This window comes from Stenotrophomonas maltophilia, from assembly GCF_001676385.1.
GTDB classification, from domain to species: Bacteria; Pseudomonadota; Gammaproteobacteria; order Xanthomonadales; family Xanthomonadaceae; genus Stenotrophomonas; species Stenotrophomonas maltophilia_J.
Genome location: NZ_LYVJ01000013.1, coordinates 1 through 54,873 on the forward strand (window position 1 = coordinate 1; position 54,873 = coordinate 54,873).

51 protein-coding genes, 7 tRNA genes and 2 pseudogenes are annotated in these 54,873 nt (G+C 67.0%); 46 read left to right on the forward strand and 14 right to left on the reverse strand.

The features are described from left to right. Nucleotides 1-50: 50 nt before the first annotated feature. Both ybeY and A9K58_RS15955 read right to left on the reverse strand, forming a co-directional pair. Nucleotides 51-536 carry an rRNA maturation RNase YbeY gene (gene ybeY, locus A9K58_RS15950; protein ID WP_065200279.1) on the reverse strand — a complete coding sequence of 162 codons (486 nt, stop codon included), beginning with the start codon at nucleotides 534-536 and terminating at the stop codon, nucleotides 51-53. Then, a complete protein-coding gene (locus tag A9K58_RS15955; RefSeq protein WP_065200280.1) occupies nucleotides 533-1,519 on the reverse strand; it encodes a PhoH family protein in 987 nt (328 codons plus the stop codon). Before A9K58_RS15955 ends, ybeY begins: the two co-directional genes overlap by 4 nt. A gap of 538 nt (nucleotides 1,520-2,057) precedes the next feature. On the opposite strand from A9K58_RS15955, the gene A9K58_RS15960 reads away from it, so the two are divergent. From A9K58_RS15960 to A9K58_RS15970, 3 genes are read left to right on the forward strand one after another with little or no spacing between them, the layout of a single operon-like run. Next, on the forward strand, nucleotides 2,058-3,014 hold the full coding sequence (locus A9K58_RS15960) for an HlyD family secretion protein (protein WP_065200281.1): 957 nt from the start codon (nucleotides 2,058-2,060) through the stop codon (nucleotides 3,012-3,014). Nucleotides 3,015-3,034: 20 nt separating this feature from the next. Next, nucleotides 3,035-3,958 carry an ABC transporter ATP-binding protein gene (locus A9K58_RS15965; RefSeq protein WP_065200282.1) on the forward strand — a complete coding sequence of 308 codons (924 nt, stop codon included), beginning with the start codon at nucleotides 3,035-3,037 and terminating at the stop codon, nucleotides 3,956-3,958. Continuing rightward, nucleotides 3,955-5,067 (forward strand): ABC transporter permease, encoded by a 1,113-nt coding sequence (locus A9K58_RS15970; RefSeq protein WP_065200283.1) that lies wholly within the window; start codon nucleotides 3,955-3,957, stop codon nucleotides 5,065-5,067. The genes A9K58_RS15965 and A9K58_RS15970 overlap by 4 nt, the downstream gene beginning before the upstream one ends. Nucleotides 5,068-5,226: 159 nt before the next feature. On the opposite strand, the gene miaB is transcribed toward A9K58_RS15970, so the two are convergent. Further along, the gene (gene miaB / locus A9K58_RS15975) at nucleotides 5,227-6,645 is read right to left on the reverse strand and encodes a tRNA (N6-isopentenyl adenosine(37)-C2)-methylthiotransferase MiaB (protein ID WP_065200284.1); all 1,419 of its coding nucleotides are present in this window, start codon (nucleotides 6,643-6,645) and stop codon (nucleotides 5,227-5,229) included. A 195-nt stretch (nucleotides 6,646-6,840) separates the two neighbouring features. Continuing rightward, nucleotides 6,841-7,461: a glutathione S-transferase family protein gene (locus A9K58_RS15980; RefSeq protein WP_065200285.1), complete on the reverse strand. Its 621-nt coding sequence runs from the start codon at nucleotides 7,459-7,461 to the stop codon at nucleotides 6,841-6,843. 78 nt (nucleotides 7,462-7,539) lie between these two features. On the opposite strand from A9K58_RS15980, the gene A9K58_RS15985 reads away from it, so the two are divergent. The 7 genes and pseudogenes from A9K58_RS15985 to A9K58_RS16015 all read left to right on the forward strand — a co-directional run bounded on the left by A9K58_RS15985 (nucleotide 7,540) and on the right by A9K58_RS16015 (nucleotide 13,583). Beyond that, complete coding sequence (locus A9K58_RS15985) at nucleotides 7,540-8,508, forward strand: helix-turn-helix transcriptional regulator (protein WP_065200286.1); 969 nt, start codon at nucleotides 7,540-7,542, stop codon at nucleotides 8,506-8,508. A 46-nt stretch (nucleotides 8,509-8,554) separates the two neighbouring features. Beyond that, nucleotides 8,555-9,472 (forward strand): lytic transglycosylase domain-containing protein, encoded by a 918-nt coding sequence (locus A9K58_RS15990; protein WP_065200287.1) that lies wholly within the window; start codon nucleotides 8,555-8,557, stop codon nucleotides 9,470-9,472. Nucleotides 9,473-9,655: 183 nt separating this feature from the next. Continuing rightward, entirely contained in the window at nucleotides 9,656-10,276 is a 621-nt protein-coding gene (gene petA, locus A9K58_RS15995; protein WP_065200288.1) for a ubiquinol-cytochrome c reductase iron-sulfur subunit, read from the forward strand. Continuing rightward, a complete protein-coding gene (locus A9K58_RS16000; RefSeq protein WP_065200289.1) occupies nucleotides 10,276-11,535 on the forward strand; it encodes a cytochrome b in 1,260 nt (419 codons plus the stop codon). The genes petA and A9K58_RS16000 overlap by 1 nt, the downstream gene beginning before the upstream one ends. After that, nucleotides 11,528-12,277: a cytochrome c1 gene (locus tag A9K58_RS16005; protein ID WP_065200290.1), complete on the forward strand. Its 750-nt coding sequence runs from the start codon at nucleotides 11,528-11,530 to the stop codon at nucleotides 12,275-12,277. Before A9K58_RS16000 ends, A9K58_RS16005 begins: the two co-directional genes overlap by 8 nt. Before the next feature lie 134 nt (nucleotides 12,278-12,411). Further along, nucleotides 12,412-13,046 (forward strand): annotated as a pseudogene (locus A9K58_RS16010) (glutathione S-transferase N-terminal domain-containing protein). An 84-nt stretch (nucleotides 13,047-13,130) separates the two neighbouring features. Next, nucleotides 13,131-13,583, forward strand: coding sequence for a ClpXP protease specificity-enhancing factor (locus tag A9K58_RS16015; RefSeq protein ID WP_065200389.1), 453 nt, complete (start codon nucleotides 13,131-13,133; stop codon nucleotides 13,581-13,583). Between the two features lie 87 nt (nucleotides 13,584-13,670). On the opposite strand, the gene A9K58_RS16020 is transcribed toward A9K58_RS16015, so the two are convergent. From A9K58_RS16020 to A9K58_RS16035, 4 genes are all read right to left on the reverse strand, one after another. Then, entirely contained in the window at nucleotides 13,671-14,021 is a 351-nt protein-coding gene (locus tag A9K58_RS16020; RefSeq protein ID WP_065200390.1) for a DUF3301 domain-containing protein, read from the reverse strand. A gap of 67 nt (nucleotides 14,022-14,088) precedes the next feature. Then, on the reverse strand, nucleotides 14,089-15,090 hold the full coding sequence (locus tag A9K58_RS16025; protein ID WP_065200291.1) for a DUF2272 domain-containing protein: 1,002 nt from the start codon (nucleotides 15,088-15,090) through the stop codon (nucleotides 14,089-14,091). A gap of 182 nt (nucleotides 15,091-15,272) precedes the next feature. Next, nucleotides 15,273-16,124: a carboxylating nicotinate-nucleotide diphosphorylase gene (nadC, locus tag A9K58_RS16030; protein ID WP_065200292.1), complete on the reverse strand. Its 852-nt coding sequence runs from the start codon at nucleotides 16,122-16,124 to the stop codon at nucleotides 15,273-15,275. Beyond that, a complete protein-coding gene (locus tag A9K58_RS16035; RefSeq protein ID WP_065200293.1) occupies nucleotides 16,121-16,390 on the reverse strand; it encodes a Trm112 family protein in 270 nt (89 codons plus the stop codon). Before A9K58_RS16035 ends, nadC begins: the two co-directional genes overlap by 4 nt. A gap of 58 nt (nucleotides 16,391-16,448) precedes the next feature. On the opposite strand from A9K58_RS16035, the gene purE reads away from it, so the two are divergent. From purE to A9K58_RS16050, 3 genes are all read left to right on the forward strand, one after another. Further along, nucleotides 16,449-16,952, forward strand: a complete 504-nt coding sequence (gene purE / locus A9K58_RS16040; RefSeq protein ID WP_065200294.1) for a 5-(carboxyamino)imidazole ribonucleotide mutase — start codon at nucleotides 16,449-16,451, stop codon at nucleotides 16,950-16,952. Then, nucleotides 16,949-18,097 carry a 5-(carboxyamino)imidazole ribonucleotide synthase gene (locus tag A9K58_RS16045; protein ID WP_065200295.1) on the forward strand — a complete coding sequence of 383 codons (1,149 nt, stop codon included), beginning with the start codon at nucleotides 16,949-16,951 and terminating at the stop codon, nucleotides 18,095-18,097. Before purE ends, A9K58_RS16045 begins: the two co-directional genes overlap by 4 nt. A 126-nt stretch (nucleotides 18,098-18,223) precedes the next feature. Further along, nucleotides 18,224-18,565 carry a carboxymuconolactone decarboxylase family protein gene (locus A9K58_RS16050; RefSeq protein ID WP_065200296.1) on the forward strand — a complete coding sequence of 114 codons (342 nt, stop codon included), beginning with the start codon at nucleotides 18,224-18,226 and terminating at the stop codon, nucleotides 18,563-18,565. Between the two features lie 73 nt (nucleotides 18,566-18,638). On the opposite strand, the gene A9K58_RS16055 is transcribed toward A9K58_RS16050, so the two are convergent. Continuing rightward, nucleotides 18,639-19,217 (reverse strand): superoxide dismutase, encoded by a 579-nt coding sequence (locus A9K58_RS16055; protein WP_065200297.1) that lies wholly within the window; start codon nucleotides 19,215-19,217, stop codon nucleotides 18,639-18,641. A gap of 176 nt (nucleotides 19,218-19,393) precedes the next feature. Here A9K58_RS16055 and grxD point away from each other — a divergent pair, with 176 nt between their 5' ends. The 11 genes from grxD to A9K58_RS16110 all read left to right on the forward strand — a co-directional run bounded on the left by grxD (nucleotide 19,394) and on the right by A9K58_RS16110 (nucleotide 32,743). Further along, complete coding sequence (grxD, locus tag A9K58_RS16060; protein ID WP_065200391.1) at nucleotides 19,394-19,657, forward strand: Grx4 family monothiol glutaredoxin; 264 nt, start codon at nucleotides 19,394-19,396, stop codon at nucleotides 19,655-19,657. Next, complete coding sequence (locus A9K58_RS16065; RefSeq protein ID WP_065200298.1) at nucleotides 19,654-20,451, forward strand: SDR family NAD(P)-dependent oxidoreductase; 798 nt, start codon at nucleotides 19,654-19,656, stop codon at nucleotides 20,449-20,451. The genes grxD and A9K58_RS16065 overlap by 4 nt, the downstream gene beginning before the upstream one ends. A gap of 210 nt (nucleotides 20,452-20,661) precedes the next feature. Then, a complete protein-coding gene (locus A9K58_RS16070) occupies nucleotides 20,662-23,898 on the forward strand; it encodes a TonB-dependent receptor (RefSeq protein ID WP_065200299.1) in 3,237 nt (1,078 codons plus the stop codon). A 253-nt stretch (nucleotides 23,899-24,151) separates the two neighbouring features. Next, entirely contained in the window at nucleotides 24,152-25,540 is a 1,389-nt protein-coding gene (gene ppnN, locus A9K58_RS16075) for a nucleotide 5'-monophosphate nucleosidase PpnN (protein ID WP_065200300.1), read from the forward strand. Nucleotides 25,541-25,700: 160 nt separating this feature from the next. Continuing rightward, nucleotides 25,701-26,216: a GspH/FimT family pseudopilin gene (locus tag A9K58_RS16080; protein WP_065200301.1), complete on the forward strand. Its 516-nt coding sequence runs from the start codon at nucleotides 25,701-25,703 to the stop codon at nucleotides 26,214-26,216. Next, nucleotides 26,213-26,686 (forward strand): type IV pilus modification protein PilV, encoded by a 474-nt coding sequence (gene pilV, locus A9K58_RS16085; protein WP_065200302.1) that lies wholly within the window; start codon nucleotides 26,213-26,215, stop codon nucleotides 26,684-26,686. Before A9K58_RS16080 ends, pilV begins: the two co-directional genes overlap by 4 nt. A gap of 2 nt (nucleotides 26,687-26,688) precedes the next feature. Beyond that, complete coding sequence (locus A9K58_RS16090) at nucleotides 26,689-27,849, forward strand: PilW family protein (protein WP_155760528.1); 1,161 nt, start codon at nucleotides 26,689-26,691, stop codon at nucleotides 27,847-27,849. 2 nt (nucleotides 27,850-27,851) lie between these two features. Continuing rightward, nucleotides 27,852-28,367, forward strand: coding sequence for a pilus assembly PilX family protein (locus A9K58_RS16095; RefSeq protein WP_065200303.1), 516 nt, complete (start codon nucleotides 27,852-27,854; stop codon nucleotides 28,365-28,367). An 11-nt stretch (nucleotides 28,368-28,378) separates the two neighbouring features. Next, nucleotides 28,379-32,125, forward strand: coding sequence for a pilus assembly protein (locus tag A9K58_RS16100; protein ID WP_065200304.1), 3,747 nt, complete (start codon nucleotides 28,379-28,381; stop codon nucleotides 32,123-32,125). A 38-nt stretch (nucleotides 32,126-32,163) separates the two neighbouring features. Continuing rightward, entirely contained in the window at nucleotides 32,164-32,586 is a 423-nt protein-coding gene (locus tag A9K58_RS16105) for a type IV pilin protein (RefSeq protein WP_065200305.1), read from the forward strand. Between the two features lie 80 nt (nucleotides 32,587-32,666). Then, nucleotides 32,667-32,743 (forward strand) — tRNA-Asn (locus tag A9K58_RS16110). A 75-nt stretch (nucleotides 32,744-32,818) separates the two neighbouring features. On the opposite strand, the gene A9K58_RS16115 is transcribed toward A9K58_RS16110, so the two are convergent. Then, on the reverse strand, nucleotides 32,819-33,355 hold the full coding sequence (locus A9K58_RS16115) for a GspH/FimT family pseudopilin (protein WP_065200306.1): 537 nt from the start codon (nucleotides 33,353-33,355) through the stop codon (nucleotides 32,819-32,821). A gap of 128 nt (nucleotides 33,356-33,483) precedes the next feature. Between A9K58_RS16115 and uvrB the strand changes: the two genes are divergently transcribed. The 3 genes from uvrB (at nucleotide 33,484) to A9K58_RS16130 (ending at nucleotide 35,862) form a co-directional block, all read left to right on the forward strand. Continuing rightward, nucleotides 33,484-35,508 (forward strand): excinuclease ABC subunit UvrB, encoded by a 2,025-nt coding sequence (gene uvrB / locus A9K58_RS16120; RefSeq protein WP_065200307.1) that lies wholly within the window; start codon nucleotides 33,484-33,486, stop codon nucleotides 35,506-35,508. A gap of 106 nt (nucleotides 35,509-35,614) precedes the next feature. Next, nucleotides 35,615-35,689 (forward strand) — tRNA-Val (locus A9K58_RS16125). A 98-nt stretch (nucleotides 35,690-35,787) separates the two neighbouring features. After that, nucleotides 35,788-35,862 (forward strand) — tRNA-Val (locus A9K58_RS16130). 98 nt (nucleotides 35,863-35,960) lie between these two features. Here A9K58_RS16130 and A9K58_RS16135 read toward each other — a convergent pair. Further along, complete coding sequence (locus tag A9K58_RS16135) at nucleotides 35,961-36,296, reverse strand: hypothetical protein (RefSeq protein ID WP_065200308.1); 336 nt, start codon at nucleotides 36,294-36,296, stop codon at nucleotides 35,961-35,963. A 181-nt stretch (nucleotides 36,297-36,477) separates the two neighbouring features. Here A9K58_RS16135 and A9K58_RS19730 point away from each other — a divergent pair, with 181 nt between their 5' ends. Continuing rightward, on the forward strand, nucleotides 36,478-36,621 hold the full coding sequence (locus A9K58_RS19730) for a hypothetical protein (RefSeq protein ID WP_196769207.1): 144 nt from the start codon (nucleotides 36,478-36,480) through the stop codon (nucleotides 36,619-36,621). A 9-nt stretch (nucleotides 36,622-36,630) separates the two neighbouring features. On the opposite strand, the gene A9K58_RS16140 is transcribed toward A9K58_RS19730, so the two are convergent. Then, entirely contained in the window at nucleotides 36,631-36,915 is a 285-nt protein-coding gene (locus A9K58_RS16140; RefSeq protein ID WP_065200309.1) for a hypothetical protein, read from the reverse strand. Nucleotides 36,916-37,075: 160 nt separating this feature from the next. Between A9K58_RS16140 and A9K58_RS16145 the strand changes: the two genes are divergently transcribed. The 16 genes and pseudogenes from A9K58_RS16145 (at nucleotide 37,076) to A9K58_RS16220 (ending at nucleotide 51,462) form a co-directional block, all read left to right on the forward strand. Then, the gene (locus tag A9K58_RS16145; RefSeq protein WP_065200310.1) at nucleotides 37,076-37,747 is read left to right on the forward strand and encodes a response regulator transcription factor; all 672 of its coding nucleotides are present in this window, start codon (nucleotides 37,076-37,078) and stop codon (nucleotides 37,745-37,747) included. Nucleotide 37,748: 1 nt separating this feature from the next. Then, the gene (locus tag A9K58_RS16150) at nucleotides 37,749-39,092 is read left to right on the forward strand and encodes a sensor histidine kinase (RefSeq protein WP_065200311.1); all 1,344 of its coding nucleotides are present in this window, start codon (nucleotides 37,749-37,751) and stop codon (nucleotides 39,090-39,092) included. A gap of 58 nt (nucleotides 39,093-39,150) precedes the next feature. After that, nucleotides 39,151-41,550: pseudogene (locus A9K58_RS16155) on the forward strand (DNA internalization-related competence protein ComEC/Rec2). Between the two features lie 3 nt (nucleotides 41,551-41,553). Then, entirely contained in the window at nucleotides 41,554-42,216 is a 663-nt protein-coding gene (locus A9K58_RS16160) for a MotA/TolQ/ExbB proton channel family protein (RefSeq protein WP_065200312.1), read from the forward strand. Nucleotides 42,217-42,219: 3 nt separating this feature from the next. After that, nucleotides 42,220-42,642 carry an ExbD/TolR family protein gene (locus A9K58_RS16165; RefSeq protein ID WP_065200313.1) on the forward strand — a complete coding sequence of 141 codons (423 nt, stop codon included), beginning with the start codon at nucleotides 42,220-42,222 and terminating at the stop codon, nucleotides 42,640-42,642. Beyond that, nucleotides 42,639-44,387: a lipid A export permease/ATP-binding protein MsbA gene (gene msbA / locus A9K58_RS16170; RefSeq protein ID WP_065200314.1), complete on the forward strand. Its 1,749-nt coding sequence runs from the start codon at nucleotides 42,639-42,641 to the stop codon at nucleotides 44,385-44,387. The genes A9K58_RS16165 and msbA overlap by 4 nt, the downstream gene beginning before the upstream one ends. Next, nucleotides 44,387-45,406 (forward strand): tetraacyldisaccharide 4'-kinase, encoded by a 1,020-nt coding sequence (gene lpxK, locus A9K58_RS16175; protein ID WP_065200315.1) that lies wholly within the window; start codon nucleotides 44,387-44,389, stop codon nucleotides 45,404-45,406. Before msbA ends, lpxK begins: the two co-directional genes overlap by 1 nt. Before the next feature lie 75 nt (nucleotides 45,407-45,481). Next, the gene (gene kdsB, locus A9K58_RS16180; RefSeq protein ID WP_065200316.1) at nucleotides 45,482-46,255 is read left to right on the forward strand and encodes a 3-deoxy-manno-octulosonate cytidylyltransferase; all 774 of its coding nucleotides are present in this window, start codon (nucleotides 45,482-45,484) and stop codon (nucleotides 46,253-46,255) included. Continuing rightward, complete coding sequence (locus A9K58_RS16185; RefSeq protein ID WP_065200317.1) at nucleotides 46,252-46,734, forward strand: low molecular weight protein-tyrosine-phosphatase; 483 nt, start codon at nucleotides 46,252-46,254, stop codon at nucleotides 46,732-46,734. Before kdsB ends, A9K58_RS16185 begins: the two co-directional genes overlap by 4 nt. Next, entirely contained in the window at nucleotides 46,731-48,143 is a 1,413-nt protein-coding gene (locus tag A9K58_RS16190; protein WP_065200318.1) for an NHL repeat-containing thioredoxin family protein, read from the forward strand. The genes A9K58_RS16185 and A9K58_RS16190 overlap by 4 nt, the downstream gene beginning before the upstream one ends. Further along, nucleotides 48,140-49,984 (forward strand): excinuclease ABC subunit UvrC, encoded by a 1,845-nt coding sequence (gene uvrC / locus A9K58_RS16195; protein ID WP_065200319.1) that lies wholly within the window; start codon nucleotides 48,140-48,142, stop codon nucleotides 49,982-49,984. Before A9K58_RS16190 ends, uvrC begins: the two co-directional genes overlap by 4 nt. An 18-nt stretch (nucleotides 49,985-50,002) precedes the next feature. Then, entirely contained in the window at nucleotides 50,003-50,629 is a 627-nt protein-coding gene (gene pgsA / locus A9K58_RS16200) for a CDP-diacylglycerol--glycerol-3-phosphate 3-phosphatidyltransferase (protein WP_010486073.1), read from the forward strand. 152 nt (nucleotides 50,630-50,781) lie between these two features. Then, nucleotides 50,782-50,857 (forward strand) — tRNA-Gly (locus A9K58_RS16205). A gap of 158 nt (nucleotides 50,858-51,015) precedes the next feature. Then, nucleotides 51,016-51,091 (forward strand) — tRNA-Gly (locus A9K58_RS16210). Between the two features lie 154 nt (nucleotides 51,092-51,245). After that, nucleotides 51,246-51,321: transfer RNA gene (locus A9K58_RS16215), tRNA-Gly, on the forward strand. A 67-nt stretch (nucleotides 51,322-51,388) separates the two neighbouring features. Beyond that, nucleotides 51,389-51,462, forward strand: a tRNA-Cys gene (locus tag A9K58_RS16220). Nucleotides 51,463-51,652: 190 nt separating this feature from the next. On the opposite strand, the gene A9K58_RS16225 is transcribed toward A9K58_RS16220, so the two are convergent. Continuing rightward, nucleotides 51,653-52,228 (reverse strand): flavin reductase family protein, encoded by a 576-nt coding sequence (locus tag A9K58_RS16225; protein WP_407070835.1) that lies wholly within the window; start codon nucleotides 52,226-52,228, stop codon nucleotides 51,653-51,655. A gap of 257 nt (nucleotides 52,229-52,485) precedes the next feature. Here A9K58_RS16225 and A9K58_RS19940 point away from each other — a divergent pair, with 257 nt between their 5' ends. Continuing rightward, a complete protein-coding gene (locus A9K58_RS19940) occupies nucleotides 52,486-52,839 on the forward strand; it encodes a helix-turn-helix domain-containing protein (protein ID WP_231109336.1) in 354 nt (117 codons plus the stop codon). Between the two features lie 393 nt (nucleotides 52,840-53,232). After that, nucleotides 53,233-53,502 carry a hypothetical protein gene (locus A9K58_RS16230; RefSeq protein ID WP_065200321.1) on the forward strand — a complete coding sequence of 90 codons (270 nt, stop codon included), beginning with the start codon at nucleotides 53,233-53,235 and terminating at the stop codon, nucleotides 53,500-53,502. 47 nt (nucleotides 53,503-53,549) lie between these two features. On the opposite strand, the gene A9K58_RS16235 is transcribed toward A9K58_RS16230, so the two are convergent. Continuing rightward, complete coding sequence (locus tag A9K58_RS16235) at nucleotides 53,550-54,629, reverse strand: alpha/beta hydrolase family protein (RefSeq protein ID WP_065200322.1); 1,080 nt, start codon at nucleotides 54,627-54,629, stop codon at nucleotides 53,550-53,552. Between the last annotated feature and the right edge of the window lie 244 nt (nucleotides 54,630-54,873).

The following is a 54,873-nucleotide window of genomic DNA, read 5'->3' on the forward strand; positions in this document are numbered from 1 at the left end:
GGGGGAGGGGCGATGCAGTGGAGCCGAGCGTAGGCGCGGCTGCACGGGCCTCAGCGCTCGCCCGCGTACGGGTCGGCGATGCCAAGTTCGGCCAGGATGTCGCGCTCCAGCTGCTCCATCGCCTCGGCCTCCTTGTCGTCCTCATGGTCCCAGCCGAGCAGGTGCAGCACGCCATGCACGGTCAGGTGCGCGTAGTGGGCGTTGAGCGCCTTGCCCTGTTCGCCGGCCTCCCGGGCGACCACGGGGGCGCAGATCACCAGGTCGCCGAGCAACGGGAACTTGACGCCCTTGGGCAGGCCTTCGGGGACCTCGGCGGGGAAGCTGAGCACGTTGGTGGCGTAGTCCTTGCCGCGGTAATGGCGGTTCAACGACTGCCCTTCCTTGGCATCGACCACCCGGATGGCGAGGTCGGCCTCGCGGATGCGCCCCTTCAGCGCGGCTGCCACCCACCGGCGGAAACTCACCGCCGACGGCAGGCCGGCCCGCGGCAGGGCGTAGCTGACGGCGACGTCCAGTCGCACGGGACCACGGGTCATGGCGTTGCTCCAGGCTGGATCTGATGCAGGTCGCGGCGGTCGTAGGCGCTGACGATGCGGGCCACCAGAGGATGGCGGACCACGTCGCGGGATTCGAAGAACGTGAAGCTGACACCCTCGACGTCGCGCAGCACGTCGATGGCATCGCGCAGGCCCGACTTCACGTGCTTGGGCAGGTCGGTCTGGGTCAGGTCGCCGGTGACCACTGCAGTCGAGCCGAAGCCGAGCCGGGTCAGGAACATCTTCATCTGCTCGATGGTGGTGTTCTGGGCTTCGTCGAGGATCACGAACGCGTCGTTGAGCGTACGGCCGCGCATGTAGGCAAGCGGCGCGATCTCGATGACGTTCTTCTCCAGCAGCTTTACCACCTTTTCCACGCCCATCATCTCGTACAGGGCGTCGTAGAGCGGCCGCAGGTAGGGGTCGACCTTCTGGCTCAGGTCGCCGGGCAGGAAGCCGAGCTTCTCGCCGGCTTCCACCGCCGGGCGCACCAGGATCAGGCGCTGCACCCGCGATTCGTTCAGGGCCTCGACCGCGCTGGCCACGGCCAGGAAGGTCTTGCCGGTGCCCGCCGGGCCGATGCCGAAGTTGATGTCATGGGTCGCGATCTGGTGCAGGTAGCGGCCCTGGTTGGCACCGCGGCCGCGCACGGTACCGCGCTTGACCCTGATCGCCACCTCCTGCGCTTCGTAGGAACGTTCGGCGATCTGCTCGACATTGGCCTGCGCCAGGCGCAGGTGGATGGCATGGTTGTCGAAGGTGGTCTCGCCGGCTTCCGCGTACAACGCTTCGACCAGCTTCTGCGCCTCCGCGATGGCCTCCTTTGGCCCGCTGATGCGGAATACGAAGCCACGGTTGGCGATCTCCACGCCGAGCTTCAGCTCGATCTGGCGCAGGTGGCCATCAAAGGGGCCGCACAGGTTGGCCAATCGCTCGTTGTCTTCCGGCGACAGGGTGAAGTCTCGATGATCGATGCTTTTCATTGCTCGGGGTGGGGCGGATGCCTTCCACCGCAGTGTATCCAGGGAAGACAAGGGTAGCGCGCGCACCGGGCGCGCGGCCAGCAGGAAGGGCGATACAGGGTTTTCCACATCGGGTGTGGACGGGACTTGCCGAATCCTGTGGATAGACCCCGGCAGGTCTTGTGCCACAAGCATCATGAGCAGGTGGTGAAATAATCGTCATGGCCTGCGGTGGTGCACGCACCGGCCGTCCGGAAACGCGGGGCCGGGCAGGCGGAAGCGCAGGGCTGCACGCGCCGGCGGGCCACCGGCCGGCCCCGGGGGCGCCGGTCCATCATGGCGGTAGTGCAGGTTGCGTTGCCGTGCGAGCTCCGCCGATGCCGTGCCGGTTTTCCACACGCGCTGTGGAATGATGCTGAATCAAGCTGTGGATAGGTGGCGCGGACCCTTGTGGCAAAAGGCTTGCCAAGGCGTGGTGAAAAAACCGTCAGGGCTGATCGGAATCATTGTGGGTGCACGCGGTGCATGGCACCGTGGCGCCGTCGCTGGAGGGAATGGCATGGGCGTCGGCAACGGGATGCGTGGAATCGGGCTGGCGGGCCTCGGCCTGCTGGCGGGATGCGGCCAGTCAACGCCGACAGCGTTGGGTACGCTGGAGTGGGACCGGATCACGGTACCGGCGCCGGCGGCCGAAGTGATCGCCACGGTGGATGTGCGCGAGGGCCAGCGGGTCAAGGCCGGCGCCGTGCTGATGCAGCTCGATCCGGCCCGGGGCGACGCGCAGTTTGCCGCCGCGCAGGCCGAAACCGCGCGTGCACAGGCACAGCTTGAGGAACTGACGATCGGCCCGCGCCAGGAACAGATCGCTCAGGCCTGGGCGCAGCTGGTCGCGTTGCGCGCGCAGGCCGCTGAAGCCAGCGCGTACTACCGCCGGGTGCAGCCGTTGGCTCGCCAGCGCCTGGTCGCGGCCGCCGAGCTGGACCGTGCACGGGCCGCCGCCGGCAATGCCGAGGCCAGCGTGCGTGCCGCCGAACAGGCCTGGCTGGAGCGTGTACATGGCAGCCGCGCGCAGGACATTGCCCAAGGCCAGGCGGCCGCCGATGCCGCGCAGGCACAGCAGGCGGTGCAGGGTGTCAACCTGCAGAAGCTGCGGTTGCGCGCGCCGCGCGATGGCGTGGTCGATGCCTTGCCCTATCGCCAGGGAGACCAGGCACCGATCGGCGCACCGCTGGCGGTGCTGCTGGTCGGTGAGCGCCCCTATGCCCGCGTCTACCTGCCACAGCCCTTGCGCCTGCAGGTCAGGGTCGGGCAGGCGGCGCAGATACAGTTGGAAGGAGGCACTACCGTATTGAAGGGGCATGTGCGCGCCATCCGCAGCGAACCCTCGTTCACCCCGTACTACGCATTGACCGGTGACGACGTCGAGCGCCTGAGCTATCTGGCCGAGATCGAAGTGGACACGGCCGCCGACATGCAGAAGCTGCCCGCGGGGCTGCCGGTGCGGGTGAGCTTCTGAGCGCCGGCGACGACATCGCGGTGCGCGCGCGGGCACTGACGCGTCGCTTCGGCGATCTGCTGGCGGTGGACAGCGTCGACCTGGCGGTGCCGCGTGGCCAGGTCTATGGCTTCCTGGGCCCGAACGGCTCGGGCAAGTCGACCACCATCCGCATGCTGTGTGGCCTGCTGGAGCCGAGCGCGGGGCAGATCGAAGTGCTGGGCCTGTCGGTGCCGGAGCAGGCCGAGGCACTGCGCCGACGCATCGGCTACATGACCCAGCGCTTCTCGTTGTACGAAGACCTGTCGGTGCGCGAGAACCTGGAGTTCCTCGCCGCCATCCAGGACCTGCCACGCGGGCAGGCACGGCAACGGGTCGATGCGCTGCTGCGGCAGTATCGCCTGCAGGACCGGCAGGTGCAGCTGGCCGGTACGCTCAGTGGCGGGCAGAAGCAACGCCTGGCGCTGGCCGGAGCGGTCGTGCATTGCCCCGAGCTGCTGTTCCTGGACGAACCGACCAGTGCGGTCGATCCAGAGTCGCGCCGTGACTTCTGGGAAGCCCTGTTCGAGCTGGCCGACGCCGGTACCACGGTGCTTGTCTCCACCCACTACATGGACGAGGCCGAGCGCTGCCATCGCCTGGCCATCCTCGATCGGGGGGCCCTGGTGGCCGATGGCACGCCGGGCGACCTGTGCTCGCGGCTGGAAGGGCGGACGCTGCAGGTCACGTCCTCGCAACCACGCCAGGCCAGCCATGCGCTGGCCGGACTGCCCGGGGTACTGAGCGTGGCGCAGATCGGCACGCAGCTGCGCGTGTTGTGCAGCGAGGGTACGACCGATTCACCGGCACTGCGGGACGCATTGGCCAGTGCCGATCCCAAGGCGCACATCGAAGCGGTGGCACCGAACCTGGAAGACGTGTTCGTCGCTGCCACGCGGGGACGAGGCCGGGAGCCGGCGGCATGAACCTGCGCCGGCTATGGGCGATCATGCTCAAGGAACTGCGGCAGCTGCGCCGTGACCGCATCACCCTGGCGATGATCGTCGGCATTCCGGTGATGCAGCTGCTGCTGTTCGGGTATGCGATCAACCTCAACCTGCGCCACCTCGACGCCGGCGTGGCCGACCAGGCCAACAGCGCCGCCTCGCGCGCGCTGGTGCAGGACATGGTCGCCACCGGCGTGATCACGCCGCGCGGCAAGTTCTACACGCCGGACCAGCTGATGCAGGCGCTGCGCCGCGGCGAGATCAGCGTGGGCGTCGTGGTACCGGCCGACTTCGAGCGCCGCCGCTTCGATGGGCGCGAGGCGGTGCAGGTGCTGGTCGATGGCAGTGACACGGTGGTGCAGAGCGCGGCAATCCAGTTGGCGCAGGTGCCCTTGGATACGCGCCCGGCAAGCAATGCGCGGCCGCTCCGCGAAGGCAGCATCGCCAGTGGCCCGGTCAGTGTGATCAGCTTCTACAATCCGCAGCGGCGCTCGGCGGTGAACATCGTGCCGGGCCTGATCGGGGTGATCCTGACCATGACCCTGGTGATGTTCACCGCAGTGGCCGTGGTGCGCGAGCGCGAGCGCGGCAACATGGAACTGCTGATCGCCACGCCGGTATCGCGCAGCGAGCTGATGGTCGGCAAGGTATTGCCCTATGCGGCCATCGGCCTGCTGCAGACCACGCTGGTGCTGGTGCTTGGCACGTGGCTGTTCGAGGTGCCGATCCGCGGCAGCCTGCTGGACATCTATCTTGCCGCGGTGCTGCTGGTGCTGGCCAACCTGGCGCTGGGCCTGCTGATCTCAACGCGTGCGCGCTCGCAGTTCCAGGCGATGCAGATGACGCTGTTCCTGTTCCTGCCCTCGATCCTGTTGTCGGGCTTCATGTTCCCGTTCGCTGGCATGCCATCGCCGGTACAGTGGCTGGCCGAGGTGCTGCCACTGACCCATTTCCTGCGCCTGGTGCGCGGCATCATGCTGCGCGGTGCCTCGCTGTGGGAACTGTGGGCGGATGCGCTGGCGCTGCTGGCCTTCATCGTGGTGATGATGACGCTGGCGATCCTGCGTTTCCGCAAGCGTTTGGATTGAGGTATGCCGACCAACGGTCGGCATCCACCCCGGTAGGTGCCGGCCGCCGGCCGGCATCAACTCCGGTGGGTGCCGACCACTGACCGGCATCAACTCCGGTGGGTGCCGACCACTGACCGGCATCAACTCCGGTGGGTGCCGACCGTTGGTCGGCGCACCTTACTCCGCCACCACGCGCCCGCGCAGCGAATTGGTCAGCGCTTCGGTGATCATCACGTCCACGAACTGGCCGATCAGGCGCGCCGGCGCCGGGAAGTTCACCGAGCGCATGTTCTCGGTCTTGCCGGTCAGCTCGTCCGGATTCTTGCGCGAGGGCCCTTCCACCAGCACGGTCTGCACGGTGCCGACCATCTTTTCGGAGATGCGGGCGGCATGGGCGTTGATGCGTTCCTGCAGGCGCGACAGGCGCGCGTGCTTCTCGGCATCGCTGAGCGTGTCCTCCAGGTCCGCGGCAGGAGTGCCCGGGCGGCGCGAGTAGATGAAGGAGAAACTGTGGTCGAAGCCGATATCCTCGATCAGCTTCATGGTCTTCTCGAAGTCGGCCTCGGTCTCGCCGGGAAAACCCACGATGAAGTCCGAGCTGATCGAGATGTCCGGGCGGACTGCGCGCAGCTTGCGGATCTTCGACTTGAATTCAAGCGCGGTATAGCCGCGCTTCATTGCCGAAAGCACGCGGTCGCTGCCGGCCTGCACCGGCAGGTGCAGGAAGTTGGCCAGCTGCGGCACATCGCGGAATGCGTCGACCAGCGAATCGCTGAACTCCAACGGATGCGAAGTGGTGAAGCGGATGCGGCCGATACCGTCGATCTCGGCGATGGTGCGGATCAGCAGGCCGAGGTCGGCGAACTCGCCGTCGCCGTAGGGGCCACGATAAGCGTTGACGTTCTGGCCGAGCAGGTTGATCTCGCGCACGCCCTGTGCGGCCAGCTGCGCAACCTCCACCACGACGTCCTCGAACGGCCGGCTGACCTCGGTGCCGCGGGTGTAGGGCACCACGCAGAACGAGCAGTACTTGGAGCAGCCTTCCATGATCGACACGAACGCCGAAGGCCCTTCCGCACGCGGCTCCGGCAGGCGATCGAACTTCTCGATCTCGGGAAAGCTGATGTCCACCTGCGGGCGCTTCTGCTCGCGCCGCGCGCGGATCAGCTCCGGCAGGCGATGCAGCGTCTGCGGCCCGAACACCAGGTCCACGAACGGTGCGCGCTTGATGATCGCCTCGCCTTCCTGCGACGCAACACAGCCGCCCACGCCAATGATGACGTCGCGGCCCTGGTTCTTCAGGCCCTTCCACACGCCCAGCTGGCTGAACACCTTCTCCTGCGCCTTCTCGCGGATCGAGCAGGTGTTGACCAGGATGACGTCGGCGTCCTCCGGCGTGTCGGTCAGTTCCAGGCCATCGCTGGCGGCGAGCACGTCGGCCATCTTGGCCGAGTCGTACTCGTTCATCTGGCAACCGTGGGTCTTGATGTACAGCTTGCCTTTCACCTGGTCGGGCTTGCGCGGACCGGCGGGCAGGGCAACGAGCGGGGTACCGCCCTGCGGGGCGGGCGGGAAGACGTCTGGCGTCCCGGTCATGGCGCTTAATCCATTCGGGTGGCGGGAGAGCCGGCAATTCTACCTGCATCCAGAGCCACCCGCCGCGCCCTTGTAGAGCCGAGCCCACGCTCGGCTGCTCTTCCCGCTTCCCATGGGGCAGCCTGGCATGGCCTGGCTCTACTGAAGCCAGCCGAGCGTGGGCTCGGCCCTACAAGGGAAGCCAGCCGGCGCTCCTTACGCCGCCACCAGCTCCGCGTCGATCTGCCGCGAACGGTCAAAGGGAGTCAGCGCGCTCATCCGCGCGATGTATGCCGCGGTTGCCGGCGCCGGCTGCACCAGGCCGAAAGCGCTGGTCCATGCCAGCGCGTTGCCCCACAGCACATCGGCAGCGCTCATCATCTCGCCCAGCAGGTAGGGCCCCTGTGCCAGCTGCGCCTCGATCACCTGCAGCACGGTCTCGGCATCGTTGTAGGGCGACATCGACTGCGGCGGCGGATCGCGGCGCATCGCGCGGTCGATCATCGCCGGCTCGAAGCAGGCGCCATAGAAGGCCATCCAGCGCAGGTACGGGCCGCGCAGCGCATCGCCGATCGGCGGCGCCAGCCCGGCCTCGGGGTACAGGTCGGCCAGGTACAGGTAGATCGCTACCTGTTCGGTCACCAGCGCGCCGTTGTGGACGATGGCCGGCACCTTGCCCATCGGGTTGATGGCAAGGTAGGCCGGGGCCAGATTGGCACCGGCCTTCAGGTCCAGCACCTGCATGCGGTAGTCGGCACCCAGCGCTTCGAGCAGGGCCACGGCGCCGCTCGAGCGCGAGCGGGCAGCGTGGTACAGGGTGATCTGGCGGGACGTCATGGCAATGCTCCTTGCAGCGGGTGGCGAAGGAGGCCATCGTGGTCCACTATTGCGGACGAAACCTGTCCTCGATTCTTCATGCGCCATACCGCCCATCGACTGCTCCGCCTGATCGCCCTGCTGCAGGCCCGTCGCCAGTGGTCGGGGGCCGAACTGGCCGAGCGCATGGGCGTGGACCGGCGCAGCATCCGGCGCGATATCGAGCGCCTGCGTGAGCTGGGCTACCCGGTACGGGCATCGGCCGGGGTCGGCGGCGGCTACCAGCTGGGCGCAGGGGCGCCGGTGCTGCCGATGCTGCTGGACGAGGAGGAAGCCACCACCCTGGCCATTGCGCTGCGTGCGGCATCGGCCACCGTCGCCGGCATCGATGACACTGCGCGCGGCCTGTTGTCCAAGCTCGATCCCCTGGTGCCGACCCGGCGGCGCCAACAGGCGGGAGAGGTGCATGCCGCCACTGCCACCTTGTCCGACCTGCCGGCTACCGACGCGCGCCTGCTCGGGCAGTTGGCCCAGCATTGCCGGCAAGCGTCGCGCCTGGCCTTCGAATATCGCAGCGCGCAGGATGTGGTCACCCAGCGCGAGGTCGAGGCACAGCACCTGGTCAATTACGGGCGGCGCTGGTACCTGCTGGCCTGGGACCTGCTGAGGCAGGACTGGCGCACCCTGCGTGTCGACCGGATGGGCCCGGCGCGTGCAATGACCGGGGCAGGCCTGCACCGGCGTACCCCGGCGCCGCCGGACGTCATGGTGCGGCAAGCGGTCAGCCAGGCCCCCTTCGCGCTGCAGGCCATCGTGCGCCTGGCAGGCAGCCAGGCGGAGCTTGAAGGCCGGATTCCTCCCTGGTGCGGGGTGCTTGAAGCCGATGGCCCGGACCATTGCCTGCTGCGCATGGGCGCGGAGAGCCGCGGCATGATGCTGGCGCAGATCCTCAGCCTGGACCGCGTTCCGGTGGCGCTGTGGACCACGCCGGCCGGGCTGCGCGACGAACTGGCACAACGCCTGGCGGGGCTGGGTGAGGTGCTGGCTGTGCCGCCGGTCACAGGCTGAGCCGCGTCGCTTGGCAAGCCCCGGCGAAGCTGGGACACTCGCCGCCATGAAGGGGATACTGGGGACAACGGCGATCGTCATCGCTGCGCTGACCGCTGCGCCGGCCAGTGCCGGCACCCTGTACAAATGCCAGGGCGCAGATGGTGTCACCAGTTATGTGAGCAAGCGCGTGGCCGGGGCCCGCTGCAGCACCATCAGCTACAGCCGGGATACCCGGGCCGCACCGCGCCCGGTGGTGGCGGCACCACAGCCCGCGCCTGCCATCGCAGCCGGCATCGAGCGCAATCCTGCCGCAGTGGAAGCGCGTGGCGCGGTGTCCGCAGCGGCGCCCGCGCCCGCGGCGGTGTCCGCACCCGCGCCCCCGCCTGCCTCGCGGGGCGGTCGCATGGTCAGTGGCCAGGTCTATTCCTTCATGAAGGATGGCGTGCGCCACTACACAAGTGCACGTCCGACCCAGGTGGCCAACCTGGGTCCGGTGCGGACCATCCGCTACAGTTTCATGGAGCGCTGCTTCGCCTGCGGTGCCAACCCGCGCGTGGACTTCGGCACGGTGCGCCTGAACACCACCGCGTTCCAGAGTGAGATCAGCGCGGCCGCGCGCGAGTTCGGCGTGGAGGAAGCAGTGGTTCGCGCGATCATCCACGCCGAGTCGGCCTACAACCCGACGGCGCTCAGCCGCGCCGGCGCGCAGGGGCTGATGCAGCTGATGCCGCCGACCGCTGCCCGCTTTGGAGTCAGTGATTCCTACGACGCCGGGCAGAACATCCGCGGCGGCGTGCAATACCTGGCCTGGTTGTTGAAGCGCTTCAACGGCGACCTGACCCTGGCGGCGGCCGGCTACAACGCCGGCGAAGGTGCGGTGGACCGCCACGGTGGCGTGCCACCCTACAGCGAAACCCAGTACTACGTGCGCCGGGTCGGGCAACTGGCCGAGCGTTACCGCACCGCCCTGAGCCACCAGTAGGTGCCGACCGTTGGTCGGCACTCCCTTGAACGGGTAGGTGCCGACTGTTGGTCGGCACTCCTTGCAAAGAGCGTTGTGTGGCGCGCGACGGTTCCGCTACACTCGCCCATGATTCAATGCGGCTCTGGCCCCCACCGGACCGCTGGCAGCCTTAAAGCTACCTAATCAATATCGGAGTGCCGGATGGCCAACGATGGGGTACACGATCCAGTCAACACCGGACGTCGGCGTTTTCTTTCTGCCACCACAGCCGTGGTGGGTGCCGTCGGCGTCGGATTCACCGCCGTTCCTTTCATCAAATCCTGGAACCCCAGTGCCCGCGCCAAGCTTGCCGGCGCACCGGTGGTGGCCGACATCAGCGCCCTGCAGGAAGGCCAACGCCTGATCGTGGAATGGCGCGGCCAGCCGATCTGGATCGTCAAGCGGTCCAAGGCCATCCTTGATGCGCTGCACGGGCTGGATGGCCGCCTGAAGGATCCCGAGTCCGGCGAGAAGGACCAGCAGCCGGATTACGTGCTGAAGCAGAACCCCGAACTGCGTTCGATCAAGCCGGAGATCTCGGTACTGGTCGGCCTGTGCACCCACCTGGGCTGCTCGCCGGAAATGGTGGCCGAAATCCGGCCCGAGCCCTACGATCCGCAGTGGAAGGGGGGCTATTTCTGCCCCTGCCACAAATCGCGCTTCGACATGTCCGGCCGCGTCTTCAAGGACGTGCCGGCGCCCATCAACCTGAAGGTGCCCGCGCACCACTACCAGGACGACAACACCATCATCATCGGTGTCGATCCGCAGGGGGCTGCCTGATGGCCAATATCCTCAGCCGTACCGCCAGCGGCGTCGCCGACTGGGTCAACGCCCGCGCGCCGGGCCTGATGCCGGTCTACCGCAAGCACGTCAGCGAGTACTACGCGCCGAAGAACTTCAACCTCTGGTACTACTTCGGCTCGCTGGCACTGCTGGTGCTGGTCAACCAGATCGTCACCGGCATCTTCCTGACGATGCATTACAAGACCAGCGCCGCCGAGGCGTTCGGCTCCATCGAATACATCATGCGTGACGTGGAGTGGGGCTGGCTGATCCGCTACATGCACTCCACCGGCGCATCGCTGTTCTTCATCGTGGTCTACCTGCACATGTTCCGCGGCCTGCTGTATGGCAGCTACCAGAAGCCGCGCGAGCTGGTGTGGATCCTCGGCATGCTGATCTACCTGGTGCTGATGGCCGAGGCCTTCATGGGCTACGTGCTGCCGTGGGGCCAGATGTCGTTCTGGGGCGCCAAGGTGATCATCTCGCTGTTCGGCGCGATACCGGTGATCGGCAACGGCCTGACCGAATGGATCATGGGTGACTACCTGCCCAGTGATGCCACGCTCAACCGTTTCTTCGCGCTGCATGTCATCGCGTTGCCGCTGGTGCTGCTGCTGCTGGTGGTGCTGCACCTGGGTGCGCTGCACGAAGTGGGCTCGAACAATCCCGATGGCGTGGAGATCAAGAAAGGGCCGAAGGGCAACCGCTGGTCGCCGAACGCGCCGGCCGACGGCATTCCGTTCCACCCGTACTACACGCTCAAGGACGGTGTTGGCGCCGGCTTCCTGCTGGTCATCGCCGCCTTCATCATCTTCTTCGCACCGGGTTTTGGCGGCCTGTTCCTGGAACACGACAACTTCACAGAAGCCAACCGCCTGGTCACTCCGGAGCACATCAAGCCCGTCTGGTACTACACGCCGTACTACGCGATGTTGCGCGTGGTGCCGAACAAGCTCGGCGGCGTGCTGGTGATGTTCTCGGCCATCGCGATCCTGTTCCTGGTGCCGTGGCTGGACAAGGCCCGGGTGAAGTCGGTGCGTTACCGCGGCTGGATCTCGAAGGTAATGCTGGGCGTGCTGGCGGTGTGCTTTGTCTGGCTGGGCGTGATCGGCTCCGGGCCCGGCACCGACGTGCATGAAACCTACATCGGGCGGGTGCTGACCTTCCTGTACTTCGCGTTCTTCATCACCATGCCGCTATGGACAAGGTTGGACAAGACCAAGCCGGTACCGGAGAGGGTGACCACGCATGACTGAGCGCTGGATGGTCCGGCTGGCCCTGGCGGCCACCCTGATGCTGGGCAGTTTCCTGGCCTCCGCCGCCGAGAGCGGCACCAAGCTGCTGCAGGCCGGCAACGACCTCGGTGACCGCGCATCGCTGCAGCGCGGCGCGCAGCTGTACATGAACTACTGCTCCGGCTGCCATGCGCTGAAGTACCTGCGCTATTCGCGGATGGCGCAGGACCTGGGGCTGAGCGAGGAAGAGGTGATGAACAACCTCAACTTCACCGGCTCGGCGATCGGCGAACCGGTCCCGGTGGCGATGCCCAGGGAAAACGCGGAGAAGTGGTTCGGCAAGATGCCGCCGGACCTCAGCCTGATCTCGCGGGTGCGCGGCAGTGATTGGGTCTACACCTACCTCAAGTCGTTCTACCTGGACAGCAGCCGGCCGCTGGGCTGGAACAACGCGCTGTTCGCCAATGCCTCCATGCCCAACCCGTTGTGGGAGATGCAGGGCCTGCAACATGCCGTGCACGGCAAGGCCGAAGGCCCGGGCATGGACCCGCCGGTGACCGGGTTGCGCATCGAGACACCGGGATCGGTGGACCCCGGCCAGTACGACCAGGCGGTGCGCGACATCACCAACTTCCTGGAGTACGCCGGTGAACCGGCCGCTCTCAAGCGCCAGCAGCTGGGCGTCTGGGTCATCCTGTTCCTGGCCCTGCTGACCTTCCTGCTGTATCTGCTGAAGAAGGAATACTGGAAGGACGTTCACTGATTCTGCCGCCGATCATCGCGCGGGCCTATTGGCTTTTGTGATGGCCGGTTGCACACTCGGGGAGGAGTCGACCGCTGGCACGGTGCCAGCGGCGCCGATGCGGCAGGCGGTCTCCTGTCGTGGGAGAGCCTTTGATGGCGGCGAGCGTACGCATGCGCAATACACTGACGCTGTTTTCCTCGAACGACGACGTGCTGTGCCACCGTGTACGCCTGGCCTGGCAGCCAAGGGCGTCACCTACGACTTTGTTCCGGTTGATCCACAGAATCCGCCCGAAGACCTGATCGACCTCAATCCGTACCACTCGGTGCCGACCCTGGTCGAGCGCGAACTGGTGTTGTACGCCGCCTCGGTGGTCAGCGAGTACCTGGACGAGCGCTATCCGCATCCGCCGCTGATGCCGGTCGACCCGCTGTCGCGTGCGCGCATCCGGCTGGCCATGCTGCGCATCGAGCATGACTGGGTGCCCCAGGTCCAGGCCATCCAGCTGGGCAACAAGACCCAGGCCGAGGCCGGACGCAAGCGCCTGAAGGAACTGCTGACCGCGTCGCTGCCGCTGTTCAAGGCCAGCAAGTTCTTCCTCAACCCGGAAATGAGCCTGGCCGATTGCGCGATGGCGCCGATCATCTGGCGCCTGCAGTCGCTGGATGTGCCGCTGCCGAAGGACGGCAAGGCGATCGAGGACTACGGCAACCGCATCTTCCGCCATCCGGGGTTTGTCCGGAGCCTGACCGAGCAGGAAAAGAAGCTGCGCGACCTGCCGGCCTGATCCAGGCAGGCGCCAACCGTCTGCGTGCCGACCGGCGTGCAGGCGATTCGCCCCGGCAGCGCGCCGGGCGCGTACACTTCACGCATGACCGAAGACTTCTTCCACATGACCAGCCACCGCCCGTACCTGCTGCGGGCGCTGGTGGAATGGATCAACGACAACCAGCTGACCCCGCACATCCTGGTCGACGCCGGCGTCCCCGGCGTGCAGGTCCCGCCTTCGGCGGTCAAGGATGGCCGGGTCGTGCTCAACATCGCCGAACGCGCTGTCGTCCGGCTGATGATCGACAACGAGATGGTCAGCTTCTCGGCCCGCTTCTCCGGCACCAGCTATCCGGTGCAGGTGCCGATCAGCGCCGTGCTGGCCGTCTACGCCCGCGAGACCGGGCAGGGCATGGCCTTGCCGGATGACATTCCGGGCAGCGAAAGCGCACCGGCCAGCGACGAGCTGCTGCACGACGAAGGCACCCCGCCGGACGATACGCCGCCGGCCAGTCCGCCGCCGAAGGGCCGCCCGAACCTGCGCGTGGTCAAGTAACCATTCCGACGCCGCCCTCGATGGGCGGCGTTTTTCTTTGCCCGTCTGGCGGTGGGTGCCGACCGTTGGTCGGCACATCTTCAAACCCTAGACATCCTCCGCATCGCCCACATCCGGCCGGATCTGGCTGATCCGCGCTGCACCGGGGCCGGTGAACGAGATCAACTGGTCGCCGCGCAGGACCATGCGGCCCACGTGGCGATCGATGCCGTCGTAGGAATACTCGAACTTGAAAGTGCGCTCAAAGCCCAGCCGGCCATCCTCGCCGCGCGAAAGGCGCAGGCCGGTGGCATGCACCGCCTGGTCCAGCCACTGCACGTCGGCGGCGCGGCAGGCATTGCGGCCGAGCTCCACCGCGCGCTCGGCGGCCGAACGCGCGGCATTCCAGAAGAAATAGATGATTCCGCCGGCAATCAGCAACAGCAGCAGGGTGGGCATGGCGTCAGCCGTCAGCAGTCGATCCCGCAAAGATGGCGGCGAACGCGCGCTGGTTCAAGCGCTGGATTCATCGCCGCGATGACGGATCGCCAGGTATCGGCTGCGTGGGCGCGGTGGTCGGTTGGGGCGCGGGGCCAGGTTGCATCGGCGTTGCCGTGGGCGAGGGCCTCAGCAGCGGTGAGGTGGCTGTCAGCTGCAGCAGGGCCGCCCAGTCCTGGCGGTTGAAGCTGCATTCGTCCTCGCGCCCGGGCGTGCAGCTGGGGTCGACGCCGGTGCTGTTGCGTTCGCGCGCCGGCGGCAGCTTGATCAATCCGGTGCGGTCCAGCGGCAGCAGCCGCATCGCCACCGTGTTCATCACGTTGCCACCTACCAGGTACAGGGTCTGGTCGCCGCCAAGGTTGGCCGCCACCACGACTTCGCAATGGGATTTCCAGTGGCCCACCGAGCCGTTGCCCAGCGCCTGCACCAGCCCGTTGTAGCTGAGCGTGCTGCTGCGATCGCGCAGGAAACACAGCAGATCGCCGGGCGCGGGTTTGGCCGTGGCCGGATCGGCCAGCCGGTACGGCAGGCCCGAAGGTCCGCCCTGGTACGCGGCCCGGATGTAGTCGATGTGGCGCGGCGACGTGTTGAAGCCGGGAACGCCGGCCTGAACCATCACCCAGGAAATGAAGGCCGCCGACCACGGGTTGTCGACCAGGAACGCGCGGCAGTCGCTGTCGGTATAGCGCGTGCCCAGCGGTGCCAGGCAACTGCTGGCGCCGGCGATGCTGCCCATTGCGTTGAGCGTGCCGCTGTTGCGCCAGTAGCCGGCCACGCGCTGCCAGGCGATCAGTCCGTTGTCCGCCAGGTGATCGCTTTCGGCTTCGGTGAGGCTGAGGCTGGCGGCGCGGCCATCGCGATCGATGAAGGGGCGGAACCACAGCCGGTGCTCGTTGCAGGCGGTATTGCGGATGGCCACCGCCAACGGGCTCAGGCCGAAGCGGGGTGGCACATCGCAGGCCTCCGCAGCGGCTGCGGACAAGGGGGCAGCCGCCAGCAGCAGGCAGGCAGGCAAGAGCATCCGGCGCATGCGCGGCTCCTGTGGGGGGATGGTTGCAGCGTCGCAGAGGCTGGCGTAGCCGAGCCGTGAAGGCGTCCCGGGTCGTGTAGAGCCGAGCCTACGCTCGGCTCATCGCGCAAAGCGCGTGCAGGACGCGCCGCAGATCGAGAAGCAGCCGAGCGTAGGCTCGGCTCTACAAGGTCCCGCAGGCCTCAACCCGGCGGCGGGCCCAGCTTCAACGACAGGTCGATGGCCTGCACGTGCTTGGTCAGCCCACCGATGGAGATGCAGTCCACGCCATCCTCGGCGATCGAGCGCAGGCCGCCGAGGCCCACGCTGCCGGACACTTCCAGCGGAATTCTGCCGGCAGTGACCCGCACCGCCTCGCGGCGCAGGTCCGGGCTGAAGTCATCCAGCAGGATGCGTTCGCAACCTGCTTCCAGCGCCTGCCGCAGCTGGGCCAGGTCTTCGACCTCGACCACCAGCGGCAACTGCGGCCACTGCCGGCGTGCGGCGGCCACCGCCGCGGCCAGCGAACCGGCGGCGCGGATGTGGTTCTCCTTCAGCATGACCGTGTCGTACAGCCCGAAGCGATGGTTCTCGCCACCGCCGCAGCGCACTGCGTACTTCTGCGCCAGGCGCAGGCCGGGCAGCGTCTTGCGGGTGTCGAGGATGCGCGTGCCGGTGCCGGCCACCGCCGCAACGTAGCGCGCGGTGGTGGTAGCGGTGCCCGACAACGTCTGCAGGAAGTTCAGCGACGTGCGCTCGGCGCTGACCAGGCTGCGGCTGCGGCCGTGCAGCAGGGCCAGCACGGTACCGGCGGTGACCGCCTCTCCCTCGGCGACGCGCCATTCGATGCGCACCTCGGGATCAAGGGCGCGATGGGTGGCATCGAACCAGGGACGGCCAGCGATCACCGCATCCTGCTTGCACAGCAGATACGCGCTGTCGGCCTGATCGGGGAGCAGGGCGGCCGTCACGTCGCCGCTGCCCAGGTCCTCGGCCAGCGCACGTGCGACATCGGCGGCGACCACGGCCGCATCGGGCGCCGGGAGCATGCTCATGCGGCCGGGAAGTCGGCGATCTGAGCGGTGGGAATGGCTTCCTCGGCCAGCAGCACCGGGATGCCATCATCCACCCGGAACACCTGCTTGCGGTCGCGGGTGACCAGCGCCTCGCGCAGCGGCTGCGCCAGCGGGTTGCCATCGGCCTTGTTCACTGCACCGGCGGAAATGGCCTTGTTGAGGGCTTCAAGGCCCTTGCCATCCAGCAGGCACAGGGGCTGGCGGGTGTCCGGTGACACCAGCAGGTCGAGCAGCTTGCGATCCATGGTTCTTCGTCTTGCGTGGAAGACGGCTAGAATACGTCTTTAAGGCAGGTGACGGCCAATGACCCCCAACCCGATCGCGCCGCTCGTCGGCATCGTCATGGGTTCCCGTTCCGACTGGGAAACCATGCAGCACGCGGCCCAGAAGCTTGAAGCCCTGGGCGTTCCGTTCGAAGTGAAGGTAGTGTCCGCGCACCGGACGCCGGATGTGTTGTTCAGCTACGCCGAGCAGGCGGGCCCGCGTGGCCTGCGCGCGATCATCGCCGGTGCCGGCGGAGCCGCCCATCTGCCCGGCATGATCGCGGCCAAGACGGCCGTGCCGGTGCTGGGCGTGCCGGTGCAGTCCAAGGCCCTCAACGGCATGGATTCGCTGCTGTCGATCGTGCAGATGCCGGCGGGCATCCCAGTGGCGACCTTTGCCATCGGCAACGCGGGCGCCTCCAATGCCGCGCTGTTTGCTGCGGCGATGCTGGCCCACGAGCAGCCGGCGGTCGGCCAGGCGCTGGATGCATTCCGGGCGCGCCAGACCGAAGATGTGATGGCCCACGACGACCCGCGCCGATGAGCAGGACCGTCGGCATCCTGGGAGGCGGCCAGCTCGCCCGCATGATGGTCCTGGCCGGTGCGCCGCTGGGGCTGCGTTTCGAACTGTACGACCCGGCAGCCGACGCCTGCAGCGGCCCGCTGGCGCCGCTCACCGTCGGTGCCTTCGACGATCGCCAGGCCCTGGCGGACTTCGCCGCCAAGGTCGATGTGGTCACCTTCGATTTCGAGAACGTGCCCGCCGACAGCGCGCAGTTCCTGGCCGACCGCGTGCCGGTCTATCCGCCGCCGGCCGCGCTGGCCGTGGCCCAGGACCGCCTGAGCGAAAAGACCCTGTTCCAGCAGCTGGGCATTCCGCTGCCGGCCTTCGCCGACATCCGCAGCCGTGACGAGCTGGCGGCGAAGGCCGCCGAGTTCGGCCTGCCGTGCATCCTCAAGACCCGTCGCCTCGGTTACGACGGCAAGGGCCAGTTCCGCCTGCGCAGCGAGGCGGATATCGATGCCGCGTGGGATGCGCTGGGCGCGCAGGTCGAGCGTACCGGCCTGATCCTCGAAGGTTTCGTGGCCTTCCAGCGCGAGGTCAGCGTGGTTGCGGTGCGTGGCCGCGATGGCAGCTTCGAGGCCTGGCCGGTCACCGGCAACTGGCATGTCGACGGCGTGCTCTCGGCCAGCGTGGCCCCGGCGGTGCTGTCGGTCGCCGAGCGCGATGCCGCGATCGGGTACGCCCGCCGTATCGCCGAACATCTCCAGTACGTCGGGGTGTTCGCACTGGAACTGTTCTGCCGCGATGGCGAGCTACTGGCCAACGAAATGGCGCCGCGCGTGCACAACTCCGGCCACTGGACCATCGAAGGCAGCGAGACCTCGCAGTTCGAGAACCATCTGCGCGCGGTGCTGGGCCTGCCACTGGGCAGCACCCGCATGCTCGGCCACGCCTGCATGCTGAACTGGCTGGGGGCGATGCCCGATCCGGCGCCGGTGCTGGGCCAGGCCAGCGGCCACTGGCACGACTACGGCAAGCAGCCGCGCGAGGGCCGCAAGGTCGGCCACGCCACGCTGCGCGACGACGATGCCGCGGCGCTGGCCGATGCACTGGACCAGGTCGGCCTGGAGCTGGATCGCCAGGCCCAGGTGGCGCCGGCGGTACACGCGCTGCGCAACCGCTGACCCCGGCGCGTGCCGGCCAACCGCCGGCACATCCCTGCATGCCTGCAACGGTGTGGCGCGCCGGTGCAGGCATCGGTGCAACATTCCCGGTGGTAGCGTGGAGCTCCTCTCACAGGAGTCACGACGATGCTCGACTGGAATGCCTACCGCCAGGAACTGAAGGGCCGCATCGGCGAGCTCGGCAAGCTCTCGCCGGACACGATCAAGGGCTACGCCACCCTCGCCAATGCCGGCGCGCAGACCCATCACCTGGATGCGAAGACCCGTGAGCTGATCGCGCTGGCAGTGGCAGTCACGACCCGCTGCGACGGCTGCATCACCGTGCATGTGGACGCTGCGCTGAAGCAGGGGGCCAGCCGCGAGGAAATCGCCGAGGCGCTGGGCGTAGCGGTGTCGCTCAATGCCGGCGCGGCGCTGGTGTATTCGGCGCGGGTGATGGATGCCGTGGCCGCGCACGAGAACGCGTGAAACTTGATCTGTAGCCGAGCCCATGCTCGGCTGCTGTCCGGCCAGCCGAGCATGGGCTCGGCTCTACGGGGCGTCAGCGCAGCTGGCTCTCGGCGAACTCCCAGTTCACCATCTGCCAGAACGCCTCCAGGTATCGCGCACGATCATTCTGGTAGTCGGTGTAGTAGGCGTGCTCCCAGACGTCGCAGCACAGCAGCGGCGTGCTCTCGCCCGTCAACGGGGTGCCAGCGTTGCGGGTGGCCTGGATCCCCAGCTGCCCGCCCGGATGCTGCACCAGCCACACCCAGCCCGAGCCGAACAGGCCCAGTGCGGCGCGGTTGAATTCTTCGCGCAGGCGCTGCACGTCGCCGAACTGGCGCTTGACCAGCTCACCCAGCCGTCCCTGCGGCTCGCCGCCACCGCGCGGGCGCAGGCACCGCCAATAGAAGCCATGGTTCCAGGCCTGGGCAGCGGCGTCGAACAGCCTGCCCTGGGCGTGTCGGACGATCTCTTCCAGTGGGGCGTCCTCCCACTCGGTGCCGACGATGCCGGCATTGACCGCATCCACATAGGCGCGGTGATGGCGGCCATGGTGCAGTTCCAGGGCCTGCGCGGACAGGTGCGGCTGCAGGGAGGCGGGGAGATAGGGCAGGGCAGGCAATTCGACGGGCATGGACAGGTTCGTGGCCAGGGGACGGCGGCAGCCGGTTCCATCCGCTTACAATGGCGGCTACCGTGGGCAGTCTAGCCGACCATCGCGGTCGGTTTGTCCGGCGAAGCAAGGAGTGTGGTTGTGGCGGTAATGCAGCAAATCAGGCCGAGGTCGATCGTTACCCGCTCGTGCTGTTCATGAAGGGCACCCCGCAATTCCCGATGTGTGGCTTTTCCAGCCGCGCCGTGCAGGCGTTGATGGCCGCCGGCGCGGTCAGCCTGCGCACGGTCAACGTGCTGGAGGAGCCGGAGATCCGGGCCAACCTGCCGCGTTTCTCGAACCTGCCGACCTTTCCGCAGCTGTTCATCAACGGCGAGCTGATCGGTGGCTGCGACATCGTCATGGAACTGTTCGAGTCCGGCGAATTGAAGCGCATCGTCGAAGAGGCGGCCCAGGGATGAGTGCCTGGCCATCGACGTCACCGACCGACGGGGCGCTCGATGGCCGCCCGTTGCAGGACCGGGTGGTGCTGGTGGCCGGCGCGGGTGGCGGGCTGGGTAGTGCGGCGGCGGTGGCTGCCGCCGCCGCCGGTGCCACCGTGGTCCTGCTGGGGCGCCGGCCGCGCCGCCTGGACCGTGTCTACGCCCAGGTCCAGGCCGTCGGCCCGGAGCCCCTGCTGTATCCGATGGATCTGGAGGGCGCCGGCCCCGATGACCATGCCGAGCTGGCCCAGGCCCTGCAGCGTGAGCTGGGGCGGCTCGACGGCCTGCTGGTCTGTGCCGCCCACTTCCCGGGCCTGACCCCGTTTGAACTGGCCGACCCGGCCAGTTTTGCCCGTGCCCTGCACGTCACCCTGACCGCACCGGCCTGGCTGGCCCAGGCCTGCCTGCCGCTGCTGCGGCAGCGCGAGGATGCGGCGCTGGTGTTCGCCGTCGATGCTCCCGAGCGGGTCGGGCAGGCCTACTGGGGCGGCTATGGCGTGGCCCAGCATGGCCTGCGCGGCCTGATCGCCAGCCTGCATGACGAGCTCGGCCGTAGTCCGGTCCGGGTCAGCGGCCTGTACCCGGGGCCGCTGCGTACTGCCCTGCGTGCGCGCGCCTATTCAGTCGACCAGGATCCGGCAGCGCAAGGGCCGGAGCGGGCCGCCGCCGCCGCTGTGACCCTGCTGTCCAGCGCGGGCAGCACTTGGCGGGGACGGATCCTTGATGCAAGCGCGGCGGTTGACGCCGGCGGTGCATGGGCTAAGGCGGAGTGAAGACGCCGTCACGATCGCGTTGCGATCCGGTGCCGTTTGTCGCACAACCGTCACATTGATGGCGTAGCGTGTTAATCTAGTGTTAACCGTTGTGGCTGCCTTCAGCCAAGCGGTAGGGAACCCCAGATAAATCTCCGATCAGCCACCCGCAGGGCTGCTTGGATGCGCTTTTTTTCCGCCATCGCCAACTCGCATCGAGGCTACCGAAAAATGACCCACCCACTCCGGATGTCCAAGCTCACCCTTGGTCTCGTGGCCGCACTCGCCGCCGCTCCCGCCTTCGCCCAGAGCACCTCTGCCGGTGTCGGCGGCCAGGTGATGTCCGCTGCCGGCCAGCCGGTCGCCGGCGCCGAAGTCACCATCACCCACACCGAGTCGGGCACCGTTTCGCGCGCCACGACCGATGCGTCGGGTCGTTACGCCGCGCGCGGCCTGCGCGTGGGTGGTCCGTACACCATCACCATCACCAAGCCGGGTGAAGGCACCAAGACCGAAGAAGGTGTCTACCTGAACCTGAACCAGGTCAACACGGTCAACGCCAGCCTGGGCGGCGACCTGGCCGCCACCAACCTGGACGCCGTGAACGTGGTTGCCACCGCGGGCGGCCTGGACCTGTTCAGCGCCACCAAGATGGGCACCGGCAGCAACGTCACCCGCGAAACGATGGACGCGCTGCCGTCGGCCAACCGCAACATCCAGGACTACATCCGCCTGGACCCGCGCATTTCGCAGGTCAGCAAGGCTGACGGCGCGATCTCGGCCGGTGGCCAGAATACCCGTTACAACGCCATCCGCATCGACGGCATCAGCGCCTCCGATCCGTTCGGCCTGGGCTCCAACAACCTGCCGACCGAGCGTCAGCCGGTGTCGATGGATGCCATCCAGGAAATCAACATCGACCTGGCCAACTACGACACCACCATCGCCGGTGGTACCGGTGCGGTGATCAACGCCGTGACCAAGTCGGGCACCAACGAATTCCATGGCACCGTCTATGGCTCGTACCGTGACAAGGACATGGTCCGTTCGCGCCTGGAAGGCGACCGCCAGGACTTCAACGGCTTCAAGGACGAGAAGACCTACGGCATGACCTTTGGCGGCCCGATCGTCAAGGACAAGCTGTTCTTCTTCACCAACTACGAAAAGTACGAGCGCTCGGCCGCCGGCATCAGCCTGAGCGACACGCCGATCGGCAAGGGCACCATCAGCACCGCTGACGTGACCCGCGTGCAGGACTACCTGAAGGGCCTGGGCTATGACCCGGGTACCCTGGCCGCGCCGAACAGCAAGACCGAGATCGAAGAGTACGCGGTCAAGCTGGACTGGAACATCAACGAGAACCACCGTGCGGCCCTGCGCTACAACAAGATGGAGCAGAACGTCGTCCGCTTCCCGCAGGTCAGCAACAGCGCGATCTCGCTGAGCAACTTCTGGTACCAGCAGCCGACCCAGTACGAAACCTGGATGGGTGAGCTGTTCAGCGACTGGTCCGAGAACTTCTCGACCGAGTTCAAGGTCTCGCACAAGGATTACTCGGCCAACCGCGTTCCGCTGGTCACCATGCCGCAGATCCGCATCCGCTCGGGTAACGATTCGCTGTACGTGGGCACCGAGCAGAACACCCACGTCAACATCGTCGAGTCGAAGGAGCTGAGCGCCTTTGGTGCCGGTACCTGGTATGCCGGCGACCACACCGTCAAGTTCGGCTTCGACTACACGAAGAACGACCTGATGAACTTCTACGGCCGCAACCTCAACGGCGTGTATGAGTTCAACAGCGTCGACGACTTCCTGGCGGGCAGGGCTGCGCGCTACCAGCTGCGTGCGCCGCGCGCCGGTGGCAGCCGCAGCGACATCCCGGCCGACTTCACCCTGAAGAACACCGGCGTGTTCGTGCAGGATACCTGGGCGATCAACTACAACCTGAGCCTGATGTTCGGCGTCCGCGTGGACATGCCTGACTTCAGCAGCCAGCGCCTGTACAACCCGCGCATCGAGCAGCTGTACGGCTTCAACAACACCCAGCTGGTCGACAAGAACCTGGTGCAGCCGCGTGTCGGCTTCAACTACACCTTCGACAGCGAGCGTCCGACCCAGCTGCGCGGTGGCGTGGGCCTGTTCGGTGGCGCTGCCCCGAACGTGTGGCTGGCCGGCGCCTACCAGAACACCGGCCTGAACTACGTCGAGTACGACGAGCGCAACCTGACCAGCGGCTTCACCCCGGACGGCAACAATCCGTACATCCCGGCCGGTGGCCCGGCCGCCGCCCGCCAGAACGTCGACATCATCGCCCCGGGCACCCGCCTGCCGTCGGTGTGGAAGGCCAACCTGGCGTTCGACCATGAGCTGCCGTGGTACGGCATCGTGGCATCGGCTGAAGTGCTGATGACCAAGGTCAAGGATGGCATCTACTTCGACCGCCTGGATGTGTCCGCACCGACCACCATCGGCCCGGATGGCCGCGCGATCTACTGGAATGCAGCGGGCCTGAATCCGGCCAACAGCCGCATGCAGAATGGCGTGAACTTCGGCATGACCACCGGCACCAACCGTGCCGGCGATCGCGCCAACCGCCCGGGCGATATCGGTGACGTGCTGGTCATGCGCAACACCGACAAGGGCCGTGGCACCCAGGCCACCTTCTCGCTGGCCAAGCCGCTCACCGAGAACTGGGGCTGGTCGCTGGGCTACACCTACACCCAGTCGAAGGAAGTCAGCCCGCTGTCCAGCTCGCAGAACACCTCGAACTGGAACAACACGCTGATCTTCAATGCCAACGAGGACGTGGCCTATGACTCGCGTTACGCGATCAAGGACCGCATCACCGGCACGCTGGAGTGGAAGCACAACTTCTTCGGTGACAACGCCACCCGCGTCGGCCTGTTCTACGAAGGCCGTTCGGGTCGTCCGTACAGCTACATCTTCTACAACGATGCCAACGGCGACGGCGCCACCACCAACGACCTGTTCTACGTGCCGAGCGGCCCGGGCGACGTACTGTTCGGCAACGTGGTCGGCGGCCGCTTCGTGCAGAACGCGCAGATGGAGAAGGACTTCTTCAACTGGCTGGCGCAGAATCCGGAGCTCGATGCCTACCGTGGCAGCGTGGTCCCGGCCAACTCGCACCGTGCCAAGTGGATCAACAGCTTCGACGTCCGCGTCAGCCAGGAATTCCCGGGCTTCATGAAGGGCCACAAGGGTGAGGTTGCCCTGGACATCATGAATGTCGGCAACCTGCTGAACAAGAAGTGGGGCCTGATCGACGACTACGGCTTCTACTCGACCCGCCGCGTGGCCAACTACGCTGGTATCGACCCGGCGACCGGCAAGTATGTGTACTCGTTCACCGGTGCGGAAAGTTCTGCGGTCCAGGAAAACAACAACGACAAGGGCAACACCGCCGTGTCGCGCTGGTCGATGCAGCTGACCGTGAAGTACAAGTTCTGATCCGTCAGGACCTGAAGTGGTAAGCGGAAGCGGCCGGGGAAACCCGGCCGTTTTCCGTTCGGGGGGAAAGTTCTTGCAGGCCGCCTTGCATCGGCGTAGCATCCAAGAACGTGCGCGGCGTCCATGCCGCCGAAGCGGTCCCGGTGCGGTGAACGCGGGCAGCACACATCCAACGGCCGGGCTTCCCGGCCGTTTTGCTTTTTAAGGGGGCGGCAGTACAGTCGGAAACCTTGAAGGAAGTGAAAAGTTGGATATGACCACGAACGAAAAGGCGGCCCGCGCGCTGCCGGTGCAGGATGCGCGGATCTACCCGCGCGGTGGATTGGACGTGCTCTCACGCGCCGAAGTGGCGCGCCTGCGCGATGCCTCCGCCGGCGGCATGCATGAATTGCTGCGCCGTTGCGCGCTGGCGGTGCTGACCAGTGGCAGCGCCTCCGATGATCCGCGTGCAGCGCGCGATCTGTATCCCGATTTCGACATCCAGGTGGCGCAGCAGGACCGTGGCGTGCGCATCGACCTGGTCAATGCGCCGGCCATGGCCTTCGTCGACGGCGAGATCATCCGCGGCGTGGCCGAACTGCTGTTCGCCGTCGTGCGCGACCTGGCCTACATGGCCATCGAGATGGGCCCGGCCTACGCCGCCGAGCTGGAGTCGTCCGAGGGCATCACCAACGCGGTGTTCGGCCTGCTGCGCAACGCGCGCATCCTCAACCCTGGTGATCCGAACCTGGTGGTGTGCTGGGGCGGGCATTCGATCTCGCGCGATGAATACCTGTATACCAAGCAGGTCGGCTACGAGCTGGGCCTGCGCGGCCTGGACATCTGCACCGGCTGCGGCCCGGGTGCGATGAAGGGCCCGATGAAGGGGGCGACCATCGCCCACGCCAAGCAGCGCCGCACCGGAACGCGCTACATCGGCCTGACCGAACCGGGCATCATCGCCGCCGAGTCGCCGAACCCGATCGTCAATCATCTGGTGATCACGCCGGACATCGAGAAGCGCCTGGAGGCCTTCGTCCGCATCGGCCACGGCATCACCGTGTTTGCCGGGGGCGTCGGCACCGCCGAGGAAATCCTGTACCTGCTTGGCATCCTGCTGCGCGAGGAGAACAGGGAACTGCCGTTCCCGCTGATCCTGACCGGCCCGACCGTGGCGGCACCCTACTTCGAGCAGATCGACCGCTTCATCCGCCTGACCCTGGGCGATGCCGCCGCCGAGCGCTACGAGATCATCATCGGCGACCCGGTGGCGGTGGCCCGGCAGATGGCCCATGGCATCAAGCGCGTGCGTGAATACCGCCTGGCGCAGAAGGATTCGTTCTTCTTCAACTGGTCGATCGAGATTCCGTGGGAGTACCAGCAGCCGTTCGTGCCGACCCACGAGGCGATGGCCGCGCTCGACCTGCACCACGGACGTGCGCCGCATGCGCTGGCGGCGGACCTCCGCCGCGCGTTCTCGGGCATCGTCGCCGGCAACGTGAAGGAAGACGGCATGCGCCGCATCGAGCAGTTCGGGCCGTTCCAGATCAACGGTGATCCGGACATGATGCAGGCGCTGGACGAGCTGCTGCGTGCTTTCGTCGAGCAGCGCCGGATGAAGATTTCCGGCGAGTACCAGCCCTGCTACCAGGTGCTGGCCTGAGACTGCGCCGGCGCGATGGGGATCGCGCCGGGCCGGGCCGGGCTGGGTCGCCGTCAAGGCATTGACGCCCGTCGCCCCGGATTGACCGTTCATCCTGCCGCTGCTTGCCGGCGGCAGGTCGATGGCCCATCGTGGCCATCAATACGCTGGGGAGCGTCCAATGTCTTTGCGCCGGGAAAGCGGCTTCACCTTGATCGAGCTGATGGTCACCATCGCCGTGGTGGCGATCCTGGCGGCGATCGCCTTTCCAAGTTTCCAGAGCACAATCCGTTCGAGCCGGGTGAGCTCGACCAACAATGAGGTCCTGGGCCTGCTCAGCCTTGCGCGCAGCGAGGCGATCCGCAGCAACCGCGGTGGCGGTGTATGTGGAAGCAGCGACGGTGCCAGCTGCGACGGCCGCTGGTCCGGCGGCATGCTGGCCTTCGCCGATGCCAATGGCGATGGTGCGATGTCGGCAGGCGAAACCGTCCTGCGCTTCGTCAGCGGCAACCCGAAGCTGAAGATCACCGGGCCGGCGGCACAGATCGCCTTCGACGGGCGTGGCCGCCGCCGGGCCAGTACCGAGCAGGATGTACGGCTGGAGCCGGACGTCTGCAGCAGGGGCGCGCTGCACAAGCGCACATTGACGGTGAATGCCTCCGGGCAGATCCGCAGCACCAAGGAAGCCTGCCCATGAAATCCCGTTCCTTCCGTGCGCGCCAGGCCGGGGGCTTCACCCTGCTGGAAGTGCTGATCGCCATCATCGTGCTGGCGTTTGGCCTGCTGGGTTTCGCCCTGTTGCAGACCATGAACGTCCGCTTCGTGCAGAGTGCCAATTACCGAACCCAGGCCACCAACCTGGCGTACGACCTGACCGAGCAGATGCGCAGCAACCGCTACCAGGCGGCCTGGTACACCGGCGCATCGTTCGCGGCAGGCAGCAAGACCGCAGCCACCGCGTGCACCAGCGATACCGGCGACGTCTCAATCGAAAAGAAGATCGCGCGCTGGCAATGCCAGGTAGTGAAGGCGCTGGGCGACGACGCAGGCGCTGAGGTCACCTTCAACGGCGGCGTGGTCAACGTGGCCATCACCTGGGGCGACCAGCGCTGGGATCCGGACAACCCGGACAAGGCGACCACTTTTGCACTGGCCACGGAGCTGTAAGCATGCGCATGAACCGACGTGCCACCATGGCCGGCCTGTCGCTGGTGGAACTGATGATCGCCCTGGTGATCAGCCTGGTGCTGATGCTGGGGGTGGTGCAGGTCTTCATGGCCTCGCAGACCGCCTCGCGCCTGTCCGAAGGGGCCTCACGCGTTCAGGAGAACGCCCGCTTCGCGCTGGACTTCCTCGAGCGTGACATCCGCATGGCCGGGCACATGGGCTGCGTCAATGACCAGGCGCACGTGGTGAAGAACCAGGGTGATCCGGTATCGCACCTGGGGGCATCCCCGGGCGATGGCAGTCCGCTCGACTTCAGCGTTTCCATCCAGGGCTTCGATGCACCGGGAACCGCGCCCGGGGGGAGGCTTGCACTCGGGGCGACGTGGTCGGCGCCGGCAGCGCTGCCGGCAGCGATTACCCGGCTCAGCCCCGCACCGGCTGGTGGAAGCGATGTGCTGGTGCTGCGCTATCTGGCGCCGGAGGGGGTGCCGGTGACGGGCATTTCGTCCGGCGGCGGCAATGCGCTGCTGGACATGGACAGCACCCGGGTGGCCCGGCTCACCTCGGGGGGCGTCGCGGCACCGACCCTGTTCGGCATCGCCGACTGTGCCCATGCCGACATCTTCGCCGGTACGTTGAGTGCGGCCCGGGTGACTGCGCCCTCGCTGGATCTGTCGCGCTATGCCGCGCAGCCGACCGGGCAGACGATGCTCTACCGCGCAGAGTCGATGGTGTATTACGTGGGGGTCAATCCGGAGACCGGACAGCCTGGCCTGCGCCGCGCGCGCGCCAACAGTGCCGGCGTCTATGCTGTCAATGAAGAGCTGGTGGAAGGGATCGAAAGCCTGCAGCTGCTGTATGGCCTGGACAGTACCGCCAACATCAGCCTGGGCACGCCACCGGCCGGCAACGTTACCCGCCTGGCAGCTGCGGCTGGCGTGACCACCGACGCGAACGCGGCCGGTGCCGCGCAGTGGCTGCGGGTGGGGCAGGTGCAGGTGGGGCTGCTGGCACGCAGCCCGACGCCGTCGTCTTCGAGCACGCCGACCAACCCGCTGTCGGTACTCGGCGTGGGCTTTGCCAGCAGCGACAGGCCTGACGGCCGCTACCGCTCCAGCTATGAAGTCTCGATTGCACTGCGCAATCGCCTGTTCGGGAACTGATCATGACGACCTTCTCACGTTCGTTCAGGCCCGCCCCCGCTCGCACGCAGCGCGGCGCCGTGCTCTATGTCGCGTTGATCATGCTCATTCTGCTGGCGCTGCTCGGTATTGCCGGCATGCAGGTAGCCGGCATGCAGGAGAAGATGGCAGCGAACTACCGCGCCGCCAACCGGGCTTTCCAGAATTCCGAGGGCGTGGTCCGTGCAGCCGAGCGCTCGGTGGAGAAAATCGCCAACCGCCAGGATGTGGGAGATGACAGCCTGGTGCAGTCCACCAACCTGTCGCGGGTCTGCGATGACGGCTTCGATCCGGCAATCTGGGCGGAAAGCCACCGCAACCAGACCCGCCCGGCGGTAAACGTCCGCCAGATCGACAGCTGCGTGATGGGCGAATCGTCCCTCGACATGGGCCGCCCGCTGGAAGACGTCACGCCGATCTACCAGATCACCGGGTTCGCCACCGACGATGCCGATGCGAGCTCGTCGTCGGTGGTCATCGATACCGTATTCAAACTCTGAGGACGCAGGCCATGGCTTCGCGCAAAATTCGCTTCATGGCCGCTGGCGGTGCCGCACTGGCACTGGGAGGGGGCTACGTCATCTACAGCCTGATGGCGGCCCAGGCCCAGGGCACGCTGGCGCAGGCGCCGCTGAACATCCAGGTGCAGACCGCGCCGGCCTTCCTGATGGCGCTGGATGATTCCGGCTCGATGCTGTGGGAAGTGCTGAACAATACCCGTGACGGTGTCTATCGTTGGGGTGGAAAGAGTTTCTATAACGGCAGTGAGCCGTATGGCTATGTCGATGGCGGGAGCATGTACCACTACGTGTTCCCGAGCTATGGACGTGACTCGAATCGCGCGCTTCCGCCGCTGGACGCGTACGGGTTCGTGCGTTCTCCAGATATCAACGGCTCCTACTTCGATCCGCGCGAGACCTATTCCCGATGGAAGACCGGACTTCCGGAACCCAATGACAATTTCCCGAAGACCGCCATTGATCCGGTGAGTGCGCCATTGGATCCGCGCCCCGGTACGCCCGACGGGAAGATCAACGGTAGCCTCAACCTGACCGCTGATTCGACGATGACGTCCATCGCCCTCAGTTCCGGCGCTGCGAACTGGCGGTTCCAGTTCTACAGCGGCATGGAACTGCCGGTGGGGACCCGCATCGAGAGCGGCCGTTGCAGCGATGTGAACCGCAGCAACAGCAGCACCCAGGGCAGTTTCTCTGTGCTCAGCCAGAAGGTCACGCTCAGCGGGAGCTGCAGCGCGGCGATGGTGTTCTATCCGGCGACCTTCTACCTGACGGATCCGGCCACGCTGCCCGCTGATTACGGCTATACCGCCAAGCCGGCGGCGATTTCCAATCCTGTGGGTGGGCGTCCGGGCACCTTGTACAAGTACGAAATCAAGCTGGAGAACTTCGGCAACAGCGCGGAAAAATACAATGCTGCGATGGGAAACTTCGCGAACTGGTTCAGCCTGTACCGGACCCGCCGTGAAGCCTTGATCGGTGCCGCGACCAATGCGTTGCATGGTACGACCAACCTGCGCGTGGGCTGGTTCCGCATCAATGACCGGCAGCCGGTCACCATGTTCAACATGACCGATGAAGTCGCCAAGTCGAAACTGCTGGACGACATCATGAGGAGGATGCGTGCCAGCGGCAGCACGCCGAACCGGTCAGCCGCGGACTACCTGGGCAAGCAGTTCCAGCGCACGGATGCGGACGCTCCGGTGCAGCTGTCGTGCCAGAAGAACGCCGGCATGCTGTTCACCGATGGCTACATCAATGAAAGTGGCAACACCACATTGATGAAGGACCTGGTGGCGCCGTACTACAACAGCTCCCTCGTGCCCGGCAAGGAGACCAACACGGTGCCGGTGCCGGCCGAGTGCAAGGGACCGAGTCCGGATCCGTCGCTGGACTGCAATACTCACCTGCACATGAATTTCTATGGCGTGACGCTGGGCACGCAGGGCAAGGAATTCGGCGTGCGGTATCTGCCGGACCCGCTGCGCCCGTGGGTGCTCAGCCCCAACCCGTACGTGGTGAAGCCCAACTTCCCGACGACAACACAGAACCTCAAGCCCGAAGCCGTCGACGAGCTGTGGAACGCGGTCTATGACACCCGTGGCGAAATGGTCAACGCCACGCGCCCGGCCGAGATCACCGCAGCCATGCGCCGCATCATCAGCAACGTCGCCCAGGGCGCCACGCCGTCCGGCTCGCGCTCGCTGACCGGTGCACGCATCGGTGTCGGTTCGCTGTCGGTGGAGCCGTTCTACGAGGCCACCAACAACGGCACCGACTGGTACAGCAAGCTGCGCGCCTTCAAGCTGAGCGTTGAACCGTCGACCCGCAAGATCGTTTCGGAAGAGGCCTGGGAGGCGTCTGCGAAGATGCCGGCGGCTGCATCACGCCGCATCCGTTTCTGGCGCAATGGCGCGCTGGAAGACTTCACCGGCAGCAATGTCAGCCTGGCCAATCTGTGCACCAAGTCGTCGACGCTGTATCCGGGCATCCTGATCTGCAGCGCGTCCGAGCTGGCCGGACTGGCCACCGATTCCGCCACGGCCGTGGCCTACCTGCGTGGCGACAGCAGCAAGGAGAGGCGCAACGGTGGCAAGCTGCGGGATCGCAGCACCGTGCTGGGCGACATCATCACCTCCACGCCGGTGCTGAGTTCGCCGCTGGATGACTACGGGTTCGGCCGCCTTCCGGGCACGATGGGCAGCAGTTACGCCGCCTACATGACCACCAAGCGCAATGCTCGCCGCTACATGGTCTACGCCGGCGCCAACGACGGCATGCTGCACGCCTTCGATGGCGGCATGGGCGCCGATGGCCAGATGGATACCGACGGTGGCAAGGAACGGTTCGCCTACATTCCCTCGACCTCGCTGGGCCACATGGGCAACCTGTTGCTGCCCAACGACCCCACCAACCAGAATACCCAGCGTTTCCAGCACCGCTACTACGTCGACGGCCCGGTGACGATCAGCGACACCTACGGCAGCAACGGGTGGACCACGTCGCTGGTGGGCACGGCTGGTGCCGGCGGCCGCAGCGTGTTCGCGCTGGATGTGTCCGATCCGGGCAACTTCGGCGCCACCGGCTCCCTGTTGTGGGAGATCAGTGATCTCGATTCTTCGCTTGACGATGCTGTCCGCGCCAACATCGGCCACGTGCTGGGCAAGCCGGTGATCGTGCCGGTGAAGAACGCCGACGGTTCGGTGGGCTTCAAGGCGATCTTCGGCAACGGCTATGAGAGCAGGAGTGGCAAGGCGGTACTGTTCGTGGTCGACATGGTGGCGGGCCGTACGCCGACCATCCGCATGATCGAGGCGATCGAGTCGGGTACCAACCTGCCGTCGGGCAGCAACGGGCTGGGCAACATCGTGGTGGTCGATCGCTGGGGCGGAACCGGGCAGAACGCGCGGGTGCGCGATGGCCTGGCCGATACGGTCTATGGCGCCGACAAGCGTGGGGTGATCTGGAAGTTCGACCTTCGCGCCACCACCGCGCCGACGGTGCCGTTGTTCACCACCAACACGCATGTCGATCCAAGCGACCGCCTGACCTATCGCCAGCCGATCACCGGTGGCATGACGGTGACCACCGGGCCGTCCGGTGGCGTGATGCTGATCTTCGGGACCGGCAGCTTCTCCTACTACGGTGACGAGAACGATGCGGCGGTGCAGGCGCTGTACGGCATCAATGACACCGCCCCGGGCCAGCCGACCACGACGCTGACCTCGGCGAACCTGCGCCCGTACACGGCCGAGATCGGTGCCGGCGTGCGGACGCTGCGCGCCGGAACCGCGCCCACGGTCAGCCGCGGCTGGACCGTGGTACTGGCCAACAAGGAGCGTGCGGTCGGCAATCCGCGGATCGTGTCCGGTGTGGTGTTCTTCCCGACCTATATCCCGTCGGACGCTCGCGGCTGCTCCGTGGACGGTGCGAACTGGCTGTTCGGCCTGCAGGCCAGCACCGGGCAGGCCGCGATGTCGCAGGTGCGCTTCGGCGCGCCCGACGGCAGGTCGCCGGGTGCGGGAACTGCCGGTGTTGCCCTCAATACCGGTGGCAATGCCCCGGTGAGGGATGTGACGACGTCGGTGGTGCCGCGCCTGGCGCCGCCGGACAGCACTCCCGGCAACCCACCGCCGCAGCCGCCGGGTGAGGCCTGCCTGATGCAGATCTCAGTGGCCGGTGCTGATCCGATGTACCTGCCATATCCCTGTGGCCGCCAGTCATGGAGGCAGATCCAGTGACCGGCGTCCATCCTTCCCCGGCAGCAGGAGCCCGTGCAATGCATCAGTCTTTCGCGGCGGGTCGCCTGGCCCGTGGTTTCACTCTGATCGAGCTGATGATCGTGGTGGCGGTCGTGGCAATCCTCGCCGCGATCGCCTATCCGAACTACAGCGAACACGTGCGCAAGTCGCGGCGGGCCCAGGCCAAGGCCGACCTGGTGGAATACGCACAGCTGGCCGAGCGCTTCCACACGGTCAACAACACCTATGTCGGTTTCAAATTCCCCGGCAATGCCGATACGATCAACTCCCCGCGCGAGGGCGGGACGGCCGCGTACACCCTGTCCATGCAGACCGCGCAGTCGACATTCACCTTTACCGCCACCGCCGTCAACGCACAGGCCGAGGACAAGTGTGGCGATCTGACGCTCAACCAGGCCAACGTGAAAACCGCCAAGGCCACGTTGTCCCAGTGCTGGTGACGGCAGCGGAAGGGAGTGCCGGAGGCGCGTGAACGGGAGTGTTGCACTCCCTGTTCGAGGTGATTACAATGCGCGTCCCCGCCCGAATAGCTCAGCCGGTTAGAGCACTTGACTGTTAATCAGGGGGTCGTTGGTTCGAGTCCAACTTCGGGCGCCATATATTGCACATCAAAGGCCTGCGAACGCTCGCAGGCCTTTTTTGTTGCCTGCTCGAGAGCGGATTGCATCGTTTTCAGCAGGATTGGCCGGCCCGTGTTCTGGACGAGCGGATCCGGCCACTGTTGCTGACGATGATCCGCGAATGTTCGCGTCCCTTCGCGCAGATGCGCAGCGTCAGGTTGCTGCCGGGGCTGCGGCCATCCGGCTGGAAATGGAGTTGCGGTCGCCCGCTGCTGCTGGCGGCATTGATCGTGACATCCGGACGGCCAGCCTGATGCAGGACAAGGGCATCGGCCGAGGCTGGCGGACGCCATGAGCCGGTGGTCCGGTAGGCAATCCAGCCCTGGCTCCAGTCATCCCCGCAGCGCAGCCCGTCCGCGCTGGCACAGAGGCCGATCAGCTCGCGGCGCATGATGGCCTGGGTGCGTGCCGTGGCCAGGGCCGTCTGCAGGCTGAAGCGGGTGGCTTCCGCGCGCTGGCGCAGCAGCAGAGCCTGCAGTGAGGGCCAGCCGGCAGCCAGCAGCACGGCGAGTACTGCCGTGATGGCCAGGAGTTCGATCAGGTGCATGCCGCGCGACGCGGCGCAGCCGGGAGCGTTGGGACGGCGCATGCATCCAGACTCCACGCCGGGCCGGGGGGCTGCCATCAGGCATCCTCGCGCTGGCCTGCCCGGAAACCCCTCAGCCAGCCGTCACCCCTTGCCCCGTATACTCGCCGTTCCCGGGAACTGGCACCACCATGAGCGACCGTTTCGAACTCGTCTCGCCGTATTCACCGGCGGGCGACCAGCCTGATGCCATCGCGAAGCTGACCAGCAATTTCGAAGCCGGCATCGCCAAGCAGACCCTGCTCGGCGTGACCGGCTCGGGCAAGACCTACACGATCGCCAACGTCATCCAGAATGTGCAGAAACCAACGCTGATCATGGCGCCGAACAAGACGCTGGCGGCGCAGCTGTACGGCGAGTTCAAGGCATTCTTCCCGCACAACGCGGTCGAGTATTTCGTCAGCTACTACGACTACTACCAGCCGGAAGCCTACGTGCCGTCGTCGGACACCTTCATCGAGAAGGACAGTTCGATCAACGAGCACATCGAGCAGATGCGGCTGGCGGCGACCAAGACCCTGCTGTCGCGCCCGGATGCGATCGTGGTGGCGACGGTGTCGGCGATCTATGGCCTGGGCGCGCCGGAAGACTACCTGTCACTGCGCCTGATCCTGTCCAAGGGCGAGCGCATCGACCAGCGCGACCTGATCAACCACCTGACCCAGCTGCAGTACACGCGCAACGAGTACGAGCTGCAGCGTGGCACGTTCCGCGTGCGGGGCGAAGTGATCGACGTGTTCCCGGCGGAGTCCGACAGCGAGGCGCTGCGCATCGAGCTGTTCGACGGCGAGGTGGAGAAGATCACGCTGTTTGATCCGCTGACAGGCGAGACGCTGCGCAACATGCAGCGCTTCACCGTGTATCCGAAGACCCATTACGCGACCACGCGCGAGCGCGTGCTGGCCGCGATCGAGACCATCAAGGCCGAGCTGAAGGAGCGTCTGGAGCAGCTGTATGCGCAGAACAAGCTGGTCGAGGCGCAGCGCCTGGCGCAGCGCACGCAGTTCGACCTGGAGATGATGGCCGAGGTCGGCTACTGCAATGGCATCGAGAACTACTCGCGCCACCTGACCGGCAAGTCCGCCGGCGAGCCGCCGCCGACCCTGTTCGACTACCTGCCACCGGACGCGCTGCTGGTGATCGACGAATCGCACGTGACCATTCCGCAGATCGGCGCGATGTTCAAGGGCGACCGCTCGCGCAAGGAGACCCTGGTGGAATTCGGCTTCCGCTTGCCGTCGGCGCTGGACAACCGCCCGCTGCGCTTCGAAGAGTGGGAGGCGCGGTGCCCGCGCAGCATCTACGTGTCTGCCACGCCAGGCCCGTACGAACTGCGCGAGGCAGGCGATGAGATCACCGAGCTGGTGGTGCGCCCGACCGGCCTGATCGATCCGGTGGTCGAAATCCGACCGGTGGCGACCCAGGTCGATGACCTGATGAGCGAGGCCAACGCGCGCATCAAGGCCGGTGACCGCGTGCTGGTCACCACGCTGACCAAGCGGATGGCCGAGAACCTTACCGAATACCTCACCGAGCATGGGATCCGCGTGCGTTACCTGCATTCGGACGTGGATACGGTCGAGCGCGTGGAAATCATCCGCGACCTGCGCCTCGGCAAGTTCGACGTGCTGGTCGGCATCAACCTGCTGCGTGAAGGCCTGGACATGCCCGAGGTATCGCTGGTGGCGATTCTCGACGCCGACAAGGAGGGCTTCCTGCGCTCCACCGGCTCGCTGATCCAGACCATCGGTCGCGCTGCCCGCAACGTGCGTGGCAAGGCCATCCTGTATGCCGACAAGGTGACCCGCTCGATGCAGGCGGCGATCGACGAGACCGATCGTCGCCGCGCCAAGCAGGTCGAGTACAACGAGGCGCACGGCATCGTGCCACGCTCGGTGGCGCGGCCGATTACCGACGTGCTGGAAGGGGCGCGTTCCGATGCGGCCGAGAAGGAAGCGCGCAAGGGCAAGGGCAGGAGTCGGGCGGGCGTGGCCGAGGAAGGGGCCGACTATCGTTCACTCAGCCCTGCGCAGCTGGCAGCCCGGCTCAAGGCGCTGGAGCAGCAGATGTACCAGCATGCCAAGGACCTGGAATTCGAAGACGCCGCGCGCGTGCGCGACCAGATCCGGCAGCTGAAGGAAGCCAGCCTCGGCTGAACACGACGCTGCCGCCGTCTCTTCACAAAATAGTTGCGCTTCATGGCCGGCATCCGTAATATACGCGGCCTGCACCGGCGCAACCGCCGGGATGCAGAAGCAAAACGGGCGGTTAGCTCAGCGGTAGAGCACTACCTTGACATGGTAGGGGTCACAGGTTCGAACCCTGTACCGCCCACCACGAAGTCCCTGGAAGGGGGCTGTCGTGAACTGGAAAGCCCGGCCCTGGTGCCGGGTTTTTACGTAACAAGGCCAGCCTTCGGGCGGCAAGAACAAGATGGGCGGTTAGCTCAGCGGTAGAGCACTACCTTGACATGGTAGGGGTCACAGGTTCGAACCCTGTACCGCCCACCACCGGCAGCGGCCATGATCGGCGCAGCGGTGGATCACGATCAAAGCCGGCCCTGGGCCGGTTTTTTTCTGTCTGTGGTTGCCGGTGCAGCTGCAACCGATCAGCGTGGCATGACCAGGTCGTCGATGCTCACCACCCGCCGCAACCTCCACTGGCCGTCGGCGCGCTCCCAGATCTGCGCGATGTGGGCCGAGCGGGCCGGTGGCTGTCCGTCCCCGGTCCGGTCGTGCCGGGGCAGATGACGCACGCCCAGCCGCAGGACGCGATCCTGGCACAGCGGGTACAGCAGCAGGGACGGGGCATCGTTTCCGTGTGGCGCGGTCGAAGGGGGGCGGCTTTCGGCAAGGAGGATCTGGCTGCGCAGCGCGCCCATGGCTGGCCCGTTGCCATCGCCGAGCAGGCCGGAGAGCAGCAGCAGGAGGGCAAGCATCGGCATGGCGCGGTGCTCCAGCGGGAATGTGCCCGCAGGCTGGCACGGCGTGTCCAATGCTGCAGCCCGGCTGCGACGAAAGGCAGAATGGCGCGGCCAAAGACCGCAAGATGCCGATGAATCCGCGGCGGACAGCCGTAGACGGTGCGCTTCCGCGCACTCGCACTGTCATCCGGGGACCTGCTGCATGAGCGACCACGTCGCGCTTTCCACGCCCGACCCGGTCCTTGAACGCTTGTCCGGCGGCAACCTGCTGGAAGGCACCCTCAAGGCCGTCATCCGGGGGGGGGCAATCCTGTGTGGGATGCTGGCCGGGCCCACCCTGTGGTGAGCGCCGGTATCAGGCGCTGAATGCCTGGCGCAGGCTGTGCAGTGTCGCCTGGCGATGCGCCTTCGCGCGGGCTTCGCCCATCTCCAGTTCCTGCAGGCGCAACCCGATCAGGGTCATCGACAGCGCGTATCCGCGTGCTGCGTCGGCCACGCGCGACAGGCTCACTGCGCGGCGCGCAAGCGCGTTGACGTGCTCGAGGTCGGGCATCAGGCCCAGATAGGCGCGCTCGGCGCTGTCCAGGTCGGGGGCACGCAGGATCGCGTGGGCTTCGGCGGTGGGGAAGACGGAGGCCATGGGGATCCTTGTCCGCGGTAGAACGCTTTGCGGGTGATGGCTGGGCATGTTGCTGACCCAACATTGTCAGAACATTGCGCCCGGGCAGTCGGCACGCCAGGGCGGAAAAAGCCGTCGCCAGGCACTATGATCGGCCCCGTTTCCGGTAGCCGGTGTCCCGATGCGCATCCTCCTTGTCGAAGACGACCCTGATCTGTCACGCGCCCTGCAGTCGGGCCTGGAACGGCAGGGCGTGGTTGCCGATGTGGTCGGCACCCTTGCCGAGGCGGCGATCGCGCTGCGCGAGCCGGTACACCAGTTGATGCTGCTCGACCGGCAGCTGCCCGATGGCGATGGTGCCGGTTTCGTTGCCACCGCGCGTGCGCTGCGGCCGAACCTGGCAGTGATCATGCTGACCGCCAAGGGCAGGTTGTCGGACAAGGTGGAAGGCCTGGATGTCGGCGCCGATGACTATCTGGTCAAGCCGGTGGCCATCGAGGAACTGATGGCGCGTATCCGTGCAGTCTCGCGGCGGCCCTCGGCCATGGTGACGCCGAGCCTGCGCCTGGGCCGGCTGGAGTTCGATTTCGAATCGCTGCAGGCCCAGGTGGAAGGCCAACCGATGGCACTGCCGCGGCGCCAGGTGCTGGTGCTGCAGGCGCTGGCGATGCGGCAGGGGCGCACGGTCACCCGCAGTGCGCTGGAAGCGGCGGTATACGGCTTCGACGATGAGATCCAGTCCAATGCCCTCGATGCGCATATCTCCAAGTTGCGAAAGGCGTTGCATCAGGCGGGGGCCGGCGTGGAGATCCATGTGATCCGGGGCGTCGGCTACCTGCTGGCGGAGGCCTGAGATGGCGCGCCCGATCCGTTCCATCACTCTCGGCCTGGCCTGGCGCCTGTTCCTCGCGCAGGCGTTCACCGTGCTGTTCGCGGTGGTCGCGCTGATCCTGACCTGGGGTGACCGGGACAGCTGGGGCATGGACATGTTCATGGCCGAAGCGGTGGCCAAGGCCGTGCACAGCGAAGGCGGCCGGCTGGTGCTGGATGAAGCACGCTGGCACAGGCTGGACACGGAAGCCGGAGGCAACCTCTGGTTTGCTGCCGCCGATGACAAGGGAGGGTGGTTGGAGCGTGGCACCCTTCCCGCGATCCATGCAACGCTGCTGGCGCGCCTGCCGACGCTGGGCGCCAGCGAACTCGGCTCGCTGGTACCACCCTACCTGGACGTGGCACGGGTGATCATCCGCACGGAGGAGGGCCGCCGGATCACGGTGATGGTCGGCGGTGCGCCAAAGGGCGGCCTGCTGGATGGCGCGTTGATGGTGCTGCGCCTGATCGGCCTGTGGTTCTTCCTGCCGCTGATCGTCGTCACGCTGCTGGTGATGCCGACCGTGATCCACCGCGCGATGCGCGGCGTGCGCCGTTCGGCGCAGCAGGCCAAGGAACTGGACATCGGCCAGCCAGGCGCGCGGCTGGATGCCCGGCTGGTCTCCACCGAGGTCGCGCCACTGGTGGAAGCGTTCAACGATGCGATCGACAAGGTGCAGCAGGGCTATGCGGCGCGCGACAAGTTCCTCGCTGACGCTGCGCACGAACTGCGCGTACCGATCGCCGTGGTGCAGGCGCGCCTGTCGCAGCTGCCGCAGGGCGGGATCAAATCGCAGCTGCTGACCGACGTCGCCCGCCTGGGCAATGTCGCCGAGCATCTGCTTGACCTGCAACGGCTGGACCGCAACATGGGTGCGCTGCAGCCGCTGGATCTGGCATTGCTTGTGCGCGAAGCGGCCGCTGAGCTGGCGCCGCTGGTGGTCGGCGCGGGGTATGGTTTCGAAGTGGATGCACCGGATGCACCGGTGTGGATCCAGGGAGACAGCCTGGCGCTGGGACGGGTGATCGCCAACCTGGTGCACAACGCGATTGTCCACGGTGGCGGGCGTGGAACCATCTGCGTGCGTCTGGACCCCCGCGGCCTGCTCGAAGTCAGTGACCAGGGCGCCGGCATTCCGGTCGGTGACCGTGAGGCGATCTTCGAGCCGTTCCATCGCCTGCGTGCGGCCGGCAGCGGTAGTGGCCTGGGCCTGCACCTGGTCAAGGAGATCGTGCAGCATCACGGTGGCTCGGTCAGCGTCGGCGAAGCATCCGGCGGCGGCGCCAGTTTCCGGGTCAACTTCCATCGGGGTGTCGTCCGTCACTGACAGCCTTGCGCGGAAACAACCGATAGGCAGCCGATAGCGCCCGGCGGCAGGCTGGGGGATGGCTACCAAACGATCCACTCCGCCCGTGTTCGGCGCGGGCTGCGCCGCCGGCCTGGTACTGGGTGCGTTGGCCTGCGTGCAAATGCCGGTGCTGCCGACGCCGTGGCTGTGCGCGCCGCTGGCGGTCGCCAGCGGTACGGGTTGGTTGCTGCATTGGCGCGGCCGGGCGTGGGCAGCCGCCCTGTTCGGCCTGGCGTGGACGGCATTGCACGGCCACTGGGCACTGGACGGCCAGCTTCCGCCCGGCGCACCCGCATAGGATGTCCGGGTTCGCGGGCAGGTGGTCGAGCTTCCGCAGAGCGGCCCCGGCCACACGCGCTTCGTGCTGCACGTTGATGAGGCGAAGGGGCTGCCAGCGTGGCAGGGCAAGCGCCTGCAGGTCATCTGGAACGACCCCTGGCGCGGGGCGCCGGCGCGCGGCAAAGAGGTGGGACGCCACACGGTTCGTGCCGGCGCGCACTGGGAACTTGCGTTGCGTGTGCGCGCGCCACGCTCGCGGATCAACCCCGGAGGTTTCGATGGCGAGCGCCACGCACTGCTGCGGGGCATTTCCGGTATCGGCACGGTGCGGGACCCGGAGGCCGCGCGCGAGCGGCGGCCCCCGCGCGGCCTGCAGGCCTGGCGGGAGCGCAGCAGTGCCGGGATCGCCATACAGGTGGGGCACCCCGCCGCGCGGTTCGTGCAGGCGCTGGCACTGGGGGATACCCGGGGCATGTCGGACGCCGACTGGGAGCAGTTGCGCGCGCTGGGGCTGACCCATCTGGTCGCCATTTCCGGATTCCACGTCGGCGTGGTGGCGGGCTTCGGCGTGCTGCTATGCCGCTTGGCGTGGTGGCTGTGCCCGGCACTGGGACGGTACTGGCCACGGCCGCAGGCAGCGGCGTGGGGGGCGGCACTGGCCGCAACCGCCTATGCCGTGGCGGCCGGTGGCGCACTGCCGACGGTGCGTGCGGCGCTGATGATCGGCCTGGTGGCACTGGCCCGCAGCGGGCGGCGCCCGGCCAGCGCGGGGCAGGGCCTGGCGCTGGCCGCGGTAGTGCTGCTGTTGCCGGCTCCTCTGTCGGTGCTGGCACCCGGCTTCTGGCTCAGTTTCGGTGGTGTGCTGTGGCTGTTGTGGTGCCTGCCGCGGACCGGGCCGGACGGCATCGGCGCTGGCCTGCGTGGGTTCCTCGCCGCGCAGGGCGTGGCAGGCCTCGGCCTGCTGCCCTTGGGCGTGGCCCTGTTCGGTGGTACCGCACGGCTGGCGCCGCTGGTGAACCTGCTGATCATCCCGTGGTGGACGCTGCTGGTGGTACCGCTGTCGCTGCTTGGCACGGCCCTGCAGGTGCTGCATGACGGAGCCGGGCGCTGGTCGTGGCGTGCAGCGGCCTGGCTGTTCCAGCTGAGCTGGGACCTTCTGCAACCGATGGCACTGCATCCGCACGCGATGTGGTGGCTTGCCGAGTCGCCCGCCTGGGCGGTACCTGCGGCACTCCTGGGAGTGCTCTGGTGGTTGCTGCCGCGCGGGGCCGGAGGTGGCCTGGCGGGCCTGCTGCTGTGCCTGCCGCTGTTGTGGCCGGCACGCAGGGCGCCGGCCGAAGGGGAGCTGGAACTGTTGCTGCACGACGTCGGGCAGGGCACGGCGGTGCTGCTGCGCACCGCACGGCACGCGCTGTGGTACGACGTCGGGCCGCCGACCGGTGGCGACGGCAACGAGCGGATCCTGGTGCCGTCGCTGCGCGCGCTGGGCCAGGCGCCGCCGCGGCAGGTGATGCTCAGCCACGACCATCTGGATCACACCGGCAGCCTGCCCAGCCTGCGTCGGCAGTTGCCCGGCCTGCAGCTGCTGGCACCGCCTGGCAGCGCCATCGCCGGGGCCGCGCCTTGCCAACAGGGCGTGCGCTGGCAGTGGGACGGAGTCGACTTCCAGGTGCTGTACCCGCCCGCGGGCAGTACGCAGGCCGAGAACGAGGACAGCTGCGTGCTGCGCATCGCCAGCCGCCACGGCGTGGTGCTGCTGCCGGGCGATATCGGCCGGTCGGCCGAACAGGCACTGCTACGGATGTCGCCGGCGGCGCTGAAGGCGGATGTGGTGCTGGTGCCTCACCACGGTAGCGGCGGTAGTTCCAGCGCGCCCTGGGTGGCGGCGGTGGCGCCACGGCTGGCGCTGGTGTCGGCCGGCCACCGCAACCGCTTTGGCCATCCGCGCGAGGACGTGGTCCGGCGCTGGCAGGCGCAAGGCGCCGAAGTACTGGCTACGGCCGAGTCCGGCGCGATCCGCGTATGGCTTGGCGCACAAGGGCTGCAGCTGCGTGAACAACGTATCCATGCATCCCGGTGGTGGGATGCCGCTGGGCGGGCGCGGTCGGCTGCTATCCTATCGCCGATCGAACAAGCGGCCGCTGGGCCGGAGGGTTGAAACGTGTGGGAACTGGTCAAGGCCGGTGGCTGGCCGATGGTGCCGCTGCTGCTGTTGGGCGTACTGGCTTTGGCGATCATCCTGGAGCGTTTCTGGTCCCTGCGGCGGGCTGAAGTCCTGCCGCCCGGCCTGGGCCAGGAAGTGCGCAACTGGGCCGCACGCGGCAAGCTCGACCCGGCGCATCTGCAGAGCCTGCGCGCCAACTCGCCGCTGGGGGCGCTGCTGGCCGCCGCGCTGGAAGCACGCAATCGGCCGCGCGACCAGGTCCGCGAGCGCATTGAAGACACCGGCCGCCACCTGGTGCATCGCATGGAGAGGTTCCTCAACGCCCTCGGCACCATCGCCTCGGCGGGGCCGCTGCTGGGGCTGCTGGGCACGGTCATCGGCATGATCCAGATGTTCCTGGGCATCCTCGACCATGGCGTGGGTGACGTGAACCAGTTGGCCGGTGGCATCGGCAAGGCGCTGGTATGCACCGCCACCGGCATGATCGTGGCCATCCCGGCGCTGATGTTCCATCGCTACTTCAAGGGCCGCATCCACGGCTACGTGGTGGAAATGGAGCAGGAAGCCAGTGCCCTGCTGGACACGCTCGACGGTCGGCCGGGTGTGATGAACGCGGCACCGGCCGCACGCGCGGCCAACGCCGCCACCGCAAAGGCCTGATCGATGCGTATCGGCAACGACCGATCCCAGGATGAGCCCCATATCGACCTGGTGCCGCTGATCGACGTCATCCTGGTGCTGATCATCTTCTTCGTGGTCACCACCACGTTCGACGCGCGATCAACACTCCAGGTGGAGCTGCCCACGGCCAGCCAGCAACCCAGCAACGAGCCGCCGCGCTCGTTGAGCGTGCTGATCAACGCCGAAGGCCGCTACTTCATCAATGACCAGGAAGTACTGCGCAGCGACGTCGAGTCGGTCAAGCAGACCATCGCGGCCGTCGCCGGCGACGACCGCACCCAGCCGGTGCTGCTGCGGGCCGACGCGCGCACGCCCTACCAGGCCGTGGTGACCGCGCAGGATGCGCTGGGCCAGCTCGGTTTCCGCCGTATTGCCATTGCAACAGCACCCGAGGTGCGTCCATGAGTTCCAATCACGCGCCGGTGTGGCCGATCTACAAGCGACTGCTGGGGTATACCCGCGCATACTGGGTATTCATGGTGGCGGCTGTGATCGCCATGGTGGTCGAGGCCCTGGCCGGCTATCACTTCACCAAGCTGATGGAGCCGTTGGTCAACCGTGGCTTCGTCAATCCGGAGCCGCGCATGGCGGTGATCCTGCCGCTGACCATCCTGGGCTTGTTCCTGATGCGCAGCGTGGCCACCTGGGTCAGTGACTATGCACTGGCCAAGACGGGCCGCAGCGTGGTGCGGGACCTGCGCGAGCAGGTGCTCGCCAAGTACCTGCACCTGCCGTCCTCGCACTTCGATACCGAAGCCACGCCGGTGATGGTCAGTCGCCTGAACTTCGATACCGAGCAGGTCACCCAGGCCAGCGCCGACGCACTCAAGACCGTGGTGGCCGATACCCTGACCATCATCGCCATGCTGGCGGTGATGCTGCAGATGAGTGTCAAGGTCACCGTGGCGATGCTGGTGGTGGTGCCGCTCATCGGTGTGATCGTGTCCTATGTGGGCAAGCGCTACCGCCGCATCAGCCGGGGCATCCAGGATGGCATGGGCACGATGGCCCAGACCGCCGAACAGTCACTGGCCGCCCAGCAGGAAGTAAAGGTGCATGGCACCCAGCAGCACGAGATCACGCGTTACTCGCGCCTGGCCAACCGCATGCTTGCGCTGAACATGAAGGTGGAGATCACCCGGGCCGCGGCTTCCAGCGTGGTCCAGTTCCTCGCCGCGCTGGCCCTGGCGGTGATCGTCTGGGTGGCCACCCGCGAGGCACTGGCCGGCCGCCTCAATGCCGGCCAGTTCATGGGCCTGATGACGTCGATGATGGCGATCATCCCGTCACTGCGCCGCCTGACCAGCGTGCAGACCTCGATCTCGCGTGGCGTGGCCGCCGCCGAGCGCCTGTTCGGAATCCTCGACATGCCGGTGGAGCGCGATGAAGGCCGCAACGCGGTGCGGCGCGTCCGCGGTGAACTGGCGTTCGACCACGTCATGCTTCGCTACCGCGAGGACAGCAGCATCGCCCTGGACGACATCAGTTTCGTTGCGAAGCCCGGGACGGTCACCGCCATCGTCGGCCGTTCCGGCAGCGGCAAGACCAGCCTGATCCGGCTGGTGCCGCGCTTCTACGAACCCAGTGGCGGGCGCATCACCCTCGACGGGGTGGCGCTGGACGACTATCCGCTGGCCGACCTGCGCCGCCAGGTGGCGATGGTCGGGCAGAAGGTCATGCTGTTCGACGACACCATCGCCGCCAACATCGCCTATGGCATGGATGCGAGCGATGAGCAGATCCGCGCCGCGGCCGAAGCGGCCAATGCGTGGGAGTTCATCGAACGCATGCCACAACAGCTGCAGACGCCGGTGGGCGAGAACGGCGCGCTGCTGTCCGGTGGCCAGCGCCAGCGCCTGGCGATCGCCCGTGCGATCCTGCGCGACGCGCCGATCCTGATCCTTGACGAGGCCACGGCCGCGTTGGACAACGAGTCCGAGCGCCTGGTCCAGGACGCGCTGCAGCGCCTGATGCCGGAACGCACGACGCTGGTCATCGCGCACCGCCTGTCGACCATCGAGCATGCCGACCAGGTGCTGGTGATGGACCATGGCCGCATCGTCGAGCGCGGTACCCACAAGGAACTGCTCGCCCTGGGGGGGCTGTACCAGCATCTGCACAACATGCAGTTCCGCGAAAGGCAGGACTGATGGCAGGCAAGGGTACCCAGACGCCGCCCTACTGGTACGACGGCAGCCCGATCCCGTGGGCGATGCGCCTGCTGGCACCCCTGTACGCGGGTGTCACCGCGCTGCGCCGGCGCGCCTATCGGCGTGGCTGGCGCAAGCACCACGCGCTGCCGGTACCGGTCATCGTGGTCGGCAACATCACCGCTGGCGGCACCGGCAAGACGCCGCTGACCATTGCCCTGGTTGAACGCCTGCGTGCAGCCGGCTGGAAGCCGGGCGTAGCCAGTCGTGGCTATGGCCGCGAGGAGGAGGGCAAACCGCTGTGGGTTCAGGCCGACACGCCAGCCGCCATGGGCGGAGACGAGCCGGTGCTGATCGCGTGGAAGACCGGCGTTCCGGTGCGCGTGGACCGCGACCGCGTGGCTGCGGGCAAGGCACTGGTCCAGGCAGGTTGCGACGTGATTGTCTGCGACGACGGCCTGCAGCACTACCGGCTGGCGCGCGACATCGAAATCGAAGTGATCGATGCCCAGCGACGCTACGGCAACGGGCGGATGATTCCGGCCGGTCCGCTGCGCGAACCCATCAGCCGTGCCACCGAATGCGATTTCCGCGTGGTGAACCTCGGCCAGGCCGAGGAGGAAACCGCGGCCCAGGCCTGTGGCTTCGGGCAGTGGCCGATGGCCCTGCATATCGACAGCGCGCAGCCGCTGACCGGTGGGCGTGCGCGCCCGCTGGCCTACTTCAAGGGCCAGCGCGTGCACGCCGTGGCCGGCATCGCCCATCCGCAGCGCTTCTTCGACATGCTGCGCGCGCGCGGTATCGGCGTGGTGCCGCATGCCTTCGCCGATCACCAGGCTTACCAGGTGCAGGACCTGTCCTTCGGTAGCCAGCTGCCAGTGCTGATGACCGAGAAGGACGCAGTGAAGTGCCGTGCGTTCGGCAATGACTGGCACTATGCGGTGCCGCTGCGCGCCGAGCTGCCTGCCGCGTTCTGGGTGGCGCTGACCGATCGCCTGGACAAGCTGCGACCGAGCTGAGTGGCGTGCCGGCGCTTGCATTCACGCGCCGGCACCCGCATTCCCGTTGTAACGAGCCTGCCGAGTACTGCCCGCATGACCGAATTCGTCGTCGCCATCCCGGCCCGCTATGCCGCCTCGCGGCTGCCGGGCAAGCCGTTGCGCCTGCTGGGCGGAGAGCCACTGGTGCTGCATGTGGCGCGTCGCGCGCTGCAGGCTGGTGCACGCGAAGTCTGGGTCGCCACTGACGACCTGCGCATTGCCGATGCGTTGTCAGGACTGGCCGAGGTCAGGGTGGCAATGACCGCAGCCACGCACTCGTCCGGTACTGATCGCCTGGCCGAGTGCGCGCGCATCGCAGGCTGGTCCGATGACACCGTGGTGGTCAACCTGCAGGGCGACGAACCGTTCGCGCCGGCGGCCGGCATCCGGGCGGTGGCCGAGGCCCTGGCCGAGGGCAGGGCACCGATGTCGACCCTGGCCACTCCGGTCGAGGACGCCCCTACGCTGTTCGACCCGAACGTGGTCAAGCTGGTGTGCAACGTGCGCAACGAGGCCATGTACTTCAGCCGCGCCCCGATCGCTTGGCATCGTGATGGTTTCGCGCGCAGTCGTGACACCCTGCCGGATGGCCATGCCTGGCTGCGCCACATCGGCATCTACGGTTACCGCGCCGGCTTCCTGCAGCAGTTCGCGGCGATGCCGCAGGGGCAGCTGGAGCAGGTCGAATCGCTGGAGCAGCTGCGTGTGCTGGAAGCCGGCTACCCGATCAGCGTGGCGATCTCGCCCGAACCGTTCCCGCCGGGCATCGACACACCCGAGGACCTGGAGCGCGCAGAGGGGCTGCTGCTGGCGATGGCTGCGCGATGAAGCTGCTGGTCGTCTGCCTCGGCAACATCTGCCGTTCGCCGATGGCTGAAGGGGCCTTGCGCGCGCGCCTGGACGCTTCTCCGCTGGCCGGGCGCGTACAGGTCGATTCGGCTGCTACCGGCAACTGGCATGTGGGCGAGCCACCGGACCGGCGTGCGATCGCCTGTGCGGCCAGGCACGGCGTGGACATCGGCGGGCTGCGCGCGCGCCAGCTGCAGGCAACGGATTTCGACCGTTTCGACTGGGTCCTGTGCGCCGACGATGCCAATCTGCGCGATGCCGGGCGCCTGGCATCGGCTGCCCAGCGCCAGCGGCTCGCGCTGTACCTGCCCTGGTCGGGCGGGCAGGGGGCGATCCCGGACCCGTACACCGGGGGCAGCGATCATTTCGAACAGGTATGGTCGCTGGTCGACGATGCTGCAAAACGTGCGGTGGCACGGCTGTTGCATGACGCCGACTCCGGCATAATCGGGCCATGAATGTCCAGCCCGTCCCGGACCTGCCCGAGTTCGCCTCCTGGCTCAACGCCACCCCCTGTACCCTGACCGAACTGCGTGGTCGGCCGGTTGCCCTGCTGTTCGTGAATGCGGCCTCCGCCTGGAGCGCGCAGCGCCTGGCCGAGTTCGGCCAATGGCTGTCGCGCCATCCGGGCAGGCTGCAACCCTTGGTGCTGCAGGTGCCGCGTTTCGATTTCGAGCGCGACGCCAGTGCCACACTCAAACTGCTGCGCCGCCAGGGCCTGGCGATGCCCGTGCTGCTGGATGCCGACTGGGATGGCTGGCGCCGCTTCGGCGTCACGGCCTGGCCGACCATGGTGCTGCTCGATGCGCAGGGCCGCGAGCAGCAACGGCTGGTCGGGCAGGGTGCACCCGGTGAACTCGAACGCGCCTTGAACGCCCTGTGCCAGGGCGCCCCTTCGGCGCCGCCGAGGGGGGGCAGCGAACTGCATCCGGAACCGCGGCAGGCGCTGCGCTTCCCGCTGGGGCTGGCGGTCAGTACCGAGCGCCTGTACATCGCCGACAGCGGCCATCACCGCATCCTCGAATGCAGCCATGGGGGTCGTATCCTGCGCCAGTTCGGCCTCGGCACCGCCGATTTCATGGACGGGAACCTTGCCGAAGCGGCATTCCACCGCCCGCAGGCGCTGGTGCTGGAACGCGACTCGCTGTACGTGGCCGACACCGGCAACCACGCCGTGCGTCGCATCAACCTGCTGACTGGCATCGTCGACACGCTGTGCGGCAACGGTCGTCCCGGTGCGCCGGTGGAAGGCCCGGTCGCACAGGCGCGGCAGGTGTCGCTGGATCACCCGGTTGGCCTGGCCATCGCCGACAACCAGCTGCACATCGCCATGGCGGGCGACAACCGCATCTGGAGCTATCACCTGGGCCAGCGCAGCCTGCAGTGGCGCGCGGGCAGTGGCGCCATCGACGAGCGCGACGGCAGTGGTCACCTGGCCGCCTTTGCACAGCCGACCGCGTTGGCAGTGGTGCAGCAGGTGCTGTACGTGGCCGACGCGCTGGGTTCCTCGATCCGCGCGCTGCAGCTCCGCGGTGACCTGGTGCAGACCCTGGTCGGGCAGGGGCTGTGGCGCTTCGGCAGTGAAGACGGCCCGCGCGCACAGGCCAGCCTGCAGTTCCCGCAGTCCATCGCGCTGAGCCCGGATGCGCCGCTGCTGTGGATCGCCGATACCGGCAACGGCCGCCTGCGGACGTTGCGCCTTGGTGGTGGAGAGCTGACCACCCAGCCGCTGCCAAGGCGCCTGCATGGCCCGGCCGGCCTGGCGGTGGGCGCGGGTGCGGTATGGATCGCCGAGACCGACGCCCATGCCGTGCTGCGTTTCGATCCTGAAAGCGGCGTGCTCAGCGAAGTCCCGATCAGCGAATGACCGACGTCCCCGCCCCGGCCTTCGACGGCAAGGCCTTCGCGGCCCAGCTCAGCACGGCACCCGGCGTGTACCGCATGTATGCCGCTGACGACACCCTGCTGTACGTGGGCAAGGCCCGCGCATTGCGCAACCGTGTCGGCAGCTATTTCAACGGCAGCCCGAAGAACGCGCGGATCATGTCGATGATCTCGCAGATCGCGCGCATGGACGTGACCGTCACGCGCTCGGAAGCCGAGGCGCTGCTGCTGGAAAACCAGCTGATCAAGTCGCTGTCGCCGCGCTACAACGTCTCGCTGCGTGACGACAAGACCTACCCGCATGTGCTGCTGACCCGCGAGGACTGGCCGCGCATCGCGCTGCATCGCGGCCCACGCGCCATTCCCGGCCGCTATTTCGGGCCGTATCCGGGTGTCACTGCAGTACGCGAAACGCTGAACCTGATGCACAAGCTGTTCAAGCTGCGCAGCTGCGAGGACAGCGTGTTCCGCAACCGCTCGCGGCCGTGCCTGCAGTACCAGATCGGCCGCTGCAGCGCGCCCTGCGTGGAGCTGGTGCCGGCGCCGGAGTATGCAGAATCGGTGCGTCGCGCCGCGCTTTTCCTGGAAGGCAAGAGCGACGAGTTGACCCGCGAGCTGGGCGAGCAGATGCAGGCCGCCAGCGAGGCCCTGGAATTCGAGCAGGCCGCGCGCCTGCGTGATCTGATTTCCTCGCTGCGCAGCATGCAGACCCGCCAGTACGTGGACGGGCGCGCCGCAGACCTGGATGTGCTGGCCGTGGCCATGCAGGGTTCGCAGGCCTGCGTGCTGCTGTTGGCCTTCCGTGATGGCCGCAATCTCGGCACCCGTCCGTTCTTCCCGCGCACCAACGGCGAGGAGAGTCCCGAGGAAGTGCTGGCTGCGTTTGTCTCGCAGTACTACATCGAATTCGAGCCGCCGCGCGAGATCCTGCTGGACCGCGAAATACCCGACGCCGACCTGCTGGTTGCCGCGCTGTCGGCCTCGGCCGAGCGCAAGGTGCAACTGAAGTGGAACGTGCGCGGCGAGCGCGCCGGCTACGTGGAACTGGCCAGCCGCAACGCGCAGCTGACCTTGGCCACGGAACTCAACAGCCGCAACGCGCAGCACGCGCGCAGCGATGCACTGCGCGACATGCTGGGCCTGGCCGAGCCGGTGAAGCGCGTGGAGTGCTTCGACATCAGCCATACGCTGGGCGAGGCCACCGTGGCCTCGTGCGTGGTATTCGATGCCGCGGGCCCGGTCCGCGCGCAGTACCGGCGCTTCAACATCAGTGGTATCGAGCCGGGTGACGACTATGCCGCCATGCGCCAGGCCATCGACCGCCGCTTCCGCCGTGCGGTGGAAGAGCAGGGCGTATTGCCGGATGTGCTGCTGATCGACGGTGGCGCCGGCCAGTTGGCCCAGGCCCAGGCCGCGCTCGCCGACCTGGGCGTGGAAGGCGTGCTGCTGGTGGGCGTGGCCAAGGGCGTGGAACGCCGCGCCGGTCACGAAGCGCTGGTGATGCCCGACGGTCGCGAGCTGCGCCCGGGCGCAGCCAATCCAGCGTTGCAGTTCATCCAGCAGGTGCGCGACGAGGCGCACCGCTTCGCCATCACCGGTCACCGCGGTCGCCGCCAGAAGGCACGGATGACCAGCAAGCTGGAGGACATCCCCGGCATCGGGCCGCGCCGCCGCGCCAGCCTGCTCAAGCATTTCGGCGGCCTGGTCGGCCTGAAAGCCGCTGGCGAAGCGGAAATCGCCAAGGTGGAAGGCATCAATGACGCCCTCGCGGCACGTATCTACGCTAACCTGCACGGGTTGGCCACGCCCGATGCGGCCGAGTAGAGAGAGAAGCGCGCAAGCATGAAGTTGACCCTGCCCACCTGGCTGACGTTGTTGCGGATCGTGATGATCCCGGTGCTGGTGCTGGTGTTCTACCTGCCCTATACCTGGACCAACTTCGCTTCGGCGGCGATCTTCGGCCTGGCCGCGATCACCGACTGGCTCGACGGCTGGATCGCACGCCGTTACCAGCTGGAGTCGGCCTTTGGCGCGTTCCTCGATCCGGTCGCGGACAAGCTGATGGTGGCAGTGGCGCTGTTCCTGATCGTGCAGGGTCACCCGACGCCGTGGATGGCGTTCTGGGCAGCGGTCATCGTCGGCCGCGAGATCGCGGTGTCGGCGCTGCGCGAATGGATGGCCGAGCTGGGCCAGCGCGCAAAGGTGCGCGTGGCGATGATCGGCAAGGTCAAGACCACCGCGCAGATGGTCGCGCTGCTGTGCCTGTTGTATTCGGTGGCGCCCAACGTGCCCGTCGAAGACATCTGGATGGGCTGGCCGGTGTTCCATATCGGCGACTGGACCCTGGCCATTGCCGCGGTACTGACGTTGTGGTCGGGCCTGCAGTACCTGCACGCTGCTTGGCCGAGCCTGCGCGAAGACGAGCGCGCTGCACGCGAGCGTTCGCGGCAGAAAAAGCTGGGCAACTGAGCGCGGGGTCGGATCCCTTTCCGCAGGAAAGGGCTCTGACCCCATCGATGCTCAATCCACGCTATGCGTGGATACGCAATGCAAGGTGCCTCGCAGACCCTGGAAAAAGCGCTTGACGCCATTTCCAGAACAAGTAGAATTTCGCCTCCCAAGCGGGAATAGCTCAGTTGGTAGAGCGCAACCTTGCCAAGGTTGAGGTCGCGAGTTCGAGTCTCGTTTCCCGCTCCAGGTTCAAGAAGAACGCTCCCGGAAGGGGGCGTTTTTCGTTATGGATGCCGCGAAGCCTGCGCCTGGGGCGGCATCGCACGCCCGGCGGAAATTCCTGTTGACGCCGTGCAGCAATATCGACACAATAGCGCTCCTTCGACGCAGGTCGAACGAAATCTGCGGGAATAGCTCAGTTGGTAGAGCGCAACCTTGCCAAGGTTGAGGTCGCGAGTTCGAGTCTCGTTTCCCGCTCCAGATTCTACAGGGCCCCGGTTGGGGCCTTGTTTTTCTCCCGGTATGGCAGGCCGGGGCACGTTGGGCCGCAAGGCTTTGCGCGCAGTCAGAAAAGTGAAAGAAGGTGTGAAATCGCTGGTGTGGGCCCGGTACTTCCGGTAACATGGCGGCATACGCGGGAATAGCTCAGTTGGTAGAGCGCAACCTTGCCAAGGTTGAGGTCGCGAGTTCGAGTCTCGTTTCCCGCTCCATGTTCCGACAGGCCCCATCAAGGGGTTTTGTCATGTCAGGGGCTTCGTTCCTGGCGCGCGGTACGTTGGCCTCATGGCAGAGTGGCTATGCACCGGATTGCAAATCCGTTTACAGCGGTTCGATTCCGCTTGAGGCCTCCAATTGAAAAGCCCTGACCTTGGTCAGGGCTTTTTGTTTGGCGGGTTGCTGCGGCTGTCCAGGGCGAATACCAGTGGGCAGCTGCAATCCCGGGCGCGGGCGCGCCCCAATGTCGACCGGGTATTTGCGCTGGACCACAGGCCACATCCCGGTGCGGCGTGAGCGTGAGGCCCTGAGCGCCGCAACGTGGCCCTATGCCTGTTCCGGAATGGCAATGTGCGTTTCCTCCCGGAAATTGCGTCCGACCGGAGCGCCCACGCCAAGGTAATGCCGGAACAGGTAGATCAGCGGCTTCCAGCGCGTGACATCAATGTGCTCGGTACCCGCCAGAGTGATGTTCTCATGCGCGTGCACGCAGCGGATCTGCCCTTCGGCAATGACGAACCCTTGATCGTCGTCATCGCTGGGCCGGTGCATGGCCATCATCGTGACTTCCACCTGCAGCGGGCACTCGGCAATCGTCGCCGGTTCCACCTGCACGGACGGCACCGCGCTTAAACCCGCCAGTGCGAATTTGTCGCGCACGTGCACGTAGCCCATGGCTTGCTTGGCGGCGGGTACCGGGTCACGCCCGGTTGCACGCGCGATCGCTTCCACCTGTGCGGCCTGTGCGGCGGAAGGAAAATTCAGCACGCATCCGTTGTGCTGTTGCAGGTTGGCATAGCCCTGGCCTTGCGTTCCAAGGCCCAGCACCACCCGGTTGCCCAATGCCCAGAACGACGAGAGCGGGCTGATATTGGTGCTGCCGTCGGGATTGAGTGTAGTCATCAACAGGACCGGGGTGCCCGGGTACAGGACGGAGGGCGTGATGTGCCGACGTTGGATGGATGGAAAGGTCACTGTGGCTCTCGGAATGCGGGGCGGCCACTGTGCAACGGGGCAGGAGGCAGATGCTTCGGCCGGCATCGAACTGTCCGCTGGTCGTCGCATGCAACAATGCCGGGATGGTTCACGCCTCCGGCTCCCTTGTCAGTGTCGGCGCCCTGGTCGGTGACCAGGCGCGTGCTGCAATGCTCCTGCACCTGATGGATGGCCGTGCCTATACCGCCACGGAGTTGGCGCGGGTTGCCGGAGTGACACCCCAGACCGCGAGCGCGCATCTGCGGCGACTGATCGAGGGTGACCTGCTGGTCGCCATCCCGCAGGGGCGTCATCGCTACCATCGCTTGGCCTCGACCGAGGTCGCGGACATGCTGGAAGGCATGCTGCGCGTTGCGGCTCGCACGCCGTCCTGCACACGGCCGCGTCGCGCCGCATGCCGGGGCTGCGCGAAGCGCGCTCGTGCTACCGGCACATGGCCGGTGTTCACGCCGTGGCCATCACCGATCACCTGTTGCGGGCCGGGCACCTGCTGCCCTGCGAGGGGTATTGGCGGGTGAGTGCAGAGGGTGCTGGTTTCCTGCAACAGATCGGCCAGCCGCTGGCCGATCTGCTGCAGCAGCCAGTCAAGTCCAGGCCGGAACGCTATTGCCGCGGATGCCTAGATTGCACCGAGCGACGCCTGCACCTGGCGGGCCTGGTAGGCGAGGCCCTGCTGGCCAGCTTCGTGCATAACGGCTGGTTGCGGCGCGTCGACGGCCGGCGCGAACTGCAACTGATGCCACCAGGCCGCGAGCGATGTGGAGGCTGTTCGGGCTGGCGACCTGAGCAGCACCGGCCAGTCTCAGTCACCCACGACATGCGAAGGCGCTATGGTCAGAGTTCACGTCTCAGGGAGCTGCAATGGCGAACAAGGACAACACGGATCACCCCGGACAGGGAGCCCGCCGGCAATGAGCAAAGTCACGCCCGATGTGCGCTGGTTGACCTTCCGTTTGAAGAACGGGCAATCCATCGGACCGGACCGGTTGAAGGACGGATGGGTGATTGCCGCGGAAACCGCGCGTTGCGGGGTCCGTCGCGAGCATATCGAGGGGTCGGGCCTGGTCTATGCCCTGTACGCCCCGGCGAACCTGGCCTCGCCCCGGCGAGCGGAGATGCGAATGCGCGAGTTCCTGATGAACTCCGGCTACACCTTCACCATGGGCACGCTGGGGGGCTGACGCCGCCCGTGTCGCCATGGCCGGGCATGGCGTGCCGGCCTGCCGGTTCAGGGCCGTGCCGCTGCCTTCAGCGCTTCGACGACCTGCGCGCCGGAGAAGCCACAGTGGCCCTGGCCCACGGCGGGCAGCACCTTCGGCAGCGGCCGCGCACGTGCCTGTGCAGCCAGCAGCGGATACACCGCCTGCATGTGCGGCACGATGGTCGGATCGTCGTTGTTGAACTGGATCACCAGCGGTCGCTTCAACGCGCCTGTCAATGCCAGCCTGCTGCGCACGTACGCCTGTGCGGTGGGCACAGCCTCGAAGCGCTCCACGCCGGCGTTGAACGCGGCATCGTCGCCGAACCCGCTGTAGGCCACGCCGGCGTTGCCAACCGGCATGCCGCCACTGCGGTTGGCGAGTTCATGCAGGACCAGCGCGTGCAGGCTGATCGTGCCGGCCAGTGCGTTACTGGAAACCTGCAACCGTCGCGCCAGCAACGCGGCGCGCGATGGATCGCGCTGCAGCGCGTTGGCGATGCCCTGATACAGCGCGTCCTGCGGCAGTGCGATCGTTCCGCGCGAAGCCAGGCCGGCAGGCGGCAGTCCTTTGGCCGCAGGGAAGAAGTAATCGAACGCGACCAGCGTGGTCAGCAGATCGGTCGCGAGCTGTTCGCCGCTGAGATTGGCGCCGCACAATGAGACCCCTCCCGCGTAGTACTGCGGGAAGCGCTCGAGGCTGCCGACCGTCACCGCGCCCCCCATCGAGAATCCCAGCATCCAGGTCCGGCGCACGTGCTTGAGTTCGGCCTGCGCGCGCTGGCGCAGGCGTTCCATATCGGCGATCGCATCGGCCACTGCCCACCCCTGGCTGGAATACGCGCTCTGCGCGACGGCGTAGCCTGCGCCCAGCAACGGTGCGGTGCTGTCATTGGCGGCCATCGGCGTAGTACGTGGCACGCCCACCGGCTCGTAGCCGTGCGCCAGCATCACCAGCTCGCCATTCCAGTCGGCCGGCACGTCCAGGCGCCAGGGGGCGCCCTGCAGCTCACCGCTGAGCATGCGCGATGCAGTAGGTGACGCAGCCAGCAGCGATACCGAAGGCAGCAGCAGGCCGAGGGCGAGGGCGCATCGAAGCAGGGGACGCATCGTGGTCATTCCATCCGGGAATGGGACCGAGCATAGATGCCCGCGAAATGCTCCGCGCGCTGCACTGCCGCAGGGGTTGGCTGTGCACGCGTACGCGGATGTGCGCTGGCTGCGTGCCATGCACCACGCTCGCCGCAGGCCAGTGACGAGGGTTCGAGCAGGCCACCGGCCCCGCCGTGGCACCGCCGGCGGCAGCGGAAGCAGCGTTGGCCATCATGGCCGATTTCGGTACGATCTGCCGGAT

Coding starts and splice junctions, on each gene's coding strand:
- ybeY (WP_065200279.1), bottom strand. CDS start 536: ATGACCCGTGGTCCCGTGCGACTGGACGTCGCCGTCAGCTACGCCCTG.
- A9K58_RS15955 (WP_065200280.1), bottom strand. CDS start 1,519: ATGAAAAGCATCGATCATCGAGACTTCACCCTGTCGCCGGAAGACAAC.
- A9K58_RS15960 (WP_065200281.1), top strand. CDS start 2,058: ATGGGCGTCGGCAACGGGATGCGTGGAATCGGGCTGGCGGGCCTCGGC.
- A9K58_RS15970 (WP_065200283.1), top strand. CDS start 3,955: ATGAACCTGCGCCGGCTATGGGCGATCATGCTCAAGGAACTGCGGCAG.
- miaB (WP_065200284.1), bottom strand. CDS start 6,645: ATGACCGGGACGCCAGACGTCTTCCCGCCCGCCCCGCAGGGCGGTACC.
- A9K58_RS15980 (WP_065200285.1), bottom strand. CDS start 7,461: ATGACGTCCCGCCAGATCACCCTGTACCACGCTGCCCGCTCGCGCTCG.
- A9K58_RS15985 (WP_065200286.1), top strand. CDS start 7,540: ATGCGCCATACCGCCCATCGACTGCTCCGCCTGATCGCCCTGCTGCAG.
- A9K58_RS15990 (WP_065200287.1), top strand. CDS start 8,555: ATGAAGGGGATACTGGGGACAACGGCGATCGTCATCGCTGCGCTGACC.
- petA (WP_065200288.1), top strand. CDS start 9,656: ATGGCCAACGATGGGGTACACGATCCAGTCAACACCGGACGTCGGCGT.
- A9K58_RS16000 (WP_065200289.1), top strand. CDS start 10,276: ATGGCCAATATCCTCAGCCGTACCGCCAGCGGCGTCGCCGACTGGGTC.
- A9K58_RS16005 (WP_065200290.1), top strand. CDS start 11,528: ATGACTGAGCGCTGGATGGTCCGGCTGGCCCTGGCGGCCACCCTGATG.
- A9K58_RS16015 (WP_065200389.1), top strand. CDS start 13,131: ATGACCGAAGACTTCTTCCACATGACCAGCCACCGCCCGTACCTGCTG.
- A9K58_RS16020 (WP_065200390.1), bottom strand. CDS start 14,021: ATGCCCACCCTGCTGCTGTTGCTGATTGCCGGCGGAATCATCTATTTC.
- A9K58_RS16025 (WP_065200291.1), bottom strand. CDS start 15,090: ATGCGCCGGATGCTCTTGCCTGCCTGCCTGCTGCTGGCGGCTGCCCCC.
- nadC (WP_065200292.1), bottom strand. CDS start 16,124: ATGAGCATGCTCCCGGCGCCCGATGCGGCCGTGGTCGCCGCCGATGTC.
- A9K58_RS16035 (WP_065200293.1), bottom strand. CDS start 16,390: ATGGATCGCAAGCTGCTCGACCTGCTGGTGTCACCGGACACCCGCCAG.
- purE (WP_065200294.1), top strand. CDS start 16,449: ATGACCCCCAACCCGATCGCGCCGCTCGTCGGCATCGTCATGGGTTCC.
- A9K58_RS16045 (WP_065200295.1), top strand. CDS start 16,949: ATGAGCAGGACCGTCGGCATCCTGGGAGGCGGCCAGCTCGCCCGCATG.
- A9K58_RS16050 (WP_065200296.1), top strand. CDS start 18,224: ATGCTCGACTGGAATGCCTACCGCCAGGAACTGAAGGGCCGCATCGGC.
- A9K58_RS16055 (WP_065200297.1), bottom strand. CDS start 19,217: ATGCCCGTCGAATTGCCTGCCCTGCCCTATCTCCCCGCCTCCCTGCAG.
- grxD (WP_065200391.1), top strand. CDS start 19,394: ATGAAGGGCACCCCGCAATTCCCGATGTGTGGCTTTTCCAGCCGCGCC.
- A9K58_RS16065 (WP_065200298.1), top strand. CDS start 19,654: ATGAGTGCCTGGCCATCGACGTCACCGACCGACGGGGCGCTCGATGGC.
- A9K58_RS16070 (WP_065200299.1), top strand. CDS start 20,662: ATGACCCACCCACTCCGGATGTCCAAGCTCACCCTTGGTCTCGTGGCC.
- ppnN (WP_065200300.1), top strand. CDS start 24,152: ATGACCACGAACGAAAAGGCGGCCCGCGCGCTGCCGGTGCAGGATGCG.
- A9K58_RS16080 (WP_065200301.1), top strand. CDS start 25,701: ATGTCTTTGCGCCGGGAAAGCGGCTTCACCTTGATCGAGCTGATGGTC.
- pilV (WP_065200302.1), top strand. CDS start 26,213: ATGAAATCCCGTTCCTTCCGTGCGCGCCAGGCCGGGGGCTTCACCCTG.
- A9K58_RS16090 (WP_155760528.1), top strand. CDS start 26,689: ATGCGCATGAACCGACGTGCCACCATGGCCGGCCTGTCGCTGGTGGAA.
- A9K58_RS16095 (WP_065200303.1), top strand. CDS start 27,852: ATGACGACCTTCTCACGTTCGTTCAGGCCCGCCCCCGCTCGCACGCAG.
- A9K58_RS16100 (WP_065200304.1), top strand. CDS start 28,379: ATGGCTTCGCGCAAAATTCGCTTCATGGCCGCTGGCGGTGCCGCACTG.
- A9K58_RS16105 (WP_065200305.1), top strand. CDS start 32,164: ATGCATCAGTCTTTCGCGGCGGGTCGCCTGGCCCGTGGTTTCACTCTG.
- A9K58_RS16115 (WP_065200306.1), bottom strand. CDS start 33,355: ATGCGCCGTCCCAACGCTCCCGGCTGCGCCGCGTCGCGCGGCATGCAC.
- uvrB (WP_065200307.1), top strand. CDS start 33,484: ATGAGCGACCGTTTCGAACTCGTCTCGCCGTATTCACCGGCGGGCGAC.
- A9K58_RS16135 (WP_065200308.1), bottom strand. CDS start 36,296: ATGCCGATGCTTGCCCTCCTGCTGCTGCTCTCCGGCCTGCTCGGCGAT.
- A9K58_RS19730 (WP_196769207.1), top strand. CDS start 36,478: ATGAGCGACCACGTCGCGCTTTCCACGCCCGACCCGGTCCTTGAACGC.
- A9K58_RS16140 (WP_065200309.1), bottom strand. CDS start 36,915: ATGGCCTCCGTCTTCCCCACCGCCGAAGCCCACGCGATCCTGCGTGCC.
- A9K58_RS16145 (WP_065200310.1), top strand. CDS start 37,076: ATGCGCATCCTCCTTGTCGAAGACGACCCTGATCTGTCACGCGCCCTG.
- A9K58_RS16150 (WP_065200311.1), top strand. CDS start 37,749: ATGGCGCGCCCGATCCGTTCCATCACTCTCGGCCTGGCCTGGCGCCTG.
- A9K58_RS16165 (WP_065200313.1), top strand. CDS start 42,220: ATGCGTATCGGCAACGACCGATCCCAGGATGAGCCCCATATCGACCTG.
- msbA (WP_065200314.1), top strand. CDS start 42,639: ATGAGTTCCAATCACGCGCCGGTGTGGCCGATCTACAAGCGACTGCTG.
- lpxK (WP_065200315.1), top strand. CDS start 44,387: ATGGCAGGCAAGGGTACCCAGACGCCGCCCTACTGGTACGACGGCAGC.
- kdsB (WP_065200316.1), top strand. CDS start 45,482: ATGACCGAATTCGTCGTCGCCATCCCGGCCCGCTATGCCGCCTCGCGG.
- A9K58_RS16185 (WP_065200317.1), top strand. CDS start 46,252: ATGAAGCTGCTGGTCGTCTGCCTCGGCAACATCTGCCGTTCGCCGATG.
- A9K58_RS16190 (WP_065200318.1), top strand. CDS start 46,731: ATGAATGTCCAGCCCGTCCCGGACCTGCCCGAGTTCGCCTCCTGGCTC.
- uvrC (WP_065200319.1), top strand. CDS start 48,140: ATGACCGACGTCCCCGCCCCGGCCTTCGACGGCAAGGCCTTCGCGGCC.
- pgsA (WP_010486073.1), top strand. CDS start 50,003: ATGAAGTTGACCCTGCCCACCTGGCTGACGTTGTTGCGGATCGTGATG.
- A9K58_RS16225 (WP_407070835.1), bottom strand. CDS start 52,228: ATGACTACACTCAATCCCGACGGCAGCACCAATATCAGCCCGCTCTCG.
- A9K58_RS19940 (WP_231109336.1), top strand. CDS start 52,486: ATGGATGGCCGTGCCTATACCGCCACGGAGTTGGCGCGGGTTGCCGGA.
- A9K58_RS16230 (WP_065200321.1), top strand. CDS start 53,233: ATGAGCAAAGTCACGCCCGATGTGCGCTGGTTGACCTTCCGTTTGAAG.
- A9K58_RS16235 (WP_065200322.1), bottom strand. CDS start 54,629: ATGCGTCCCCTGCTTCGATGCGCCCTCGCCCTCGGCCTGCTGCTGCCT.